The sequence below is a fragment of the Mitsuokella jalaludinii genome, from assembly GCF_928722185.1.
Taxonomy (GTDB): Bacteria; Bacillota; Negativicutes; order Selenomonadales; family Selenomonadaceae; genus Mitsuokella; species Mitsuokella jalaludinii.
This window is the reverse complement of sequence record NZ_CAKMXA010000001.1, coordinates 2,184,924-2,242,594: the sequence shown is the minus strand read 5'-3', so window position 1 is coordinate 2,242,594 and position 57,671 is coordinate 2,184,924. Positions and strand designations below refer to the sequence as shown.

Here is a 57,671-nt window from a genome sequence, read left to right as displayed (position 1 = left end):
CGCCGGCACCAGCCTTGATGATGTGCGAGTTGCGGATCTTGGCCGTGAGGTCCTGGATCTCGCCCTCGAGGAATGCCTGCTCGTTCTTGGCATCGTCGTACTCCGAGTTCTCGGAGAGGTCGCCCAGTGCGATGGCGGCCTTCAGGCGCTCTGCAATCTCGATGCGCTTGACGCTCTTGAGGTAGTTGAGCTTTTCTACGAGTTTATTATAGCCTTCTTCGGTCAGCATGACCTGTTTATCTGCCATGATAAAACGCCCCTTTATGTTTCAGTTTAACTTATTCATTATAATTTCTTTTCTCAGCTGTGTCAATCAAGGCAAGCTTCGCCGCGCGCGTCATCTTCTTGATGGCGGCCTCGCGCGAAAGTGCCTCTCCCTTCGTCGCGAAGGACTCGAAGTAGACGAGATGGACTGGGCGGTGCGAGCGCGTGTACTTCGCGCCGCGCCCTGCATTGTGCGCCTTGACGCGCCCCGCCAGGTCATTCGTCCAGCCCGTGTAGAGGCTGCCGTCCGCACATTCGAGGATGTAGGTGTAGGCCTCTGCCATCACTCCGGATACTTGATCTCGATGGTCTTGATGACAACGTCCTCGAGCGGGCGGTCGGCCATGTCTGTCTCCGAATGGCCGATGCGGCGCACGACATCCATACCTTCCTTGACCTTGCCGAAGATCGTGTGATGGCCGTTGAGCCACGGCGTCTTATCGAGTGTGATGAAGAACTGGCTACCGCCCGTGTGCGGCATGCCCGTGTTGGCCATCGCGAGGATGCCCTCACCGTCGAAGCGCAGATCGTCGAGGAACTCATCCTCAATCGTGTAGCCCGGGCCGCCCATGCCCGTGCCCTCCGGATCGCCGCCCTGGATCATGAAGCCGTCGATGACGCGGTGGAAGATGACGCCATCGTAGAAGCCCTTCTCGGCGAGGTCGATGAAGTTCTCCGTCGTGATTGGCGTCTGGTCCTCAAAGAGCTCCACGCTGAAGTTGCCGAGGTTCGTCTCAAATACTGCAATGCGATTTACCATTTTCTTATCTCCTCCATGAACATCTTTGACGGTCTGGCCGTCTTGAATGCTTGTTGTTTTCTCACTGCCGGATGCGGCAAGGCAACTGCCCGTCATCACGAGCATGGCGAGCAGCAGCCAGAACACCTTCTTCATTTTACCTTATATCCTCCTATGTTTTCAATAGTCGACCGTCAGTCTGCGAGGAATTGGCCATCTTTGAGGCAGGCCTTCTCGCCCGGCGTGCGCGGCGACCAGACGGGAATGGAACGGCCTGCTCCGAAAAAGCCCTCTGGCGGCTGCCAGGCTGGATAGCCGACGGAGTGCATCGTGACGAGCGCGCGCACCTCCGTCTCGGCGCAGAACACCTTTGCGCCCTTGTCGATGCTCGGGCCCAGGCGGCCGTCGACGGGGAAGAAGGCCAGATCCGCCTCTAGCCCCTTGAGCTTCTTCATCTGCTTGCGGAAGGCGTTCTCGGCGAGCTTCCGCTGCTCCTGGGGCTCGCCCGTCCAGTCCCACCAGTTGAAGTCACCGGCATGGAAGAGCGTCACACCCTCGTCCTTGAGCACGACGCGGAACGATGTGCCGATATCTGTCGAGTCGAAGGACGCCACGGCGATGTGCTCGTCCTGCCAGGATGCGTACGTCTTGAGGAAGACGAGCTTCGCCTGGTCAAAGCTGCTGAGGCCCTTTGTGCAGCGGATGTCATCGCTGAGGATGTAGCGTTCTGTCTTTGCCTCGTAAGTGCAGATGTGCGCATCGAAGTGGTCGAAGTGGCCGTGCGACGCGAAGAAGTAGAGGTGGTCAAAATCCGCCGCTTCGACGGCCGCATCGACGGCTCCCGCCGGGTCCTTGAAGTCGTCGAATACGAGCAGTGTGCGGCCGACGCGCACGAGGAAGCCGCTGTTCAGCAGGTAGGTGATCTCAATCATGTGGATTCTTCCTTTCTTTTGGTAGAGGCTCAGCGCTCATCGTGCCATTTCAGATGCTCCGGATGCTCTAGCTGTACCTTGTCCTTGTTGATGAAGCGCCGGAAGGCGATGCCGGGCTCACTGAAGCCGCGGCCCATGACCTCGTTGGCCGACATGATGATCATGAAGGCGTGCGGGTCGACCGCATGCGCGATGAGCTTGATCTTGCTGACCTGCGTGAGCTTGACGACGACGAATACGACGTTGCGCTCCTTGCGCGTGAAGGCGCCCTGCCCGTGCAGGAAGGTCACGCCGCGGCCGACTTCCATGATGCCGTCCGCGATCTGCTGCGCGCGGTCCGAGACGATCAGCACGGCCTTGCGGCTGTTGAAACCCGCAATGACCTTGTCGGTGACCATCGCATTCATGTACATGCAGATCAGCGTGAACATCGCGGGGGCCACGCCGAAAAGGAAGGCCGCCACACACATGATCATGCAGTTGAAGGCGAAGATGACGCCGCCCATGTTGAGCGAGTAGTACTTCTTGGCGATGGCGCCGACGATGTCGAAGCCGCCCGTGCTGCCGTTCATGCGGAAGACAATGCCGTAGCCGATGCCGTTGAAGACACCGCCGAAGATGGCGGCGAGCATGATGTCATTGACGGGCGCGTAGGCATTGAGGAAGCGCGTGAGATCGAGGCACAGCGAGAAGATGCCCGTGCCAATGATGACATCGACCGTGTAGCCGTGCCCGAGCGTCTTCCAGGCTGCCATGAGAAGCGGGATGTTGTAGAGGAAGGTCTGCAGGCCGATGGGCAGCTGCGCCAGGTAGTAGACGATGATCGCGATGCCCGTCGCGCCGCCCGTCAGGAGATGGGACGGCACGAGGAAGAGGTTGATGGAGCAGCTCGCGATCAGGCAGCCCACGGTGATGCCGAGATAGCGCAGCAGGCGGTGGCGCATCATCTTGAGGTGAATCATGGCCGTACCTCCTTGAGGACGGGTGGCTCTGCCTTCCCGAGTGCGGAGGTGTCGATTTTCTTCTCGGCAAAGCGCGGTTCGAGTTCCCCTTCTTCCGCATCGTCTTCCAGCGCCCGCTTTTCCGCTTCCTCATCGGTCAGCGGCAGAGACGTGATGCGCATCGACGTCAGATACCCGTCCTGCGCATCGATGCCCAGTAGGAGATGGTCGTGCGGATGGCCCTCGCGCGTGTAGATGTAGTACGCCGCCCCGTCGAGACGCTGACGCTCTGTCTTGCCGTACGTCTTCTGGATCCAGTACGAAGTCGCGCCGAGCCGGATGCCGTTCCTCGCCTCGTAGCGGTCGTTCTTGATGAGGAAGTCGACGACGTGGCCACTCTTGTCGACGGCGGCCTCGTAGTGGTCCTTGTAGACGTAGACCTTGACCGTCACGCCCTGGCGTATCTCCGTCCGGTCAAAGAGCGGCTCCCCCCACGCTTTGAAAAGCTCCGCTTCGCTCGCGCCGAGCATTGCGCCGCGGCAGGAAAAATCCGCATCCTGGAGCCCCGCTGCCTCTGAGCGCCCCGCTGGCAGGCAGAGTGCCGCCAAGACCAGCACGAGCGCCGTGAAGATGCCTAGAGTCCTCTGCATCATCCCATCTCCTTTCTGTCTCCTATGCGTCAAAAAGCGAAATTGCCCTCATGGAATACCTGCACCTCCGTGCCGTCACGGCGCGTGCCGACGATCTCGAGGTCGCGGCTGCCGACCATGAAGTCCTCGTGCATCAGCGAGTCGTTGACGCCGCGCTGCAGGAGCGTCACGCTGTCCATCTTCTCGCCGTCCTTGAGGCAGGTCGGATATGCCTTGCCGAGCGCCAGATGACAGGCAGCGTTCTCGTCGAACAAGGTGTTGTAGAAGAGCACGCCGCTCTTCGAGATAGGCGAGTCATACGGCACGAGCGCCACTTCGCCGAGGAAGTGCGAGCCCTCGTCCGTCTCGATCAGCCCCCTGAGAATCTTCTCGCCCTTCTTCGCGGCGAAGTCTGTGACGCGGCCATTCTCGAAGCGCAGCCAGAAGTCCTCGATGAGATTGCCGTTGAAGTTCAACGGCTTTGTCGCGTAGACGATGCCGTTGACGCCGTCGCGCTTCGGCAGCGTGTAGACCTCTTCCGTCGGCATATTCGCGGCAAACACCGTGCCAAGCTCCGATTTCTCGGCGCCGCCCGCCCAGATATGGCCCTCCGGCAGTTCGATGGTCAGGTCCGTGCCGAGGCGATTCGTGTAGTGGAGCTTCTGGAAGTCATTCGCGTTGAGGAAATCGGCCGCCTTGTGCAGGAAGGCGATGTGCTCCTGCCACGCCTTGACCGTGTCGATGCCCTCGCCGACGCGGACCGTCTTGTAGATCTCACACCAAAGGCGTGCGACGGCCTCATCCTCTGGAAGCTCTGGGAAGACCTTCTTTGCCCAGCCCTTTGTCGGCACCGAGACGACGCACCATGTATTGCGGTTGTTCATCAGGCGCTCCCGGTACTCCATGAGCGCCGCGCCCGCCGCCTGATTGGTCAGCTTGAGCTTCTCTGGGTCGATGTCGCCGAAGATCTCCGGGTCGCGCGCGGCGATTGAGACGAAGGCCGCTCCCTGCGCCGCATAGTCCTCATAGAAGGCGCGACGCCACTCGGGGAACTCTGTGAAGAGCGCTTTCTTGCCGCCCGCATAGCGGATGTGAGCCAGCTGCTCATCGTTCCAGCTCACGACGACATCGTGGGCGCCCGCCGCAAAGGCCTCCTTGGCGATGACGCGAGCAAACTCTGCGCACTCGATTGGCGCATTGATGACGAGGATCTGCTCGCGCTGCAGATTGACGCCGACGCGCACGACGAGGCGTGCATAATTGTGCAGTAAATCCATATTCATGCCTTTTTCTCCTGTCTGACTCCATTCTCACAAACAATCGGTATCAAAGAGCAGAGTGACCGGGCCGTCATTGACAGAAGCCACCTTCATATCCGCGCCGAATTCACCGTGCTCCACCCGGAAGCCCTTCGCGCGCAAATTCTCCATGAAGCGCTCGTAGAGCGGCTCCGCAAGCTCCGGCTTGGCCGCGTGCGAGAATCCCGGGCGGCGCTTCTTGAGGTCGGCGTAGAGCGTGAACTGCGAGATGACGAGGAAGGCTCCGCCCACCTGGTCGATGCTCAGGTTCATCTTACCCGCCTCATCCGAGAAGACGCGCACATGGGCAATCTTCTCGGCCAGGCGGTCGCAGGACGCATCATCATCATCAGGGCCAACGCCGAGCAGGACGAGAAAGCCCTGTCCTATGGCACCGCACACCTTGCTCTCAATCTCAACGGATGCCTGCTGCACCCTTGTCACAACTGCTTTCATTCTCATTCCTCCATATAGGGCTTCACGAATTTCCGGATGGTCCGGAAGTACGTCTGCTGATCTGCCTGACTCGCCGCCGCGTGCACGGCCCCCGGTATCATCAGCAGTTCCTTTTTCGGCGCATTGGCCGCCGCGTAGAGCTGCTCCGCCATGTTCGGTGGCACGAGCGTGTCCTTCGTGCCGTGGATGAAGAGGATTGGCACGCGGGCATGGCGCACAGCATCAATCGGCGCCGCATCGTGCAGGTTGAAACCCGCCACCTTCTCGCAGCGCCAGTTCAGGAGATTCATGGCCGGGAAGGCGGGCAGGCCGAACGAGTTCTCCATCTGCATGGCGATGAGCTCATCCGCATTCGTGTAGCCGCAGTCCTCCACCGCCGCGACGACTTCCGGCGGCAGATCCTCGCGGCCCGCGGCCATCATGACCGTCGCCGCCCCCATCGAGACGCCGTGCAGCACGATCTTGGCCTGCGGATAGAGCTCAGCGACCTTCTTCGCCCAGAGCACGATGTCCTCGCTCTCGCGGTAGCCGAGCGTCAGATAGCGCCCGCCGCTGAGCCCCGAGGCCCGCAGGTCCGGCGTCAGCACGTGGTAGCCCATCGATAGGTAATGCTCCGCGATGTAGTAGGAATTCTGCTGCGTGCAGCCGTAGCCGTGCGCGACGATGACCCACTTGTCCGTCGCGCGCTCCGGCTTGAAATGCGTCGCCGCGAGGTAGATGCCGTCCTCCGACTCGATGTTCCAGTTCTCCGAAGCGTAGTTCGGCTTGTCGAAATGGCGCGCCTCCGGCGGCATCAGCAACGCATAGGCCCGCGGGGGCTCCTGCGGATTCTCCGCCGTCCCGCGCTCCAGGCCGAAGTGCACGCAGTAATTGCCAATAAAATATCCCGCCTCGATGACAAGCGCCGCCGTCACGATGACTGCCGTCAAGAGGCAGGATATGAGGATCTTCTTCATAAAAGCGTCAAGAACCACCTTTCTGCTCTGCCAAAATGTGCTTCTATTATATCATCATTATCGGGAAAAAAGGTGGCATCTACCAAAATTTTTCCCCGTTCTCCCAGCCGCCTCGCAGGCCGCATATGGAACGAGGTCCGCATTCTGTATCAGTCCCGCATAGGAAATCCACACGGGAAGGGCGAATACGTCTAGGAAAAAGAACTCAACAGGAGGCATTCACATATGGCAGAAGAACAGAAGGCCTGGTGGAAAGAGGCCGTCATCTATCAGATTTATCCGCGCAGTTTCCAGGATTCGAACGGCGACGGCATCGGCGACCTGCCTGGCATCACGCGCCGCATCCCGTATCTCAAGAAGCTCGGCGTCGATGTCATCTGGCTCTCCCCGATCTACCAGTCGCCCAACGACGACAACGGCTACGACATCTCCGACTACCGCGCCATCATGAAGGACTTCGGCACGATGGCCGACTTCGACACGCTGCTGAAGACGGCACATGAAGCGGGCATCAAGCTCGTCATGGACCTTGTCGTCAACCACACGTCCGACGAGCACGCCTGGTTCATCGAGAGTCGCAAGTCCCGCACGAACCCGTACCGCGACTTCTACATCTGGAAGGACGGACGAGACGGCAAGGAACCGAACAACTGGGAGTCGTACTTCAGCGGCCCGGCCTGGCAGTACGATGCGGCGACGGACCAGTACTACCTGCACTGCTTCTCCAAGAAGCAGCCGGACCTCAACTGGGAGAACACGAAGGTGCGCGATGCCGTCTTCGACATGATGACCTGGTGGTGCGAGAAGGGCATCGACGGCTTCCGCATGGATGTCATCTCGATGATTTCCAAGGACCAGTCCTTCCCGGACGGTCCCCTCAAGGCAGACGGCTACGGCGACCTCTCGCCGCACGTCTGCAACGGGCCGCGCGTCCACGAGTACCTGCAGGAAATGAACGATCGCGTGCTCTCGCATTACGACCTGCTGACCGTCGGCGAGGCAGCGGGCGTCACGATCGACGAGGCCAAGAAGTACGCCCGCAGCGACGGCAAGGAACTCGGCATGGTCTTCCAGTTTGAGCACGTCGGCCCGGAAAACGGCAAGGGCAGCATCATCGACAAGTGGACGACGGGCAAACCGCAGATGCCGGATGTCCGCGCCATCCTCAACAAGTGGCAGCTGGAGCTTGAGGGCAAGGCCTGGAACTCGCTCTACCTCGACAATCACGACCAGCCGCGCTGCGTTTCGATGTTCGGCAACGACAGCCCCGAGTGGCGCGTGCTCTCCGCCAAGATGCTCGCGACTTGCCTGCACATGCAGAAGGGCACGCCCTACATCTACCAGGGCGAAGAGCTCGGCATGACGAACACGACGTTCCACTCGCTCGCTGACTGCCAGGACCTCGAGGAGATCAACGCCTGGCACCAGTACGTCGACGAGCAGAAGAAGGTCACGCCCGAGACGATGCTCACGTGCTTCAACACAGTCGCCCGCGACAATGCGCGCACACCAATGCAGTGGGATGCCAGCGACAATGCCGGCTTTACCGACGGCACGCCGTGGCTCGCCGTCAATCCGAACTACAAGACGATCAACGCCGAGGCCGCGCTCAAGGATCCCGATTCCACCTTCTACTACTACCAGAAGCTCATCCGCCTGCGCCACGCCTACCCGATCATCGTCTACGGCACCTTCGAGCCCCTCTTGGAGGAAGACCCGTGCGTCTATGCCTTTGCACGTCACCTGGATGGTGAGACGCTCCGCGTCGCCTGCAACTGGACCGATAAGGAAGTCCCCTGCACGCTGTTTGAAGGGCTCGAGGGCGAGACGCTGATCTCCAACTACGAGCAGCACAAGGCGGACTGCCTGCAGCCGTATGAAGCGCGCGTGCTCCTGACGAGAGACGCCCGATGACCAGCTGGACCTCTCAATCACTCGAACACACAAAAATCCGGACCAATCGCTTGGCCCGGATTTTCTTTTGATATACATATGTACTTACGGTTATTACTTGCCTGCCTTCATGCGGTTGATGGCGCTGATCAAGGCCTGGATGGATGCCGTGATGATATCCGTGTCCATGCCGGCGCCCCAGGTGATGTGGCCGTCGTCGTTCGTGATGCCGATGTAGGCCATCGCGCGGCTATTCTGGCCGATCTCCAGCGCATGCTCGCTGTACGTCAGATCCTTGTAGGCAATGTCGAGGTTTGCCTGCAGCGCATTGGAGACGGCGTCGAGGCGGCCGTTGCCGCGTGCGAGGAAGGTCTTCGGCTCGCCGTTGACAAAGATATCGACCGTGCCCTTGCGCGTGCCGTCCGGCTCCTTCTGGAGCAGGAAGTCATGGAGCTTGTACGGCGTATCGACGTTGACGTACTCATCCTGGAAGATCTGGTAGATCTCATCCGGCATGAGTTCCTTGTGCTTGTGGTCGGAAACGCCTTTGACGCAGTAACCGAAGTCCTCGCGCATCTTCTTCGGCATGTCGATGCCGTATTTCTGCTCCATGATGAAGCCGACGCCGCCCTTGCCGGACTGGCTGTTGATGCGGATGACGTCGCCGTCGTACTCGCGGCCGACATCCTTCGGGTCGATGTAGAGGTACGGCAGTGTCCACTTTTCCGGATTCTTCTCTTCCTTCCAGTGCATGCCCTTCGCGATGGCATCCTGATGGGAGCCGGAGAAGGCGGCGAAGACGAGGTCGCCGGCGTACGGCTGGCGCGGCGAGACGTGCATGCGCGTGACGCGCTCGTACATCTCGACGAGTTCCGGCATATTCGAGAAGTCGAGCTGCGGATCGACGCCGAGTGCGAACATGTTCATGGCAACCGTGATGATGTCGACGTTGCCCGTGCGCTCGCCGTTGCCGAACAGCGTGCCCTCGATGCGGTCCGCACCGGCCAGCATGCCCATCTCGGCATCAGCTACGCCGCAGCCGCGGTCATTGTGCGGATGGAGCGAGAGCACGACATTGTCGCGGTACTTGAGGTGCTTGTTCATGTAGGCGACCTGCGTCGCGAAGACGTGCGGCATGCTCATCTCGATGGTCGCCGGCAGGTTGATGATGGCCTTGCGGTCAGCCGTCGGTTTCCAGACATCGAGGACGGCATTGCAGACCTCAAGTGCGTACTCCGGCTCCGTGCCCGTGAAGGACTCCGGCGAATACTCGAAGCGGTAGTTCGCACCGGCCTCTTCCGTCAGCTGCTGCAGGAGCTTTGCACCATCGACAGCCATCTGCTTGATCTGTTCCTTGTTCTTGCGGAAGACCTGCTGGCGCTGTGCAACAGAAGTCGAGTTGTAGACGTGGACGATGGCGTTCTTGACACCCTTGAGGGCATCGAACGTCTTGCGGATGATGTGCTCGCGTGCCTGCGTGAGGACCTGTACCGTCACATCGTCTGGGATCAGGTCTTCCTCTACGAGGCGGCGCAGGAACTCGAACTCCGTTTCCGATGCAGCCGGGAAGCCGATCTCGATTTCCTTGAAGCCGACTTTGAGGAGCATCTTGTAGAATTCCATCTTCTCGTCAAGGCTCATCGGGATGACGAGCGACTGGTTGCCATCGCGAAGGTCAACGCTGCACCAGATTGGCGCATGGTCTGGGGCATCCTTCTTCGCCCACTCCAGGTCAATCTCCGGCGGCATGAAATAACCTTTGCTGTACTTCTGATAATTCATCATTTGACAAAACCTCCCCAAATAGAAAAGCCCCCCGTCTCATGAGACGAAGGGCTGTACCTGCGTGTTACCACTCAAATTCATACTCCTTGCGGAGTACCTCTACGGATTCTAGCAAATCCTCCTGCTGTAACGGTCAGGCTCCGTCCCTGCCTAATCATGCACTCACTGCATACAATCGTGTACGCCGATGCACTTTCAGCGAGCTGCTTCAAGGTGAGTTCCAGATCCTTTCTCGACTGCCTCGCACCAGACGGCAGCTCTCTGATCGTTCCGGGGTCCTTACTATTCCTCTTCAACGCATTTCCCTGTGTTGGGTACTAGAATAGCACAGGAGAAACTGTTTTGCAAGCATTTTTTGTAAATCTGTAAACTTTTTTACAGGTCTGCGCTCATTTCTTCTCTTCTGGCTCGCGCAGCGTCTTCTTGGCCTGGCTGAGCTTCTTCTCGACCTCGCGCTGCTGGCGCTTCTGCTCCTTGTGCGCCTCATAGCGGCGGCGGCCTTCCTCAAAGGCCTTTCTCGCCTCTTCCGTGTCGATGATGAGCGGCGGCACAGCCTTCGGGCGCGAATTGCGGTCGAGAGCGACCATCGTGAAGTAGGCTGTCAGTGCGCGCTGCGGCTTGCCCTCCTGATCGAGATCCTCTACATCGACGTTTACCGTGACTTCCATCGAGCTGTGGCCGACGAAGACAATCTCTGCCGTGCAGGTGACGAGGTCGCCGACGAGGATCGGCAGATGGAACTCGAGCTCGTCCACGCGAGCCGTAACGACATTGCAGCGCGCGTACTTGCGCGTCACGGCATAAGCCGCCGAGTCCATCATCTTCATGATATCGCCGCCGTAGATGTTGCCGCTCGGGTTCGTCTGGTTCGGCATCATGACCTGGCTGATTATGAGTTTATTCTGTGCCATGGAAAAACCTCCTGATCTATCGATGCAGAGCACGCGCTCCGCTCATGTTATAGAAATGATATACGGACATATTGCCTATAGGATACAGGACTAGGATATAGGATTCACACGGGAAATACCGTGACTGACTCACAAAACCGCGCGCACCTCACTTGATGAAGCGGTCAATAGCCCGGTTGAGCTGGTCCAATGCCTCTTGGTCGTTGTCGCGCACGGCATCGACGATGCAGTGCTCGAGATGGTCCTTGAGGATGATGCGGCTGACGCCCTTGATGGCGCTGTCGACCGCCGAGAGCTGCACGAGCACCTCGCTGCAGTCGCGCCCGTCCTCGATCATGTGCTTGATGGATTCGAGGTGGCCGATGAGCCGCGCCATGCGGTTGAGCACCGCCTTCGTCTGCGTGTGGCTGTGCTGATGGCCGTGCGCGCCATGTGTATGGTGGAGCACCGTGCCATCGGCCAGCACATGGATATGTTCCGTATGTCCATCCTGTCCATGATGTCCATTGTCCTGATTTCGATTGTTCTCGTTCATTCGCTTCAGTATCACCTGCCTGGTATTCTCGTTGCAAAGGACTATTGTCTATATTCGTGTTTTACTTCTGTTTTTCCTTCTTTCCCGCAATAAAAAAATCTCCTCATCAAGAGGAGATCTTTTTATGGTCAGCGGGGAAATCAGTCAACCGAGAGGGTCACCGTCTCACCGTTGATGTTCCACTCTTTCTCGTGGCCGGACGTCGTGCCGTACGTGACTTCGTCAGCGAGCGTGATGTCCTTGAGGAAGCTCTCGTTCTTCTTGACGAGGTTCTCGAGCTTCTCGTTGCCCTTGAGGCCGACCTTGATGTGATCCGTGACCTCATAGCCATTTTCCTTGCGCATCGTCTGGACCTTGCTGATGATCTCGCGGACAAAGCCCTCTTCGAGCAGCTCTTCGCTGAGCGTCGTCTCCAGCGCAATCGTCACGCCGTTGTAGCGCTGGCAGTTGAAGCCCTCCGTCTGGGCCATCGTGACCTCGACGTCTTCCGGCAGCAGCGTGATATCGCCGTCCGGCAGTGCGACGACGAGCTTGCCCGTCGTGTCAAGTTCTTCCTTGGCCTTGTGGCCGTTGACGGCCTTCAGGGCCTTCTGGATGGCACCCATCTTCTTGCCGACCTTCGGTCCGAGGACGCGGAACTGCGGCTTGAAGCTGTACGTCAGGTAGGCCTCCATGTCATCCTTGAAGACGACTTCCTTGACATTGAGCTCTTCTTCGACGATCTCCTTGTAGAAGTCCGGCAGCACGACAGGCGCCTTGACGTACATCTTGCCGATTGGCTGGCGGTTCTTGATGTTGGCCTCATTGCGCGCAGCGCGGCCGAGCACGACAATCTCGAGGACCTCGCCCATGTTCTTCTCGAGGTCTTTGTCGATATGTGCTTCGTTGACCTGCGGGAAGTCGCAGAGGTGGACAGACTCCGGAGCCGTCTTGTCGATGCTGCAGACGAGGTTGCGGTAGATGGACTCCGTCATGAATGGGATCATCGGCGCAGCGGCCTTAGCCGTCGTGACGAGTGCCGTGTAGAGCGTCATGTAGGCATTGATCTTGTCCTGCTCCATGCCCTTTGCCCAGAAGCGGCTGCGGCTGCGGCGGACATACCAGTTCGAGAGCTCGTCGACGAACTCCTCGAGTGCCTTGGCCGCTTCCGTCACGCGATAGTTCGTGAGGTCGTAGTCGACATCCTTGACCATCGTGTTGAGGCGCGAGAGGCACCACTTGTCCATGACCGGCAGCTTATCGTAGTCGAGCGTGTACTTCGTCGCATCGAAGTTGTCGATGTTGGCGTAGAGCACGAAGAATGCGTACGTGTTCCAGAGTGTGCCCATGAATTTGCGCTGGCCTTCCTGGACGGCATCGTCATGGAAGCGGTTCGGCAGCCACGGTGCGCTGTTCTCGTAGAAATACCAGCGGATGGCGTCAGCGCCGTGCTTCTGCAGCGCCTCCATCGGATCGACGGCATTGCCCTTCGACTTCGACATCTTGCGGCCTTCCTTGTCCTGGACATGGCCGAGGACGATGACATTGCGGTACGGTGCCTTGTGGAAGAGCAGCGTCGAGATGGCGATCAGCGAGTAGAACCAGCCGCGCGTCTGGTCGACGGCCTCCGAGATGAAGTCTGCCGGGAAGCGCTTCTCGAAGATGTCCTTGTTGTCGAACGGATAGTGCCACTGTGCGAACGGCATGGAGCCCGAGTCGAACCAGCAGTCGATGACTTCCTTGACGCGGTGCATCTCCTTGCCGCACTCCGGGCACTTGATCGTGACCTTGTCGATGTACGGGCGGTGCAGCTCGATGTCATCCGGGCAGTTCGAGCTCATGGACTTGAGCTCCTCGATTGAGCCGATGACATGCTGATGACCACATTCGCACTGCCATACCGGCAGCGGCGTGCCCCAGTAACGGTTGCGCGAGAGGCCCCAGTCCTGTACGTGCTCGAGCCAGTTGCCGAAGCGGCCCTCGCCGATGGACTTCGGGATCCAGTTGACCGTCTTGTTGTTGGCGACAAGCTCATCCTTGACAGCCGTCATCTTGATGAACCAGGTCGGGAACGAATAGTAGAGCAGCGGCGTGTCGCAGCGCCAGCAGTGCGGATAGCTGTGCGTGAATTCCGGTGCCTTGAAGAGCAGGCCCTTCTTCTCAAGATCAGCGAGTATCAGTGGGTCTGCTTTCTTGACGAAGATGCCCGGCCAGTCCGTCTCGGCCGTGAGCTCGCCCTTGCTGTTGACGAGGTTGACAAAGGCGACACCGTATTTCTGGCAGACGCGGTTATCGTCTTCGCCGTATGCCGGAGCCATGTGGACGATGCCCGTGCCGTCTTCCGTCGTGACGTAGTCATCGCAGGTCACGATGAATGCCTTCTTGCCGCGCTGGTTCTTGACCTTCTCGACAGCGAACGGGTAGAGCGGCTCGTACTCGCGGAACTCGAGGTCCTTGCCCTTGTATCTCTCGAGCACCTTGCGCTCACCCTCGACGCCCTCAAAGACCGTGTCGACGAGCGCCTCGGCGAGGATGTACTTCTTATCGCCGACCTGCACCTTGACATAGTCGACCGATGGGTTCACGCAGAGCGCCATGTTCGACGGCAGCGTCCACGGCGTCGTCGTCCAGGCGAGGAACGAGCAGTCGTCGTCCTTGGCCTTGAACTCGACCATGGCCGAACGCTCCGTGACATCCTTGTAACCCTGAGCGACTTCGTGCGAGGAGAGCGGTGTGCCGCAGCGCGGGCAGTACGGAACGACCTTGTAGCCTTCATAGAGCAGGCCCTTCTTCCAGATTTCCTTGAGTGCCCACCACTCCGACTCGATGAAGTCGTTCTCATACGTGATGTAGGGGTGCTCCATGTCGGCCCAGAAACCGACGACATCGGAGAACTGCTCCCACATGCCCTTGTACTTCCAGACGGACTCACGGCACTTCTTGACGAACGGCTCGATGCCGTACGCCTCGATCTGCTCCTTGCCGTTGATGCCGATCTGCTTCTCGACTTCGAGCTCGACCGGCAGGCCGTGCGTATCCCAGCCAGCCTTCCTGAGGACCTTCTTGCCCTTCATCGAAGCGAAGCGCGGCAGCATGTCCTTGATGACGCGCGTCAGGACATGGCCGATATGCGGCTTGCCGTTGGCCGTCGGCGGGCCATCATAGAACGTGAAGGTATCGCAGCCCTCACGCTGGTCGATTGCCTTCTGTGCGATGTCGTTTGCTTTCCAGAAATCGCGGATCTCTTTCTCGCGCTCCACGAAATTCAGGTTCGTATCTACTTTCTTATACAAACAGAATGCCTCCTCACATATGAAAAGCCTGCACCCAAATAGGATGCAGGCTCATGATACCTACAGGATAACCACCTATTCATTCCACGCACCACCATGCGCTGTCCCGTAACGGGGGATACCGGCAAAGCCTACTCAATCATTCAGCCCGCTGCTCCGGAGTGATCTTCCCCTGCAGGTACGCACGCCCGGCTCTCACCTCGCCCGGTTCGCTTCCGCTCTCCCCGCAGTCTACTCTCTCCATCGATGCATTTACATGTTGACACGGTTTATTGTACCACAGGGATAGACATATTTCAAATACAAATTGCACCGTGCCGCTTCCCTTCTCAAGCCATCCCGTTTGGGCTATAATGAAGATTGTTTGAGTCATCATGAACGAATCATGACAGAAAGAAAAAGAAAAGGAAGGTATCTTATGCATCAGTATCTTTTCTATATCGGAGACTTCCCGATCCGGGCGTACGGCCTCGTGCTGTCTCTCTCGATCATCCTCGCGACAGGCGTCGGCTACTTCCTCGCCAAGGCAGATGGACGCGGCTACGAGAAACACATCGTCGACCTCGGCATCTACTGCGGCGTCGCGGGACTGCTCGGCGCACGCCTCTGGGACGTTTTCTTCTTCGACTGGGATTACTACAGCCATCATCTGACCGAGTTGCTGAACGTCTGGCAGGGTGGTATGGCCATCCAGGGCGGCGTCTTCCTCGGCGTCTTGACGGGTGTCTGGTACTGCCGCCGCCACCATCTCGACACTGTCCATCTCATGGATGTGCTCGCCCCGGCCATCATCCTCGGCCAGTCGCTCGGCCGCTGTGCCAATCTGCTGAACGGCGATGCCTTTGGGGCGCCGACCGGCACTTCCTTCGGCATCATCTACCCGGTGACGACGCTCGCACATCACACGTACGGCGATCAGCCGCTCTGGCCTGCCGAAGTCTGGGAAGGCCAGCTCGATGTCGTCATCTTCGCCCTGCTGCTTCTCTTCCGCACGACAGAGCATGCGAAAGGACAATGCTTCGCCCTCTACGTCATGCTCTACAGCCTCGCGCGCTTCGGCCTCGAATTCCTGCGCGGCGACTACACCGAGAAGGTATTCGGCCTCGTCACGAGCGCACAGGCCACAAGCATCGCGGCCTTCACCATCGCCGCCATCTTCTTCATCGGCCTGCGGCTATATGAAAAGAAACCGAAAAAAATCAGAACAAATCCTCGCCATAAAGTTTGACGGAACCGAATCCCATCTACTATAATGGAACATGGAATCATAAAAAAACACATGAAGGAGCCGACGAATTCATGAAAATCTTAGCACGTCATCTCACGGTCGATCTCTTCAACTGCAAGAACAGCAAGCTCAAGGACATCGACCAGATCAAAGCCTATACGACAGAACTGCCGGGGCACTTTGCCCTGACAAAGATCTCTGAATGCTCCGAGCATCTGACGGAGGATCACTATGCTATCATGATGCTCTTCCGCGAGGGCCACATGGTCCTGCACATCTACACCAAGCTCAAGTACGTCGCCATCGACATCTTCCTTTGCCAGGAAAACGCTGAACCAGAGCATATTGCCAAGGAGATGCGCGATTTCTTCAAGCCGGACAAGACGAAGACCACGCTCTTGAAGCGCGGCGACTTCGGCTCTGCCAAGGACATCCGCCCCAAAGTCAAGACGCGCGTCGCTCCGCTGCGCAAAATCCACAATACGGGCGCCAAGGTCCTGCGCGTACTGGCCCGCCGCAACCGCCAGTAAATCAAGAGTAAAGAGAAAAAGGGATTTGCCCTGAGTCATGCGCTCAGGGCAAATCCCTTTTTTATGGTTCCGGATGTGGAACGGATACAAAAAGGGCTCCGCCTCAGCGGAGCCCCTGCTTAACCGGCAACTTCCTATCCTCCCAGTCCGTCTCCAGACAAGTACTTTCGGCCTCTGAATGCTTAACTACTGTGTTCGGTATGGGAACAGGTGGAACCATTCAGGCATCATCACCGGATATTTTATTTGAATGCTTGCACATTCAAAACTATACAGAAGAAACTACTCTGCGAACATTTCAGTTCTCTAGTTAAGCCCTCGACATATTAGTAGTAGTCAGCTTCATGCCTTGCAGCACTTCCACATCTACCCTATCAACCTTGTCTTCTTCAAGGTGTCTTACTAGCTTGTGCTATGAGATACTTCATCTCGGGACGGGCTTCACGCTTAGATGCTTTCAGCGTTTATCCCTTCCGGACGCAGCTACCCAGCTGTGCTTCTGGCGAAACAACTGGTACACCGGCGGTCCGTCCACTCCGGTCCTCTCGTACTAGGAGCAGTCTCCCTCATGTATCTTACGCCCGCGATGGATATGGACCGAACTGTCTCACGACGTTCTGAACCCAGCTCACGTACCACTTTAATGGGCGAACAGCCCAACCCTTGGGACCTGCTTCAGCCCCAGGATGTGATGAGCCGACATCGAGGTGCCAAACCTCCCCGTCGATATGGACTCTTGGGAGAGATTAGCCTGTTATCCCCAGGGTAGCTTTTATCCGTTGAGCGATGGCAATTCCACTCTCATTCCACCGGATCACTAAGCCCTACTTTCGTACCTGCTCGACCTGTATGTCTCGCAGTCAAGCTCCCTTCTGCCTTTATACTCTTCGCGCGATTTCTGTCCGCGCTGAGGGAACCTTTGGACGCCTCCGTTACTCTTTCGGAGGCGACCGCCCCAGTCAAACTGCCCACCTGATACTGTCCTCAGCTTCGTTACTTCTCGAGTTAGATCCCTAGCACATAAAGGTTGGTATCCCAACAGCGACTCCGATAAGCCTGGGGGCCTATCTTCTCCGTCTCCCAACTATCCTGTACGTTACATGCCAAAAATCAATGTCAGGCTGCAGTAAAGCTCCATGGGGTCTTTCTGTCCAGTCGCGGGTAACCTGCATCTTCACAGGTATTTCAATTTCACCGGGTCCCTCGTTGAGACAGTGCCCAAGTCGTTACACCTTTCGTGCGGGTCGGAACTTACCCGACAAGGAATTTCGCTACCTTAGGACCGTTATAGTTACGGCCGCCGTTTACTGGGGCTTCAATTCAAAGCTTCTTCTTGCGAATAACCTCTCCTCTTAACCTTCCAGCACCGGGCAGGTGTCAGCACCTATACGTCAGATTTCTCTTTAGCAGGCACCTGTGTTTGTGGTAAACAGTCGCTTGGGCTTCTCTTCTGCCGCCGGCTCCAGCTCCAACCGTGAAGGTCTTCACCAGCTCCGGCCATCCTTCTCCCGAAGTTACGGATGCATTTTGCCGAGTTCCTTAACGAGGGTTTTCCCGCGCACCTTAGGATTCTCTCCCCGCCTACCTGTGTCGGTTTTGGTACGGGTACATGATGTCTCGTTAGAAGCTTTTCTCGACAGTGTAGTACGCTTGAATTTGGATTGTACCGAAGTACGCTCCTATCTATCAGTTCTCGGCCTTGATGCAGGGATTTGCCTCTACATCAGCCTACCGCCTTCGACGCGCATTTCCAATCGCGCGCTCAAGCTCCTTGCTGTGTCACTCCATCCTCAAACAACATCATGCAGTACAGGAATTTTCGCCTGTTGTCCATCGCCTATACTTTATGCCTCGGCTTAGGTCCCGACTTACCCTGAGTCGACGAGCGTTGCTCAGGATCCCTTAGGCTTTCGGTGGATCCGATTCTCACGGATCGTTTCGCTACTCATACCAGCATTCTCACTTCCAAGTCGTCCAGCTGTCCTTCCGGTCCGCCTTCAACCAACTTGGAACGCTCCCCTACCCATGCTTGCGCATGCCGCGACTTCGGTTCTGTACTTGAGCCCCGGATATTTTCGGCGCAGGGCCTCTCGACCAGTGAGCTATTACGCACTCTTTGAATGGTGGCTGCTTCTGAGCCAACATCCTGGTTGTTTTGGAAGTCCTACATCCTTTTCCACTTAGTACAGCATTCGGGACCTTAGTCGGCGGTCTGGGCTGTTTCCCTTTTGAATACGGGTCTTATCACTCGCATTCTGACTCCCAGGCTCTTCTCATGAAGCCATTCGCAGTTTGACTAGGCTCGGTAAGCTTTACGCTCCCTTACCCGATCAGTGCTCTACCGTCTCCATGTGTTACCTGAGGCTAGCCCTAAAGCTATTTCGGGGAGAACCAGCTATCTCCACGTTCGATTGGCATTTCACCCCTATGCACAGCTCATCCCAAAGTTTTTCAACACTCACGGGTTCGGTCCTCCACTCATTTTTACCTGAGCTTCAACCTGGCCATGCATAGATCACTGTGGTTTCGGGTCTAATCCCAGAGACTTCCGCCCTATTCAGACTCGCTCTCGCTTCGGCTCCGCGTCTCCCGCTTAACCTCGCCTCTGAAATTAACTCGCCGGTTCATTCTTCAATAGGCACGCCGTCGCACATATAAAGTGCTTCGACTGCTTGTAGACATACGGTTTCAGGTTCTATTTCACTCCGCTCCCGCGGTTCTTTTCACCTTTCCCTCACGGTACTATGCGCTATCGGTCGTTCCGTAGTATTTTGCCTTGGATGGTGGTCCACCCTGCTTCCCACAAGGTTTCACGTGTCTCGTGGTACTCTGGATACCAGCCCATCAGCTCTGGATTTCGTCTACTGGAGTTTCACCGTCTATGCTCAGCCTTCCCAGACTGTTCGACTATCCCTGACTAATTTGATGCTGGTCCTCAACCCCGGTCGTCCGAAGACGTCCGGTTTGGGCTCTTCCCTGTTCGCTCGCCGCTACTGAGGGAATCTCGTTTGATTACTCTTCCTCCGGCTACTTAGATGTTTCAGTTCACCGGGTGTGCCGTCCATGTCACACATGGATGGTACGACATAACTCGTACCGGGTTGCCCCATTCGGAAATTCATGGATCAAAGCCTACTTGCGGCTCCCCATGACTTTTCGCAGCTTATCGCGTCCTTCATCGGCTCGGAACGCCTAGGCATCCACCATATGCCCTTTGTAGCTTAACTATTTGTTATGCCATAGGTTCATATAAATATGATGTCTATGCTTGAATCCTAAAATGTTCGTTCTAACCATTCTGTTCACACTGTCGTGCGACTCGATGATTTCGATACATTTCATTTCTTCTGTGTAGTTTTCAGTGTGCATTGAGGGTTGTTCCCTCAAAACTAGACAATGCAAGACCAGATGAACGACCTGAACTCTCAATCCCTTCCGGGATTGATGTTCTCCTTAGAAAGGAGGTGATCCAGCCGCACCTTCCGATACGGCTACCTTGTTACGACTTCACCCCAGTCATCGCCCCCACCTTAGACGGCTGCCTCCTTGCGGTTAGCCTGCCGGCTTCGGGTGTGAATGACTTCCGTGGTGTGACGGGCGGTGTGTACAAGGCCCGGGAACGTATTCACCGCAGTATGCTGACCTGCGATTACTAGCGATTCCAACTTCATGCAGGCGGGTTGCAGCCTGCAATCCGAACTGGGAGATGGTTTATGGGGTTCGCTTGGCCTCGCGGCTTCGCTGCTCTCTGTCCATCCCATTGTAGTACGTGTGTAGCCCAGGACATAAGGGGCATGATGACTTGACGTCATCCCCGCCTTCCTCCGCGTTGTCCGCGGCAGTCTCCTTTGAGTTCCCACCATTGCGTGCTGGCAACAAAGGATAGGGGTTGCGCTCGTTGCGGGACTTAACCCAACATCTCACGACACGAGCTGACGACAGCCATGCACCACCTGTTTTCGTGTCTCCGAAGAGAGGGGACTATCTCTAGCCCTTTCACTCAATGTCAAGCCCTGGTAAGGTTCTTCGCGTTGCGTCGAATTAAACCACATACTCCACCGCTTGTGCGGGCCCCCGTCAATTCCTTTGAGTTTCAGCCTTGCGGCCGTACTCCCCAGGCGGAATGCTTATTGCGTTAACTCCGGCACAGGAGGGGTCGATACCTCCTACACCTAGCATTCATCGTTTACGGCGTGGACTACCAGGGTATCTAATCCTGTTCGCTCCCCACGCTTTCGAGCCTCAGCGTCAGTTACAGTCCAGAAAGCCGCCTTCGCCACTGGTGTTCCTCCTAATATCTACGCATTTCACCGCTACACTAGGAATTCCGCTTTCCTCTCCTGCACTCAAGAAAGATAGTTTCCATCCCCTCACGGGGTTGAGCCCCGCACTTTTAAGATAGACTTACCTTCCCGCCTGCGCTCCCTTTACGCCCAATAATTCCGGACAACGCTCGCCACCTACGTATTACCGCGGCTGCTGGCACGTAGTTAGCCGTGGCTTTCTCGTCAGGTACCGTCATTCAGAACCCATATTCTGAGTCCTGACATTCGTCCCCGACAACAGAGCTTTACGAGTCGAAACCCTTCTTCACTCACGCGGCGTTGCTCCGTCAGGCTTGCGCCCATTGCGGAAGATTCCCCACTGCTGCCTCCCGTAGGAGTCTGGACCGTGTCTCAGTTCCAATGTGGCCGTTCATCCTCTCAGACCGGCTACTGATCGTCGCCTTGGTAAGCCGTTACCCCACCAACTAGCTAATCAGACGCAGACCCATCGTAAAGCGATAGCTTACAAGTAGAGGCCACCTTTAGTAGGATTCCCATGCGGAAACTCTACAACATTCGGTATTAGCAGTCCTTTCGAACTGTTGTCCCCATCTTTACGGCAGGTTGTCTACGCGTTACTCACCCGTTTGCCACTCGGCATCTTTTCATCACTCAGCCTTAAAGTTAAGCACTTTATAAAAGTGTGGTGAATGCTTCGCATTCACGACGCCTCTCATCAGTCCGCTCTTTAAAGTTCAGTGATGAAAATCTGCCTCGTACGACTTGCATGTGTTAAGCACGCCGCCAGCGTTCGTCCTGAGCCAGGATCAAACTCTCCATAAAATTTAGGAAAGCCTTGATTGGCTCAAATAATCTTTTTGGCCTGAACCTTGATAAATCAAAGCTCAGTAAAGAAATTGCCGATTGCTTATATTCATAATCAATCGATGTTTTAAAAACATCTGGCTTGAATCACAAATGATTCATGTTGCATTGTTTAGTTTTCAAAGAACAACTTTGTCTTTCGAAGCTCGCTTTCATTTGAAAGCTCTTTGCTTCAAGCGACTTTTATATCTTATCGCATCGAGCTGATCTTGTCAAGAAGTTTTTTCTTTCTTTTTTCAAGGTCTTTTGGGCTTCGTACAAAATCCTTGCCACTCAAGGCTTCTGGGCTTTTGTTCCGGCCGTATCGCTCAGCGACTTGTACTATATTACAGGATAGTGGCCGAGTTGTCAACAGCTTTTTTGAAAAAAAGTAAAAAAAGAAGACTGTCTGCAAAACAGCCTTCTTTTCAGCTCCAATCCGCTACCTCATGCTTACCAGATGGTCTTCATCATCGTGCGGTAATTCTCGTTGAGGAATGTGATCATGACGTTGAACATGCCGTAGACCATGTCACCGATCTCCTCGGCCTTCTCGTCGGGCGTGATCATGCAGATATCGAGGATCAGTGAACCCTCACCGTCGAAGTAGAGCTTGAACAGCTTGTACTTGAGGTTGAGATCGTTTGCCAGTTTAAGCACAGCCAGCTCATTCTCCTCCGTCTTGCACTTCGGCGAAATCTGCACGCGGATCATGGAGAAGATACTGCGGTCCAGCAGCACGAGCAGCGGCAGCTGCTGTCCATCCACTTCTACATGGGAGCGAAATACCGTCGTCTGCTCCGGATCATTCTCGATTGTCTCCGATACGAATGCCTTGATCTCCTTGGCGTCCAGGAAATCCTGGAATGCTCTTGCTTTTGTTGCCATTTCTGCCATTGCGACTCCTCCTCCATTGTCTGCTGTCTGCAGATACTATGATGTCCATTCGTATATTTATAGTTCGACATGCGAAGTGGATATTCCTGCAAAAGCGAACAGATAATCGAAGGTTCAGAATGCAGAAAGGTCAATCTCCTCTAAGCGGTCGACAAGCATGTCGCAGACGGAGAGGTCCTGGTTGGGACTGTGCGGGCTGTTGAAGCCGATACAGGTCATGCCGGCTGCCTTGGCCGCCCGCGCACCGTTAGCGGCGTCCTCGACGACGACACAGTCCCGTGGATCCACACGCAGATAGGCGGCCGTCTGCAGGTAGATTGCAGGGTTCGGCTTCGACTCAGGCAGATTTGTGCCGCTCATGAGGAGGTCGAAGTGGTCGCGGATGCCGAGATCGTCGACGACAAAGGCGATGAAATCATCACTCGACGAGCTCGCGATGGCCGTCTTGAGCCCCTGCGACTGGCGCAATTCATTCGTCGCACGGATCAGCTCCAGGCTGCCCGCAATCGGCGTGACATGCTGTTCATGTATGATTTTATTGAACAGGTAGACTTTCGCCTTCGCAGCCTGCTCTGCACTGTGATGAAAACCAAACAATTTTTTCATGTCTTCGAACATCATGAGGTCCGTCATGCCCTGATAGCGCATGAGGAATTCCAACGTGACCCCTTCGACACCCATTTTCTGGAGTACGCGCTGTTCCGCCCGAAGATGGACCGGTTCGGTATCGGCAATGACACCGTCCATATCGTAGATAAATGCTTTCAAGAAGATTCCTCCATTCGTGCCTGTGTGGCATGCATGTGACAATCAGGCTATAGAACAAGAAGCCCTCTGCCAAAAGGCAGAAAGGCTTCTCATGTAAAATCTTGTATATCCGTATGCAAACGGTTTACTCAACCGTAACCGATTTTGCGAGGTTGCGCGGCTTGTCGACATCGCAGCCACGCGTGATGGCAGCGTAGTAAGCGAGCAGCTGCAACGGTACGACCGTCAGCAGCGGGATCAGGAGCTCATCCGTCTCCGGAACCTTCATGACATGGTCGACGTACTTCTCGAGCTCCGTATCGCCTTCTGCAGCGATGCCAATGACGACGGCGTCACGCGCCTTGACTTCCTTGATGTTCGACAAGGTTTTCTCGTAGACGCTCTTCTGCGTCGCGAGTGCAATGACAGGTACACCCTCGACAATCAGAGCCAGCGTGCCGTGCTTGAGTTCGCCGGCAGCATACGCCTCCGCATGGATGTAAGAGACTTCCTTGAGTTTCAATGCACCCTCAAGGGCTACATCGTAGTCGAGCGAACGGCCGATGTAGAACACATCCTCGTTGAAGCCGTACTGCTTGGCAAACGTCTTGATTGGCTCGACATCCGAAAGCGTCTCACTGACCTGAGCCGGGATGTTCTTGAGCTTCGCGATGAGCTCTTCAATGCGCTCCGGCGTCTGCGTCTTCTTGATCTGCGCCATGTAGAGGGCGAGCATGAAGAACAGGATGAGCTGCGTCGTATAGGCTTTCGTCGAGGCGACGGCAATCTCCGGGCCAGCCCAGGTGTAAAGCACCTGATCTGCCTCGCGGGCAATCGAAGAGCCGACGACATTCGTCAGGGCCAGCGTCTTGGCACCGAGGCGCTTCGACTCCTTCATGGCTGCGAGCGTATCGCTCGTCTCGCCCGACTGCGAAACGGCGATGAACAGCGTGTTCTCATCGACGATCGGTTCGCGATAGCGGAACTCCGATGCGACGTCGACTTCGACAATCGTGCGGGCCAGTTTCTCGATGTAGAACTTGCCGACGAGGCCGGCATGATAAGCCGTGCCACAGGCAACGATGTAGATCTTGTTGAAGGAATTGAGGTAATCCGCATCCCACTTGAGCTCGTTCATGACGATGGACTTGCCGTCTTTCGCGATGCGCTGGCTCATCGTGTCGCGGACAGCCTTCGGCTGCTCGTTGATCTCCTTGAGCATGAAGTGCTCGTAGCCGCCCTTCTCGGCAGCTTCTGCATTCCAGTTGACCTCGAAGACCTTCTTCGTCACGGGCTCGCCGCGGCGGTTCGTGATCTTGATGGCATCCTTCGTGACGACGGCCAGCTCGCCATCGTTGAGGATGTACGTGCGGCGCGTGCGCGAGATGATGGCGGGGATATCCGACGCGATGAAGTTCTCGCCCTCACCGATGCCGATAACGAGCGGGTTGTCCTGCTTCGTGCAGATGAGCTTGTCCGGCTCTCTCTTGCTCATGAAGACGAGCGAGTACGAGCCCTCGATGCGGCGCAGCACTTCGCGGACTGACGAGACGAAATCGCCATTGTAGACCTCTTCGAGAAGATGTGCGACGACTTCCGTATCCGTCTCCGACTTGAAGACATGGCCCTTCTCGATGAGCTCTTCCTTGAGTGCCAGATAGTTTTCGATGATGCCGTTGTGCACGACGACAAAGTCACCCGTGCAGTCCGTATGCGGATGTGCATTGCGATCCGACGGACGGCCGTGCGTAGCCCAGCGCGTATGGCCGATACCCATGGTTCCCTTCGGCATATCGTCCTTGATCTTGTCGCGCAGCGCCGAAAGGCGGCCGACACTCTTCTCGACGCGAATGTGATTGCCGTCATAGACCGCAATGCCAGCCGAATCATAGCCGCGGTACTCGAGCTTCGAAAGACCCTCGAGCAGGAAATTCGCAGCCTGCTTGTCACCGACATAACCTACAATACCACACATGATACATACCTCCTGGTAGTCTTGCAACAGGTCCCTCGAGCTGCCTTTGTCATGAGAATCGCTCCTCATCTTTCGGCAGGCCGTATCGACTGGGACGGCCGGAAGGCATCCGCTGACGTTTCGACAACCTTCTCCTCGTTTTCCCCGCTGAGCTTTCAAGCCCATCTTGGGGAACTAGCGCTAAGAATTGCTTCTTTTCCGTAATGTCCCTGCTGCACAATCAAACCGATCATCAGAACATCGCAAGGCGATTCTGATACGATGCTATTCTAGCTTAAAACTGCCTTATTGTCAACAATTGCTCATGTCAGGCGGCCTGTGCAGCCTCCCAAAAGCAAAAATCTCCATCCGGATCATCCGGATGGAGATTCTTGATTCAGTTCAGGGGATGCAACCGCGAAGGGATTACATCATGCCCGGCATGCCGCCCATGCCCGGAGCAGCCGGTGCCGGAGCTTCTTTTTCCGGCTTGTCAGCGACGAGCGTTTCCGTGGTCAGGACCATGGAAGCAATCGAAGCAGCGTTCTGCAGAGCGGAGCGCGTGACCTTAGCCGGATCGACAATGCCAGCCTTGAGCATGTCGACGTACTCGTTCTTGAGGGCGTTGAAGCCGATGCCCGTGCCAGCCTTCTTGACGTTCTCGACGACGACAGAGCCTTCGAGGCCTGCGTTCTGAGCAATCTGGCGAACCGGCTCTTCGATGGCGCGTTTAACGATGTTGACACCGACCTTCTCGTCACCTTCGACCTCGAGCTTATCGAGTGCCGGCAGGATGTCGAGGAACGTCGTGCCGCCGCCTGCGACGATGCCTTCTTCAACAGCAGCGCGCGTAGCGTTCAGCGCATCCTCGATGCGGTACTTCTTGTCCTTCATCTCGACTTCCGTAGCAGCGCCGATCTCGATGACAGCGACACCACCGGAAAGCTTTGCGAGGCGCTCCTGCAGTTTCTCGCGGTCGAAATCACTCGTCGTCTGGGAAATCTGCTGCTTGATCTGTGCAACGCGCTCAGCAATGGCGTCCTTGTCGCCCTTGCCGCCGATGATCGTCGTCTCGTCCTTCGTGGAGACCATCTTGTGCGCCTGGCCGAGGTCAGCGAGCGTGACGCTGTCGAGCTTGCGGCCGAGCTCTTCGCTGATGACCGTGCCGCCCGTCAGCGTAGCGATATCCTGCAGCATAGCCTTGCGGCGGTCACCAAAGCCCGGAGCCTTGACGGCCAGAGCCTTGAACGTGCCGCGCAGCTTGTTGACGACGATCGTCGTCAGTGCTTCGCCGTCGACATCCTCAGCGATGATGGCGAGCTGCTTGCCGGCCTTGACAACCTGCTCGAGGATCGGCAGGATATCGTTGATAGCCGAGATCTTGCGGTCCGTGATGAGGATGTACGGATCATCGAGAGCTGCCTCCATCTTGTCCGTATCCGTGACGAGGTACGGGGAGATGTAGCCGCGGTCGAACTGCATGCCTTCCTTGACGGAGAGGTTCGTGCGCATCGTCTTGGATTCCTCGACCGTGATGACACCGTCCTTGCCGACCTTTTCCATGGCCTCAGCAATCAGGTTGCCCGTCTCTTCGTTCGCGGAAGAAATCGTAGCGACCTGCGCGATGTCAGCCTGGCCTTCAACCTTCTTGGCCTTCGTCTTGATCTCCTCGACGAGCGTCTTGACCGCTTCGTCAATGCCCTTCTTGATGATCATCGGGTTGGCGCCAGCAGCGACATTCTTCATGCCCTCATGGATCATGGCCTGTGCTAGGAGCGTTGCCGTCGTCGTGCCATCGCCAGCGATGTCGTTCGTCTTCGTCGCAACTTCCTTGACGAGCTGTGCGCCCATGTTCTCGAACGGATCTTCAAGCTCGATGTCACGTGCAATCGTGACACCATCGTTCGTGATCGTCGGAGCGCCGAATTTCTTGTCGAGGACGACATTGCGGCCCTTTGGTCCAAGCGTTACCTTTACGGCATTTGCCAGTGCATCAACACCGCGGCCAAGTGCGCGGCGAGCTTCTTCGTCAAACAGAATCTGTTTTGCCATTTATATTACCTCCGAGAAAAGTCTGATTGAAATCACGGGATGATCAGATGACAGCGAGGATATCGCTCTCACGGACGATCAGGTAATCCTTGCCCTCTACCTTGACCTCTGAACCCGAGTATTTGGAGAAGATGACGCCATCGCCGACCTTGACTTCCATAGCAGCGCGCTCGCCATTATCGAGCAGCTTGCCAGCGCCAACTGCAACGACTGTGCCCTTCTGCGGCTTCTCTTTTGCCGTATCCGGCAGTACAATGCCGCTGGCCGTCTTTACATCGCTCTCTGCAACTTCGATGACAACTCTTTCGCCCAATGGCTTAATCATAGGTATCTTCCTCCTATAAAATGAATTTACATGTTGATGGTGTTAGCACTCACTAGACCTGAGTGCTAACTACAGTCTTTATATTACCCCCTCTAAGTCAAAATGTCAATATCAAATCCGTAAAAAGTCAAAAAAACAAAGGCCAGTTCAATCTGGCCTTTGTTTCGGATCTGCCAATGTCGATCAGATAATCCAGTTATTCGGTGCCATCATGGAGTCGAGCATGGAGTGGTGCAGGATGGTCTCCGCAATCTGCTGGGATGTGCTCTCTGCAGCGGCTTTGCCGGAGAGCTCGCTGAAGTTCCGGACGCCTTCCGGCAAGGGCTGGTCTTTGTCGAGCACAAGCAGGACGACGAGGCCCGCCTGCAGCAGGTGGCAAAGCACCGGCGCAGGGTCTTCCTCCGCACTCGGATGGTAGAGGTACGTGTGGCGGCCGTTGCGCACGAGGTAGTACTCGGCCTCCTCGACAGTCGCGAGCGAGATGCCGTCCTTGGCTGGCTCGAAGGCCACGGCCAGCGGTGCCTGCCAGTTGAGTGCGCTGCGCATCTGCTGGTTCGCCGCAAAGTGGCGCTGTTCGGAGCCGTCGGGAATCTCGCGCACAACGCCGCAGGCCGCTGTCATATTGCTGATGCGGTCGATGAGGATGAGCTCGCCCTGCGTGCGATGATGGTCGAACGTGTCGAGCACGATTGATTCCGTCACAGCGATCTCGCAGAGCGCGATCTCATTCTTCTTGAGGCCCGTCGTCTCGACGTGCTCGCCCGTGTTGATGTCGATGCGGTAGTCGATCTTCGTCAGGATGCCGGGAATCTTCTTGGTGCCGAGGAAGACCATGAAGTTCTTGCCGATGGAAAGCGGCACATCATCCATCCAGAGGATCTCAGCCTTGAAGTTTGCGGCCTGGCGGACATGGCTGCCCTTCTCGAGCACGCAGCCGCGCGAAACGTCGACCTCGCGGTTGAGCTGGATCGTGACCGGTTGTCCCTTGTAGGCCGACGTCGCCTCGCGATCAGCCACGAGGATCTTTTTGACTTCGGCCTGCTCGCCGCTCGGCTGTGAGGTGATGGTATCGCCGACGGCGATGCTGCCGCTCTCGATCTGGCCCTGGAAGCCGCGGAATTCGTGATTCGGGCGGCAGACGCGCTGAACGGGCATGTAGAAGCCCTCTTCGTGAACGGCACTGACGTCAACCTGCTCCAGATAATCGAGCAGCGTCGGGCCGTCATACCAAGCCATGGCGGACGACTTCTTCGTGACGTTGTCGCCCTCTGTCGCCGATACAGGAATGAGCTTGACATCGTGAAGATGAAGCTCTTGCTGCAGGGCCTCGATCTGCGCCTGGATCTCCTTGAAGCGCGCCTCCGAGTAGTCGACGAGGTCCATCTTGTTGATGGCAAAGACAAAGTACCGGATACCCATGAGGGCGCAGATGCGGGCATGGCGGCGCGTCTGCGTCAGGACGCCCTGCGTCGCGTCGACGAGGATGACGGCAAGGTCTGCAAATGATGCACCGCAGGCCATGTTGCGCGTGTACTCCTCGTGGCCCGGCGTGTCCGCACAGATGAAGCTGCGGTTGTCCGTCGTGAAGTAGCGGTAGGCGACATCGATCGTGATGCCCTGCTCACGCTCTGCGAGAAGCCCGTCCAGGAGCAGCGAATAGTCGATGGCGCCACCGCGGCTGCCGACTTTCGAGTCGAGCAGCAGCGCTTCTTCCTGATCGGCATAGATGAGTTTCGCATCGTATAAGAGATGGCCGATGAGCGTGGATTTGCCGTCGTCGACGCTTCCGCAGGTGATGAATTTGAGTAAATCGTTCATATCAGAAATAACCCTCCCGTTTCCGGCGTTCCATGCTGCCGGCTCCCTCGTGATCGATGACACGGCTCGTGCGCTCCGATTCGACAGCGCCGAGTGTCTCCTCCACGATTGCATCCAACGTATCAGCCTCTGACTCAACAGCCCCTGTCAGCGGATAGCAGCCGAGCGTGCGGAAGCGGACCTTCTTGTGCTCGATATCCTCTGGCCTTAGATTGAGCTTCTTGACGATGCGGTCATCGTCAATCATGATGAGATTGCCGTCGCGCTCGATGACCGGGCGCTCCTTGGCAAAATACAGGGAAACAATCTCGAGGTTCTCGCGGCGGATGTACTGCCAGATATCTTTCTCCGTCCAGTTGGACAACGGGAAGACGCGGATGCTCTCGCCCTTGTTGATCTGGGAATTGTAGAGCTTCCACATCTCCGGGCGCTGATTCTTCGGATCCCAGGCCTGGGCCGCATTGCGGAACGAGAAGATGCGTTCCTTGGCACGCGATTTCTCCTCATCGCGGCGGCCGCCGCCGAACGCTGCGGTAAAGCCGTATTTCGTCAAAGCCTGCTTCAGGGCCTGCGTCTTCATGATGTCCGTATACGAGGCGCCGTAGTCAAACGGATTGACACCGGCTGCCAGCCCTTCTTCATTCTTGTACTCGATCATGTCGAGTCCGTACTTCTTCGCCTGCGCATCGCGGAAGGCGATCATCTCATGGAACTTCCACGTCGTGTTGATGTGCAGGAACGGGAACGGCGGCTTTTCCGGGTAAAAGGCCTTGAGGGCAAGATGCATCATGACCGTGCTGTCCTTGCCGATGGAATAGAGCATGACTGGTTTCTCGGATTCGGCCGCAACCTCTCGAATGATGTAGATGGCCTCGGCCTCGAGTGCATCGAGATGCGATAATTTTCCCATATGTATTGACTCCTTACTCAGTATTGGTTGGCATTCTCGCGATCAATCGTAATGGTGACCTCCTGCCGATCAGCCTTGCGGATATGCCAGTGATAGTAATGACCTTCTTTGTGGATTGTCATCGTGCTGCCACTGCCGCCAAGGTCAGCACCGAGGAAGTAGCCTATCGCACTGACAGGACATTCCTTCATGCAGGCCGTACAGCCCCAGCAATCGCGGACCTCGCAGATCTTCGCCTTCCTGCCCGACGGTCCATCCTGCAAGAGAATGAGATTGCCGGGGCAGGCTTCCGTGCAGCGGCCGCAGCCGATGCAGCGGTCCTCATGGATGCGTATGCTCATAATGACCTCCTTTGACCAGCGGCCTTCTATATATATGGAAGGATCCGTTTTCCCAGCGCGAATTGATGTAGCAGCAGCCCTCCGGCGACTGTTCCGGATAGTCGGCATTCTCGCCGAACGTATGCCAGCGCGTCTCGTGGCGCGCGAGAAGGTGCGCGATGAGAGCCCGGCAGACCGTCAGCCGCTCGCGCAGCTCATAGATCTTGAGCAGCTCGTACGGGCCATCTGCCGCGAGCTGCGGCAGCAGGGATTCAAGATGCTTGATCTTCTCATCTGCCAGTTCCAGGCGGCTCTTGTTGTAACGGTAGTCTGTATGGATGCCTCCTGCATACTCGTCCATGACCTTCTGCATGGCTTCTTCCAGCTGCTCTGCCGTCAGATTGCCGGGCTCATGCGAGAGATATGCTTCGTAATCCGTCCAGGCAGGCGCATCTTCACGCTGGTCGCCACGCGCTTCCTTGTCCCTGCCAGCGGCGAGATATCCAGCCAGCGCTTCGGCAGCAATCTCACCTTCAGCGAGTGCTCCCGTCACGTATTTCTGCGGGGCACCGCCTGCGACATCACCGGCGGCAAACAGCCCGTGAATGGTCGTTTCCCGCTTTGTATCGACCCAGAAGCCGCTGGCCGTATGGCCGCCGACCACATATGGTTCCGTGCCCTCGACCTCTACAGGCTGCTCTTTCGGCCCTTTGCCGCTCTCGATCCACTTGAGCGTCTGCGCCGGTGCCATGTTGAGGTATGCGTGATAGAGATCGCCCTGCTGCTCTGCTGTGATGTGACGCGTATCGAGGTAGCAGGGACCGTTACCCTTGCGGTTCTCCTCCACAGTCCCGAAGATGCGCTGCGGTGTCGTGAGACCGTACTTCGTCTCATAGATTTCACCTCTGGCATTGACCTGCTTGGCCCCGACGCCCTGTGCAATCGTGCCGGTCGGCGCAATCGTATCCTTGCAACGCAATGCAATGAAGCGGTGCTCGAGCGTCGTCATCTCGGCGCCAGCGCGGATGCCCATCGCATAGCCTGCCCCCGTGTTGAACGGCGGATACCACATCTTGTGGCGCGAAAAACCTGGATTATTGGGGCGGTAAAGTCCTGCAGCTCCGCCCGTCGCGATGAGCACCGCTCTCGCCTCTATGTCGTAAGCGGTCAAATCGCGAACAGAAAAGCCCCAGGCACCGTGCACCGTGCCGTTCGTGACCTTGAGATCTGTGATATTGACGTGATTAAGCACGGTGACGTTGCTCTGCTCGCGCACGCCCTTGGCCAGGAGCGGCTTGATATTCTCGCCGTTGATCTTGACGTTGCGCCACCCGCGCGTGACATAATTCCCGCTTTCATCCTTCAGGATCACGAGCCCGCGGCGCTCGAGGTCTTCCGTGACCTCGTTGACAGACTTCGCGATTGTCATCATGAGATCATCGCGGATGATGCCCTCCGCATCCTTGCGTGCATACTCAACGTAGTCGGCCGGCGTGTGACCGTTCGAAATGTAGGCATTGAGCGCATTGACACCCGCGGCCAGGCAGCCGCTGCGTTCGATATTCGCTTTTTCAGCGACGAGCACGCGCAGCTCCTTCTCTGCGCCGAGCTTGATGGCGGCATAACAGCCAGCCGTGCCGCCGCCGATGATGAGCACATCTGTCTCCAGACGGCTCTGCTTCAGCTTTACATTCTTCATATCATCTCTCCTAAAAGCACTCCATGATAACAATCGATACATACACCATTCACATTCAGATGAGGAAAAGTCCAAATCCCGCTGCTGCCGACACGAGCATCGGCACGGTCATAGCCTTCCTGCGCACAAAGAGCAGGTAGAGGCAAAAGACTGCCAGCAGGATGCTCATCGTAAGGACAATCCCTTCTGGCACCAGCAGCCCCGTGCCGATCTCCAGATTCGTGCGCAGCATCGAGAGTGCAACATTGAGCAGCAGGCCGCTGATGATTGGGCGCACCCAGAGGCTGATCTGGCGGAAGACCGGCACGTCGTGAAAGGTCCGCAGCAGGCGCGCGATGATGCCGAAGATCAGACCAGACGCCGCGACGCTGACGGCAAAGCCTGCCAGCGAGAGAGCGAGGCCCGCGCTCATGCCGCCCATGCGAAGGCCAGAAAGATAGCCGATTCCCGTGAGGATCTTGCAGAGGATCGACCCAGGCAATGCATTGGCCACGGGTACGAGCTGCCCATAGAAATCTGCCGAAGCCACTGTGCCGCCCTGGACGAACAGGCCGTCTGCAATCGTCAGGTAGGCATCGCCACCGCCAAATGAGAGCAGCGACGAGAGGAATCCCTCCCCGATGTACGCGGGGCTGCCCTGCACCATCGTGATGGCCGGCAGGCTAAGCGCCAAGGCGAAAGCCAGCCAGACGAATGCATCGCGCAGCGTGTCCTTGAGAAGCTTTACGCCATCGACGGATTCTCCGCCCATGCGGAAGCTCTTGACAAGCCCCCTGAAACCGAGCCATGCCATGAGCAGGATGGTGGCATCGTGGACGCCTGTCAGAGCCGGTGCCAAAGGATGACTGCCGCTCAGCAGGAACGAGGCTGTGAGCAGGCCGGCCACAATGGCTTTTGCCCGCGAGATGCCGCTGCCGAGGTAGACAATCAGGAAGAACGAAAGCCCGAGGATGGACAGGATGGACAGATTGAACACAGGCTTAGCCGGAATGCCGAGCAGTGCGTAGAGATTTGCCTCCGAAGAGAGCAGGAATACCGCCACCATCGCCAGGCACATCGTGCGGAACACGCGCGTGCCGGCCTGCCGCATCGCTGTGAGCGTCTTAAGCACATAAGCTGCCAACAGGCTGATGATGAACGCACCGAGGCCGATTGAAGCATAGCGGATCCCCGTCAGGGCAGCCCCTTGTTCTCCCGTCAGCACCGCAAGGATCAGGATGGTGAGGAGGGCTCCCGGCAGAGCCATCATCGAAGACGCCACGAGCATGCCCGCATGGCCGCCGAGCCTCTGGCCGATGCCTGCCGCAATCTCGACAGGCAGAGCCCCCGGCGTGATGCAGGCCGCGACGACATCCTCATCGTACGCGCGCTTTGTGACGAGCTTGCCGTTTTCCACGACTTCCTTCTCAATGACGGGAATCAGAGCATTGCCGCCGCCAAAACCGATGGCACCGATGCGCAACATACTCATGCCCAGTCGCACGATATCCGCGTAACCGTGCAGCATGCTCTGATACAATCCATTGGCCTGCACAAAGATATGTTCCACTGCCATCACCTCACAAATCATCCACACAAAAGAAAAGAGGTCCTAAGGCGGGCGCATTGCGCGCTTGCCTTAGAACCTCCATTTTTTCTGGTCAGTTCTCTTCAAACGATGTATTCATCATAAGCGAAATAACATAGTTTGTCAATATGTAAATACTATTTTAGTGTCATTTTTCGTAAGCCTTGAGCTCTGCATCGACCAGGTCGTAAAGCTTGCTGCCCTTCTCGATACCCGTGAAGTGCGTCAGAGCTTCCTCATAACCATGTTCCTTGACATAAGCCTGTACTTCCACGGCTTCCTTGTCGCCTTCATAGTCAAAGTGCAGGGCAGCCGCGATGACCTTGGCAAGTGCTGCCGGCGTCTTGCCCTGAGCGATCAGCTGCGTTGCCGGGCTCACGAGACGATCCTTAGCCCCGAGCTTGCGTTTTGGGCCGCGTGCTACACGAGTGACCTCATCGGAGAGGTGCGGGTTGGCAAAGCGCTTCTCCGTCGTCTCAACGTATTTCTGATGGGCTGCCGGATCAAAGCCGTATTTCTCGATGAGCATGCTGCCCGTCTCGCCCCAGACCTTGCGGACAAAGGCGACAATCTCCTGATCCTGCATGGCGCTGTAGATATCCTTGATGCCCTTCTGATAGGCAAGGTAAGCAATTGAAGCATGTCCCGTATTGACGGTGAAGAGTTTGCGCTCGATATATGCCTGCAGATTGTCTACCCAGGTAAGGCCTTTGATCTCCGGTACTTCGCCCTTAGCCTGCGTGCGGTTGACATCCCACTCGCTGTACGGCTCGACCTGCACGAGCAGGGGTTCCTCATTGTGCTGCAGCGGCACGATGCGGTCAACAGCAGCATCCGGGAAGCCAATCAGCTTATCGACGAGCGGCTTAGCCTCATCCGAGAGATGTTCGTAGACGAAATTCTTGAGCACAGTCGAGCCTCCGACCATGTTCTCACAGGCAATGATATTGAGCGGCGTCGTATTTTCCTTGACACGGCGCTCGAGGCCCTTGGCAATATTCGGTGCAATGAACTTCAGGATGTTCGGGCCGATTGCTGTCGTGACGATATCGGCATGGACAATAGCCGTGAGCAAGTCCTCGAGGTTCGTATTGCTGTTGATGGCCTTGACATGCTCGATGTGAATCGTCTGCGGCTCATCGCCGACAATCTGGATGTTGTAAGCCTTCTTCGCGTTGATCGTCTCGACCAGCTCTTCGTTGACATCGACAAACGTCACTTCATAGCCGGACTGAACGAGCAGCTCACCGATAAAGCCGCGGCCGATATTGCCAGCACCAAAATGAATTGCCTGTTTCATGATCATATTTCCTCCTATTGTCATATGGACTCCCCGGTCAACTGCATGGCCGGGGCCCATATTTCTTTCACTTGAGTCACTTGCTGAGCAGTTGCAGAGCAGCAGCCTGCTCATCATTGCATCTCTTAATCCACTTTCGTGAACACTTTGTAAAGAACATCCGGATCCTTCGTCGTGTAGAGCTCGTGCAGCTGCTCATCACTGTACTCGTCCATGGTCGTGGCGAGGTTTGCAAGGATGGCCAGATGGTCGTTGCCACGGCCTGCGATGCCGATGATGAGGTATGCCTTATCATCGCCGAACTGGACGCCGTCCGGATACTGCAGGACAACGATACCGGATTCCTTGACGCATTCTTTGACGGCATTCTCGCCGTGCGGGATGGCAATGCCCTTGCCGATATACGTCGTGATATCCTTCTCACGGTTCAGCATGCCCTGGATATACGGCTCCTCAACATAGCCGCCCTTGAAGAGCAGTTCACCTGCAGCCTTAATGGCATCTTCTTTCGAGACGCTCTTGAGGCCGACTTTGACATTTGCCTTCGTCAAGATGCCTTCCTTGACCGTGTCTTCCTGGACAGGCGCTGCCTTTGTCTCTACGCCCTCTCCTTTGAGACGTGCTGAAACGATATCGAAAACATTATTCTGCGTGAAGTCCTTGACCCAGATGTGTTCAGCCTGCGGGCTGTCCTCAAGAGCGCGCTCCGCGAGCTTCTCATGGGAGACGACGAGCTGAGCATCCTTCGGGATGTTGCCGATTGCACAGTTCGTGACCGAGATATCCGTGTAGCCGGCCTTCTTGAGCTTCTTGCGCAGTCCAGCAGCACCGAGAGCCGAAGAGCCCATACCTGCATCGCAAGCATAGACGATGCGCTTGAGTTCTGCACCCGAGACTTTCTTTTCATTGGCATTGGACGGCATATCCTTGCCGCGGTTCTTCATCTCTGTCATGGATTCACGAGCAGCCTCGAGCGATTCTTCACTGCCATCATCATGCGAACCCTTGATGAAGATGGACGCTACCGCACAGGAAACAGCAGTGGCAACGAGGAAATCTGCGACATTTGCGAGGAAAGCGCCTTTCGGCGTCATGGCGAGCACTGCAAGAATGGATCCAGGAGATGCCGGAGCGATCAGGCCGCCGCCGAGGAGATTCAGCGTGAAGACACCAGACATGCCGCCAGCGATGACAGCGAGAACGAGGACCGGCTTCATGAGGATATACGGGAAGTAGATTTCGTGGATACCACCGAGAACGTGAATGATCATGGCACCCGGCGTGGATTCCTTTGCCATGCCCTTGCCGAAGAACCAATACGCGAGCAGGACACCAAAGCCAGGGCCAGGGTTTGCCTCGAGCAGGAAGAACATGGACTTGCCGTACTGCTCAGCCTGCTGGATGCCGAGCGGCGAGAGGACGCCGTGGTTGATTGCGTTGTTGAGGAAGAGGACCTTGGCCGGCTCGATGATGATCGAGGCGAGCGGCAACAGGCCCATGGCGACGATGGCTTCAACGCCAGCGCGCAGGACGGCATTGGCCGCGAGGACGACAGGGCCGATGCCCGTAAAGGCCAGGATAGCGAGGATACCGCCGATGATGCCGGCCGAGAAGTTGTTGACGAGCATCTCAAAACCAGTCGGGATGTGATCTTCGATGGCCTTATCGAACTTCTTGATGACCCAGCCGCCCAGAGGGCCCATGATCATGGCGCCGAGGAACATCGGGATGTCCGAACCTGCGATGACACCGGCCGTTGCAATCGTGCCGAGCACGCCGCCGCGATGACCGTAGATAGCGGCACCGCCGCTATAGCCGAGCAGCAGCGGGATGAGCCACTTGCTCATCGGAGCACCGACCTGAGCCAGATACTCATTCGGGCACCAGCCAGTCGGAATGAACAGGGCCGTCAAAAGGCCCCATGCGATGAATGCGCCAATATTCGGCAGGACCATGCCGGAAAGGAAGCGGCCAAACTTCTGCATGGCTTCCTGAGCGCCTTCTTTTTTCTGGTTGCTCATAAAGTTTTCCCTCCATTTGCATTGCATATAAACGATAAATAAAACCTGATCTTATCTTACGGATTTCCAAAGAGTTCCTGTTGTTTTTTTTGGTAAAAATCTCTGAAGATGTGCTCGAGTTCCTGATAGATGGCGTCCTGATTGCCCTCATTGAGCAGAGCAATCAGCCCCCAGCGTTCCAGCAGAGCTGCTGAAACGGTGCCGATTGTCTCCAGCGCCTCACAGCTGCTTTCCTGCGGAGCCAACATCACGACGGCGGTACGCACAGCTTCGCCGTCCTGTTCGGGATACAGCATCGGCTGTTCCAGATGCAGGATGCCGAAGTGCAGGCCTGGCGCGAAATCCGTCCTGGCATGCAGCAAGACCATCGCATTGCCCCGCAGGATTGTCTCTCCTTTGGACTCTCGCGCCAGCAGCGCTTCTGCGATTCCCTGCTGCGCTGCAACATCCTCGGAAACAGCCCGGCCAGCGGCCCGGCAGATATCCTCGATGTGCGGCGTGGGAAGCGTGATCTTCTGGCTGAAGAAGTGACGGAGCAAGGACTGGATTGCCTGATTGTACGCATCCATGCGGCGCAGCGACTCAACAAAGGGGATTACCTCTCGTTCCTTCACCGCAGTCGCATAATGTGTGCGATGGTCTGCTTGACGCATGAGCTCCTTCTCGATTCTTGCCTTATCGGCCGCATCGAGGAGCGGCGTCGTGACCACGACCGGCAGCGGTGACCAGGGGATCGGCACCGTCGATATGACGAAATCCGCTTCCATGCGCCGCGCATAGTCCCGGTTGACCTGAAGCGCTGAGACGAGGTCGACAATCTCGATCTCCTCATACGTCTGCCTCAGCCCAGCAGCCAGCATGCGGCTCGTCCCCATGCCAGTCTGGCAGGCCACGATGACGCGGGCAGGCTGCATCTTAGCCTCATGACGTTCTGTCAGAGCAGCGCTGAGATGCATGGCAATGTAGGCAATCTCTGCTTCCGGGAATGTCTCCCCGAGCTCCTGCTCCACTGGCTTTACTGCCTTGCGCGCCAATTCCATGAGCTGAGGATAGGTCGACTGCATCTCCTTCAAGAGAGGATTGCGGATATCCATGTGCATGCGCAGGCGGCTGATGGATGGTCCAAGGTGATTGACCAGCCCGAGGAACAGTTCCTTATTGTCCAGGAGCTTCTTTCCTGTCTCCTGCTCTGCGCACTTCATGATGGAGCGCGCCAGGCGCACGAGATGAAAATTATCCATGACCGAAGCGATCTGATGATCATCCTTGCGGTAAAGGCTCCGAGCTCCCATCAGATGCATGGCGATGTAGCCAATCTCATCCTCCGGCACCTCGATTGCAAACTCTGACGCAATGCGCTGCGCGAGCTCTGCAGCCAGCTGATACTCACGGCGCTTGCGCAAGATTGCCAGCGTCTCCGCGTCGATGTGGATATCCTCGTGTTTCTGCATGCGTTGGATCGCCAGCGACAGGTGGACAACGAGGCCGATGAACGCTGTATCCGAGAGATGGTGCGGCAGGCCGCTCTCCATCTCATGCACCAGGTGCTCCAGATCATGTATCATCTGTTCATCGACGAGATTCAGCAGATATCGCTCCGCTGCCCCCCAGCTCTCATGCGCATCAGATATCGCACCATGGAACAGCTGCAAGAGGCGCTCTTCATCGAGATTCGCATAGACGATCTCGACGAGTGCGCGGCGTATGTCGCGCTCACTCCCCTTGACGTATGCACCGAGCCCCGGCCGACGCACGAGCAGGAGCCCGCGCTGTCGGAACCACGCTTCGAGTTTGTCAAGGTCATGACTGACCGTCCCATCTGTCACCTGCAATTCACTCGCGAGAGAGAAAAGCTTGATGGGCTCCGCAGCCCGCAGGAGCTGTCCGGCCAGTATGACCTGCCGCTGCTGCGGCGTAAAGGCGGATGTTTCCGTGTTCATGACATCCTGTCGCAGTTCCTCAATCTTAGCAGGATTCCCTGCAATCCGGATGCCTGCCCCTGTTTTCCGCAATAGCTCCAGGCCGTACGGTTTCAGCACCATCTCCACTCTTGGGAGCTCCCTCGATATCGTCTTGCTGCTGACACCGAGTCGCTCTGCAATCATTCCAGCTGTCATCGTATCGCCTCCATCCAGTCCATTCAGGAGATCCCGGATGATTGCGACGGTACGAGCACTTGTCTTCATGTTTCAGCCTCCTATGTACACTTGGAAGCCCTCTGGATTCCTTTAACTTAAGTTACCTTTATTATAGTGGCTATTTCCCCTAAAAACAATCAAAAGACATTTTATTTCGTCCTGATTTGTTTTGGACAAAATTCAAAAATCCCTGCTAATTCCTTATACAGCAAGGGTTTTGTGATGTCCAAAACGTTTTTATTGTTTGTTATCGTTATATGCAAAGCCATGCAATTAGCTTCAGACCTTGCCGCCCGCTGCCTTGACGATGGCCTCGGCGACTTCCTTGACGGTCAGGCGCTTCATCATCGCGTACTGCTGGATGCGGCGGTAGGCCTCCGGCTCAGAGAGATGATGGGCCGCCATGAGGATGCCCTTGGCCCGGTCAAGTGTCTTGCGCATGGCCAGCGAATCGCGCAGGCCAGCGAGCTCCTGCTCGAGGCCCTGCATCTCCCGCCAGCGCGACATGGCGATCTCGATGGCCGGGAAGAGGTTGTTCTCCTGCACTGGCTTGACAAGGTAGCCGAGCACGCCGGAGTCCTTAGCCTTCTCGACGATCTCCGGCTGGCTGAAGGCAGTGAGCAACAGGACAGGCGCCAGCTTCTCCTCCGAGATCTTGCGCGCTGCCGTGATGCCATCCATCTGAGGCATCTTGATATCCATGATGACGAGGTCCGGGCGATGCTGCCGCGTCAGCTCCACCGCCTTGCGCCCGTCAATGGCCTCACCGACGACCTCATGACCAGCTTCTTCGAGCATCTCACGCAAATCCATGCGAATGATGGATTCATTATCTGCAATGACAATCCGCAATGTCTCATGTGCCATAAATATTCCAACCTTCCTTGCATTCTTTCCATTCGCCCAGCGGCAAACCTCCCTGCTATCCCTCATCCGTCGGATTCGGCTGCAGCTTCGGGATACAGAGGCGCGCATGCGTGCCGTGGCCAGGTCCCCGCTCGTCGTTCTCGATGGAGAACGTGCCGCCGAGGTCGCCCTCAACGAGCGTCTGGACGATCGTCAGCCCCAGCGACTTGCGCGGCAAGTCTTCAAAGCCATCCGGCAGCCCTACGCCGTCATCGTAGAAATCGAGATGCCAGTGATCCTCATTCTCCTGTACAGCCAGTCCGATGAGCCCCGATTTACGGCCCGTGAAAGCGTGCTCCATCGCATTGAGCACGAGCTCGTTGAGCACGAGCGCCACAGAGCTCGCACACTTCGACGGCAGGATGAGACGCGGCCCCTGGAATTCTGTCCGTATGGTGAACTCCCGGTCTGTCATGTTGCGCGCAGCCAGGTCGAAAATATGCGCCATGACCTCCTGGACATCGATGTCCTCGCTGCCCTGCTGCGAGAGGTACTCATGGACAACGGAGATGGAGAGGATGCGGTTGACGCTCTCCTTCAGCGCTGCCTTTACCTCGGCCGTCTTGGCCCGCCGCGCCTGGATGCGCAGCAGGCTCGCAATGGCCTGCAGGTTGTTCTTGACGCGGTGATGGATCTCCTGGATGACAGCCGACTTGATGCGGATTTCCTTATCCTTGGCGCGCGTCTCCGTGACATCCGAGATGATGACGATGCGCATGCAGAGATTGCCGCCCTCGCGGATGACGATCTCGCGCCTGATGAGGATGAGCCCGCCTGCCGTGATCTCCTTCTGCCACGGACGCTCCGTCTCCACCGTCTCGCGCGTGACATGCTGCGTCATCTGGCGGTCAAAGAGATGACCGCCGCGCAGGCTGCCGACGCCGAGCACGCGGTAGATGCGCTGTGCCGCCGCATCCGCAAAGACGATGCGGCTGTGCGCATCTGTGATGATGATGCCGTCGCTCGCCGTGATGGGGCGGAACTGCTCCGGATTGAGGATGTGGCGCGCATGGTAGAGCACGGCTACCGCCGCATCGAGCAAGTGCGAATAGCCCTCGATTGAGAGCTTGTCGAGGTCGACCTCGAAATTCAGTACGCCGATGACCTTGTCGCCGTCGTGGATGCCAAACGTGAACATATCGATCATCGAGCCGTAATTCCACTCGCGCTTGCCGCGCGCCGGCTTGCCCGTCTGGAAGGTCTCTTTGATGAGCGGCTCCTCGATGCAGCGCACCAGCTTCCCGACCGCACTGTCCTTGCCAGGCAGGTAGACCGTATGCGGCCGCTGCTGCGCTATGACCAGGAAGTACTCGGGGTCCTTCGCCTTCACGTAGACCTTGAGCTCGCCGTGTGCAAGGTCCGCGAGGAAGGGAAAGACGATCGCCATGCGGGCCAGCAGGCTGATCTGCAGCATCGTGAGCCGCGTCTGCGCCCTGCAGAGCCGTGTAATGTCATCCATATATCCGCACCTCTCTTTTACAATTTCTGCTATACAGTATAACAGAAAACGCATACTTTGTAATGTAGAAATTCATGAATACATTCGATGAACAAAAAAGGCCGCTGCTCATAGGCAGCGGTCCAAATCGCTCTCTTATTCTCTTTCCTCCAAGCCGAGTCCCGGCACAGCGTTGAGGTAAAGGTCGCTGAAGTCGCCGTGCTTCGCCTGATAGTAGCCGCGGCAGGCGATCATCGCCGCATTGTCCGTGCAGAGGATGCGGCTTGGATAGAAGAAGCGCACGCCAGTCTCAGCGGCGCGCTCGCGCAGGCGCGCCTCGAGGCCGCTGTTGGCCGCGACGCCGCCGGCCAGCACAAGCGTATCGCGCCCTGCGCGCTGCACGGCATCGAAGGCCTTCTCGACGAGCACCTCGACGACAGAGTGCTGGAACGAGGCCGCGATGTCGGCCTTGCGCAGCTCATGACCCTTCATCTTCTCGCTGTTGATGTAATTGAGAACAGCCGACTTGAGTCCGCTGAAGCTGAACTCATAGTTGCCCTTCTCCTCGAGTGCGCGCGGGAAGTCGATGGCGAGAGGGTCGCCCTCCTTGGCCAGCGCATCGATGCGCGGGCCGCCCGGGTACGGCAGGCCCATGACGCGCGCGATCTTGTCAAAGGCCTCGCCCGCCGCATCATCGCGCGTCTGTCCCATCATGTGGAAAGTGTCATAGCCGCGCACATCGACGAGCGCCGTGTGGCCGCCCGAGACGACGAGTGCCATGAAGGGCGGCTCGAGCGTCGGGTCCGCGAGAAAGTTCGCGAAGATATGGCCTTCGAGATGGTTGACACCGATGAGCGGCTTGTCGAGCGCAAAGGCCAGGGCCTTGGCCGCCGAGACGCCGACGAGCAGTGCGCCGACGAGTCCCGGTCCGTACGTCACGGCGACCTGGTCGATGTCCGTGAGCGTCACACCGGCCTGGCGGACGGCCTCATCGATGACGGGCATGATGTTGACGATGTGCTTGCGCGAAGCGATCTCCGGCACGACACCGCCAAACTTCTGGTGAATGGGAATCTGCGTCGAGATGACGTTCGACAGGACCGTGCGGCCGCCACGCAGCACGGCAGCCGACGTCTCATCACAGCTCGACTCAATGCCCAGAGTCAGGATTTCCTTTTCCAAAATAATCTCTCCTCATCGCTGCACTCAGCCAGAACAGCGATCACAATTTCGTATTCCACATGATGATGGCATCTTCGCCATTGTCATGGTAGTATTTCTTGCGGACACCGGCCTCGCGGAAGCCGTAATGCGCGTAGAGGGCGCGCGCCGGTGCATTCGACGGGCGCACCTCGAGCGTCATCGCCGTCACGCCGCGCGCCTTTACGAGCGCAATGAGTTCCGCCATGAGGCGCGTGCCAACTTTATGGCCGCGGCACTCCGGCACAATCGCGACATTCGTGATCTGCGCCTCCTCAAAGGAGATCCAGCAGCCGGCGTAGCCGATGACCTTCTCCCCATCGAGCGCGAGCAGATAGCACGTGTTCTCGTTGGCAGCTTCCTTCCAGAACGACTCGCGCGACCACGGGATGGCAAAGCACGCCTTCTCCACGACCTCGACAGCGTCGGCATCCTCCGGCTTCATCTCGCGGAAAGTCAGATTCATTTCGCACCCTCCGGATGGCGCTTCTCCCAGAGGACCTCCGCCTCGCTGCGGCGGATGTAGACGGGCTCCATGTTCATGACATTGTCCGCATGGCCCGCAGCGAACTCCTGCAGGCCGAGCATGGCGACACAGGCCGCCCGCGGCATGACGAGATGTGCCGGCGCGACCGAGACATTCGATGGCAGGTCGACCTTGCCGCAGATGCGGCGCGCAGCTATGTCGCCGAGCACGACGACTTCGCGCCCCGACTCTGCGCACTCTGCGAGGATCTCCGCGATGGGCAGGACCTCCACAGGATTGACGATGCGCAGTTCTCCATGTTCCCACTCATAGCTCTCGCGGTAGGCATTGCCCTTCTGCGCATCCAAGAGGCTCACGATGCGGATGCCCGGAACGGGATAGTGGAAGGCGAGCGCCTTGAGCGTCGAGACGCCGACGATGGGAAGATTCAAGGCATACGCCATAGCCTTCGCAGCCGCCAGTCCGATGCGCAGCCCCGTAAAGGAGCCCGGGCCTATGCTGACGGCAATGCCCTCAAGATTCTCTTTCCTGACGTTTGCCATGCGCAGGACTTCCTTTATATGGGGCATCAGCGTCTCCGAGTGCGTGAGCTTGGCCTGCATCGTCAGCTCCGCTGCGAGCCTATCGACAGAAGCCACGGCGACACTCGAGACTTGCGTTGCCGTATCAATGGCTAAGATAGACAAATGACTCCAACTCCTTTATGAATTCCTGATAGCGCTCTCCGATACTCGCGAAGGTGATGCGGCGTCCATCCGCATCGTCCGACTTCTCGATGCGGACCTCGACATGATCCTCTGGCATGCACTGCGGAAACTTGTCCGACCATTCGATGACGACGATGCCCTCTGGGTCCTCCGTGTATTCATAGAAGCCGATGTCCTCGAGCTCCTCCTCCGTCTCGAGGCGGTAGAGGTCGAAGTGGTAGATCGGGCAGATGCCTTCGTATACGTTCATGAGGTTGAACGTCGGGCTCGTCACCTCGCCTTCGACGCCGAGCGTATGCGCAAGGCTCTGGACGAACAAAGTCTTGCCAACTCCGAGGTCTCCCTCCAGGCAGAGCACAGTTCCCTCCCGTATCTTTTGTCCAACCATCTCGGCCAAATGGGCAGTCTCCTCGGGAGAATTCGTTGTACAGGTAAACATTTTTGTTTCTTATCGCTCCTATATGGTATAGTCTCATAGTCTGTAGTCAAAACGTATCCTCATTATATCACACGGAATTCATTCGGTAAATCAGCAGGCACTCCCATATTCAATAATTATTATCTGTAACTAATTTATTTAATAAAATGTGATATACGGCGATACAAGTAGATAAAATTAGCATTTGAGAGATAATCTTCTTCAATCGCTCCATATAGATATTCCTATTTGCTGTCATATGCCGTATAATCAAAGCATAGCAAGTGAGCAACACCGGTGAGCGGCCGAGAGCCGACAGCCGGTACCCACCTACGATGTGTATGAAAATCAAGATATATTTTAGGAGGCTATCATTATGAAAAAGTTTGTTTGCACGGTTTGCGGTTATGTTTACGAAGGCGAAGCAGCTCCGGCTGAGTGCCCGATCTGCCATGCTCCGGCATCCAAGTTCGTTGAGCAGAGCGGTGAGATGACGTTCGCAGATGAGCATCGCGTCGGCGTTGCCAAGGACGTTGATCCGCGCATCCTCGAAGGCCTTCGCCAGAACTTCACGGGCGAGTGCTCCGAAGTCGGCATGTACCTCGCTATGAGCCGCCAGGCTGATCGTGAAGGCTATCCGGAAATCGCAGAGGCTTACAAGCGCTATGCATTCGAAGAAGCAGAGCATGCTGCTAAATTCGCTGAGCTCCTCGGCGAGGTCCTGACGAACAGCACGGAGAAGAACCTCACGATGCGCATCGATGCTGAGCACGGCGCTTGCGCTGGCAAGAAAGAGCTCGCAACGCTCGCAAAGCAGCTCGGCCTTGACGCTGTCCATGACACGGTTCACGAGATGGCAAAAGACGAGGCTCGCCATGGCCGCGGCTTCAAGGGCCTCTTCGACCGTTACTTCGGCAAATAATCCCTTGTCCTAAACTCCTAAACATCATATAATCCACACAAAGACCTGTTCTGCAGCGCATCCGCAGAGCAGGTTTTTTGTATACTTAAAAAGATATTTTGTTTTTTTATACACGCCTATTGACAAGAGATAGCAAAAGCCTTATACTAAGCGTGACCTGAACTGCAACGGAGCAAGAGGACTGGCATCGCCATGTCTCTTGCTCCGTTTCGTTCAGGGAACGGTAATCAAGCGATACAATACAGGAAGGGTTGTGTTATGAGAAGCTTTATCCTCAACGAAAATGAAATGAATGAAATGGCCAAGAGACAGCCGACGCCATTCCTCGTGCTGTCCGTCGACCGGGTTGCCGAGAACTACGCGTTCCTGCGCAAGCACCTGCCGCGCGCCGGCATCTACTACGCCATCAAGGCGAACCCGCATCCGCGCGTGCTCGAGCGCCTCTTTGCGCTTGGCTCGCACTTCGATGTCGCCTCAGCCGGCGAGATGGAGATGCTCCACGCAATAGGTGTCGACGGCTCACGCATGATCTACGCCAATCCGGTCCACGATGCACGCGGTTTTTCGGCGGCCTCCCGTCTCGGCGTCCGCCGCTTTACGTTCGATGATGCCAGCGAGATTCCCAAACTCGCTGCCGCGGCGCCCGGCGCCGATGTCCTCGTGCGCGTGCAGGTCCACAACAGCAAGGCGCTCGTCGACCTCAACACGAAGTTCGGCGCACCGCTCGATAAGGCCCTGCCTCTCTTGCGCAAGGCCGAACAGTCCGGACTCCACGCCAAGGGCATCTGCTTCCACGTCGGCAGCCAGTCCCTGTCCACCGCAGCGTACGAAGAAGCGCTGCTGCTCGTTCATCACCGTTTCCTTGAGGCCGAAGCCTCCGGCATGCACCTGACCGATCTCGATATCGGCGGCGGCTTCCCGATCCCGTCGGCTGAAGGGCTGCACGTCGACCTCGCCGCCATGCTCGAGGCCATCAACCGACAGCTCGACCGCCTGTTCCCGCACACGGCTGTCTGGACGGAGCCGGGCCGCTTCCTCTGCGGCACAGCCATGAATCTTGTGACCTCCGTCATCGGCACGAAGCAGCGCGGCGATATCCCATGGTACATCCTCGACGAAGGCATCTACGGTGTCTTCTCGGGCATCCTGTTCGACCACTGGGAATATCCGCTGCACTGCTTCGGCAAGGGCAGGAAAGTCCCCTCGACATTCGCGGGGCCGAGCTGCGACGGCATCGATGTGCTCTACCGCGATTTCCCCGCACCGAAGCTCCCGATCGGCGCCAAGGTGCTCGTCAGCGACATCGGCGCCTACACGACAGTCTCCGCCACGCGCTTCAACGGCTTTGAGCCCGCCCCCGTCCTCATCTGGGAGGACCAGGCCGACCTCGTCGCCAAGAGCCGCAAGACCAGCGAAAACGATAAAGCATCCGAGTCATGCCTTGCGCAGATGCCCTGACAGTCGGACAGGCTGAGATGCGGGCAGCAAAAAACTCCGCTCCTTCCGTCATTCATGATGCATGACGGAAGGAGCGGAGTCTTTTTATTCTGCTATGAAATCAGGTCAGACGATTTTCGTCGACCAGCTCTCGATGTTCCAGACGGTGTCGACGAGATCTTCGTAGAAGTCGGGCTCATGCGAGACGAGCAGCAGCGTGCCCTTGTACTCCTGCAGTGCGCGCTTGAGCTCTTTCTTGGCCTCGACGTCGAGGTGGTTCGTCGGCTCGTCGAGCACGAGCAGATTGACCGGCTTCTGCATGATCTTGGCCAGGCGGACCTTAGCCGCCTCGCCGCCTGAGAGCGCCGTCATCTTCGTCGTGATGTGCTCATTCGTCAGGCCGCACGAAGCCAGCGCCGCACGCACCTCGAAGTTCGTCATGCCGGGGTACTCCTGCCAGAGCTCTTCGAGGGCCGTGTTCATATTGCCCTTGGCCTCCTCCTGCTCGAAGTAGCCGACCGAGACGAATTCGCCGTGCTCGATATCACCTGAAACCGGCTTGATGAGGCCGAGCAGCGTCTTTAAGAGCGTCGACTTGCCGAGGCCGTTCGTGCCGCGGATTGCGATTTTCTTGTTGCGCTCGACCTTGATGTCGACGGGCTTCGTCAGCGGCGTGTCATAGCCGAGCACGAGACGCTGCGCCTCGATAACAAAGCGCGACGGCGTGCGGTCCGGCTGGAAGTGGAAGTGCGGTTTCGGCTTCTCCTGGCGCTTCGTCAGGATCTCCATCTTGTCGAGCTTTTTCTGGCGGCTGTTGGCCATGCCGCGCGTCGCGACGCGCGCCTTGTTGCGCTGGATGAAGTCCTGCTCGCGCTTGATCTCCGCCTGCTGGCGCTCATAGGCCGCCTCTTCCTGGCGACGCTTGAGCGCAGCCATCTCCTCAAACTTCTCGTAGCTTCCCGTATAGCGCGTGAGCTTGTAGTTGTCAACATGCCAGATGACATTCGTCACCGCATTGAGGAACGGCACGTCGTGCGAGATGACGATAAAGGCATTCTCGTAATTCGTCAGGTAGTTCTTGAGCCACTCGATGTGCTCGGCGTCGAGGTAGTTCGTCGGCTCGTCGAGCAGCAGGATTTCCGGGTTCTCGAGCAGGAGCTTCGTCAGGAGGACCTTCGTGCGCTGGCCGCCCGAGAGCTCGTCCACCTTGCGGTCAAGGCCGATGTCGCGCAGGCCGAGGCCGCCTGCGACCTCTTCGATGCGCGCGTCAATCGTATAGTAGCTGCCCGCCTCGAGGATGTCCTGGATGTCGCCGACATCCTTCATGAGCTTGTCCATCTCCTCTGGCGTTGCCTCGCCCATCTTGTCGTAGGCCGCGAGCATCTCCTGCTCGAGCGTCACGAGATGGTCGAATGCCGTGCGCAGCGTTTCCCGGATCGTCATGCCCGGCTTCAGCGCCGCGTGCTGGTCAAGATACCCGACCTTCGTGCGCTTCGCCCAGGTCACCTGCCCCGCATCCGGAGTCAGCTTGCCCGTGATGATTGCCATGAACGTCGACTTGCCCTCGCCATTCGCCCCGACCAGCGCCACATGCTCCCCCTTCAGCAGGCGGAACGAAACATCCTCAAAAATCTCCCGCCCGCCATAGCTGTGCGAAAGATGCGAAACCTCCAGTACGCTCATATCGTGCTCCTTTACATAAAAAAACCTCCTGCTTTCACAGGAGGTCAATTTTCAGATAAATGGTCGGAACGACCTGATTTGAACAGGCGACCTCTTCCACCCCAAGGAAGCGCGCTACCAAACTGCGCTACGTCCCGACGACAAGTTATATTATACAATAGAGTCACAGTCTTGTAAAGTGGCAAATGCGCTGCCCGGTCAGATGAAGTACTCGATCGTGGCCTGGGCGGTCTTCTTGGTACGTTCATTGAAGAGCAGCACAGCCTCGCGGTCTTCAACGGGACCGAGGGCGTAGGGGGCGTTCTCCTCGCGGTTGAAGCAGTCGGCCGGTACGATGCGGTTGTAGGCCATGGGATGCTGCAGGCTCGTCTCGATGCCGGTGCCACGGAATTCATCGGACGACTCCGGCACGTACCAAGGGTCGAACATCAGGATGCGACCATCGGGCAGCTCGCCGGTCAGAAGGGCGTAGTGCTCGACATCATAAAAGAGGCGCACAACGGCTGCACCGCCGCGATGCAGGGCATCATTGATGAAGCTCTCCTGCCCGATGTAGACGGATTTTCCTGAAAGATACTGGCTCGAAAGCGGCAGATTCGTCGCACGGCCAAAGCCGTCAAGCCAGTTCGAGAGGAACATCATCGCCATGCGGCTCGTCCCCGCCCGTCCCGGCTCTCCCTTCTGGCTGTAGCAGTCGAGGCTGTAGAGCATGACATTGCGGATGATCTCCGGCGGGATCTCCTCGCGCTCAAAGAGATAGCTGACTGCATTGAGCATCGTCGTCGGACCGCAGTCATACTCCGAGAACTGATAGCGCAAAGGACTCTTCATAAATTATACTCCCATCTAAAAAGCTCTTGTGGCTCAGCGCAGTGAACCGAGGTAATGCACACCGTTGATGTACGGCACGCCGCTGAAGTTGAGGAAGGTCGCCGTCGAGGCGATGACCTTGCGCAGGTAATGCTTGCCATAATCACTGCCGAAGCTGAACCAGCTGCTCATCGACTGCAGGACGATCGGCGTTCCCGCGTCATCCTGGCCGAGGTACATCATGACATGCGTGTTGTTGGCCAGCAGCGTGCCCGGCACGCACGACTCCAGCGCGGCCAGCCGGTCCGCTTCGCCCATGCCCGACAGGTCGATGACATTCGCCATCGACTTAGCCTGCTGGTCGGCATCGCGCGGCAGCTCGATGCCCATGCTGCGGTAGACGTCGCCGACGAATGAGGAGCAATCGACGCTGTCATCGAGACCGCCCCATCCGTACTCATCGCCGAGAAAGCGGAATCCCTGACGCACGAAGTTGTTCTCGGTGCAGGGCAGGAAGCCCTCGTGCAGCGTCGCGTCAAAGGCGGCCGGGCGCCTCTTTATCTGCAGTGTGCCGTTATTGCTGACCGGCATCAGGAGGACCTTGTCCCCATCTGCGCCCGCGGCGAGCGGTATCTTTGCGCCCATCTGGAAGAGCAGCGATTCCCCTGCTCCATTTTCCATCGTCTTCTTGTTGGCCGTGACGACCGCGAAGTCTGCGGGATGGACGAAGCTCTCCCATGTCGCGCGATCCGTCTCGGCAAAGTCGGACTTGGCGAGCCAGCCGTCGTAGAAGCGCGTGCGCACAAAGGCGAACTTCTTGTCGTAGCTGTCGCCGAGCACGGCCACCGGCTCAGCCGGATCGAGTGCGGTCGCCTGCAGCGTATCGTAATGCACATCGCCTGCACTCTCAAACCAGCCAGCTACCTCCGGAAGCAGGCGCAGGTTGGCACGGCGCGTCACCACACCGTAGCGCGTCTCTGCGCGCTCCGGCAGTGCATCGAGATTGCAGTTCTTGCGCGCAAATGCGTAGCTGTAAGCCGTCAGGGCACTGCCATTCTTGTAGAGGGACGGCAGTTCGGCTGTATCAAAATCGCCAATCGCCTGGACCTTCTCGATGCGCTGCCGCACCTCTGCTCCAGAGACGCTCTCCGACACCGACGCGAGGTCAAAGAGCGTATCATTGCGGCGACGCAGTGCCTCATTCGCGGCTTTGACCTGTTCCCTCGTCAGGAGGACTGTATCGCCCTGCGGATTGCGCTGCGTCCAATAAGCCGCCGTCGCACGCGCATCCGTGATCTCCGGCGAAGCCTCTGCCCCCATACGGCCTGACAGGAGAAGCGTCAGGACGAGGAGAACGGGCAACAGGCGCTTGAATATGACAATCATCGCATCCATTCCTTTCTATACCGTATATGATATCTATTATAGCGCAGAGCCCTGCCGCTGTCATCTAAGAGAATACGCACGCGACGACGCTCTGCCCGCATCAGATTGTCTAGATGTTTTAAGTCATTTTTGCTATAATGAAAGAAAGCCGTCACGGCATGTATCAGCAGGGATACGGCGGTGACGGCTTTTCACATTGCGCAGAGGGGACGGTGCATCCATGACAATCTTAGAGGAAATTGCAGAAAAACGGCAGCTGCTCCGAGCATCCAAATCCGGACACATTTACAGGGAGGGCGGCCTCGTCATCGTGCCGGACAGCACGGCGTTCCGCCGTATCCTCGCCATCGGCGACATCCATGGCAACTGGCAGCGCTTTCTGTCGCTATGGCATCACGTTCCCTACGACCCGCAGGAAGACCTGCTCGTCTTCCTCGGCGACTACATCGACCGCGGCGCTTACAGTGCAGAAGTCCTGCAGATGGTCATGAAGCTCGCCGAGAAGAGCCCACATGTCATCACGCTGACGGGCAACCACGAGGCCATGATGATGCACTACTTCCAGGACCACAGCATCCGCGAGCCGATGGACATGAGCCACGGCTGGCTCCGCAGCGGCGGCCAGGCGACGTTCGAGAGCCTTGCGCGCGTCTATCAGAGCGATCCCGGTATCTATCATCGGCTGCTGGAATTCGTGCTGTCGCTCGACCATCTCGCCGCCGTCGGCGAAGAATACATCTTCACGCATGCGGGCTTCCTGCCGCAAAAATCATATGCCGACCAGGTCGATGACATGCTCTGGATCCGCACGGAGTTCTACGAAGAATACGCGGGACGCGAGACCGTCATCATCGGCCATACACCCGTCCAGTGCTTCGACGCCTCCCGCCATCATCCCCTGATGTTTGGCAACCACATCATTGACTGCGATACGGGCTCCTATTTACCCGGCGGCCACATCAGCTGTCTCAATGTGAAGAAGATGAGCTGCTGGCAGAGTGACGATGACGATATGTTCCAGCAGAATTGACTCAGCGCAAAGGGATATTGCTCCGGCTCACGCGCTCCGATGCATTGGATATGCCGAGCTCTTCGAGCATGCGCACGAAAGCCAGTTCGATGACCTCTGCATACTGGCTTGGCCCGATGATGATCTCCTCGAGCGCCTCCTCGAGCGGCACCCCTGTCTGCGGCGCGGACGGGCTGCTCAGCGGCAGCTTGTAGATGACCTGCGGGATGCCGTCGACGACGACGATGTCATGGTGGAGATGGCTGCTGGCCGACTCATGGTAGACAAAGCGCCATTCGCGCTCCTCGTTGAAGCCGGGGTTCTTGATGGAGAACAGTGACGTCATGAGCATGTTGACAAAGTACTCGAGCACCTTCGCCGGTTCATAGCGGCGCAGGTCATCAAGGTAGGTATCGATATTGTCGAGCATCCAGTCAAATCCCTCTGTGAACTGCTCCTGCGTGAGGTATTCGACGGGCGTCAGACGCAGCGGCAGAGGCTCCAGGCGCTGAAAGATAGACGTTGGTTTCAGGACAAAAGCCACGCCCGTCTTGCGGCCGTAAGCGCGCCACATCGAGAGACGCCCCTTGCCGCGCTCACGCGGCCGGTGCTCCGAGACGCAGGCCAGATATGTGTTCGTGATGTAGCGCCGCTCATTCTTGTTGAGGTCGCTCATCATCGAGTCGAGCACGTTCGTCCCCCAGTCGAGGCGCTCCGCCAGATGCTGGATGCGCTCGCGCCGATAGTCCGATCCGTAGACCGTCTTGTTGAGCAGCTGAATGCCGTAGTCAATCTCGCGGTAGTCGTTCATGCAGGCCGCCGCGCGCATCCAAAGCGCATGGCCCTTGAGGATGTTGATGCCCGTGCTCGCGCTCGTGTAATAGGCAAAGCGCATGCGCTCAAGACGCGTCTTTTCCAAGCGGCGCGCGTAAATGGGCTGAAAGATCTTTAAGAACGCCCCGAGTTCTTCCAATCGTGTTGAATCCATATCCGGCCATCCCCTTTCGATCACCACTCACTCCAACAAGTGTTTGTTTCACTATCATTATACCACAGACAGCAGGAGGTTTTCCCATGAGAAGACGACCAAAGATCAAGATCACCATCACAGACCGCCGCGGCAAGATGGGCTGCCATCGCGGCCATCATGTCGGCGAGGTATTCGACTTCGACGAAGACCGCGGCAAGATCTGCCCGATGGCCATGCACTGCGCTTTCCCCTACATCGACATCCTGCGCTATGGCGGCACCATCCCCGGTCAGGAAAAGGGCAAGGCCGAATTCTGCTGCTCCGACGCCGACACCATCATGGTCTTTGAGGCCGAGATTGTCGAGGCGGAAAAAGACGAGCAGGACAAAACCGACAAAGCATAATGCGATACACAAAGAGGGGCAGCACCCGATAAGGGGGCTGCCCCTCTTGCATAATACTCCGATTCACTTCCTGCCGCGCCGCTCGGCATCTTCTACGATGCGCTTCTTCCAATTGGACGACAGAGGCGCCTTGCTGCACCGCACCTCGTGGATGGCCTGCTCCATGACCTCATAGTTCAGGGCCGTTCCCTTCTCGTCGTGCAGATACGTCGCAGCGAAGTCGGCGCAAATGCCGATATTGCCCGCCACGCGGATGGCATCGATGTTGGCACCGAGGAACAGGAACTCCCAGCCGTATTTCTCTTTCTGGCGCTCGACCATGGCCTTGACATGCTCATAGGTGTAGCGGCGGCTGGCGTTCTCCATGCCATCCGTCGTGATGATGAAGAGCGTCTTTTCCGGGCGGTCTTCATCGCGCGCGTACTTGTGGACATTGCCGATGTGATGGATGGCGCCGCCAACAGCATCTAAGAGCGCCGTGCAGCCCCGCACGAAGTAAGTCTCCTCTGTCAGATTCTCCACCTTCGCGATTGGCACGCGGTCGTGGAGCACATCGCATATGTCGTCAAACAGCACGGTCGAGACGATAGCCTCGCCCTCCTCTTTGCGCTGCTTCCGAATCAGCGAGTTGAACCCGCCGATGGTGTCTGCCTCCAGCCCGCTCATCGAGCCGCTGCGGTCTAGGATGAATACGACCTCCGTCAAACCTTTTCTCATGATTGCCTACCCCCTTGCTTTTTGTATCTTCATTGTACCGAAAGCAAGGGGTCATGAGGTCGCTTGCCATGCGACAAATTCAGCAGCCGAGCAGCGGCTGGCCAAAGGCGAAGAGCGTCTCGTTGATGGTGAAGATATCGTACTCCTGATGCACGATGAAGTACTCCACGATGATGTCCAGCTTGTTGCTGTGCGAGAGCGCGTAGCCCGCCCGCGCGATGAAGTCGCGCGTCTCGTCGAGATTGAGTTCGAGCGCCACCGCAAAGGCAAGCGCCGTCCGCTTGCTCGGCTGGTATTCCGGATTGTTGCGTATCTTCGAGAAGAGCTTGCGGTCGACATTAGCCCGCTTGTAGACCTCTGGGTCCTTCCTGCCCTTCGCATCGATGAGGCGCAGCAGCGACTCTGAGAACGTGTCGTCCATCGCCTCGAGCCAATCGTCCAAGGACCGCTTCTCCTCTGCCGTACGGCTTCTCGGCGGCAACATGCCAGGGGATTTCAACAGCATCTCGTCGCGCGGCCGCTCAAACAGCACACGCTCCTGCAAGCGCCGCCTGCGGTCATCGACGCGATATTCCTGTTCGAGATGCACGTCCACGTAGTGCTCATCGAGATAGCTCTTCACATCGTCAAAGAGACTGCCGGAAAGTTGGAAGGACTTCTTGTCAAAGACCACGAGATAGACGTCCATATCCTGTTCATGTTGTTGCAGGAAGTCGCGGATGGCCTGCACGGCCGTGGCGATGGCGATGTCCGCCGGACAGCCGAAAATCCCGGCCGAGATCAGTGGGAAGGCTACCGAGTGGCAATCATGTGCCTCTGCAAGCGCAAGAGAATTCTCGTAGCATGCAGCCAAGAGCTCACGCTCCCCATGACTGCCGCCCCGCCAGACTGGGCCTACCGTGTGGATGACAGACTTGGACGGCAGCCCGTACCCCGGCGTGATGAAGGCCGCGCCGGTGGCAATATCGCCAATCTTCTGCCGTGCGGCCAAGAGTTCCGGCCCCGCCGCCCGATGGATAGCCCCGTCCACCCCGCCGCCTACGACAGGCCGCGGATTCGCCGTATTGACAATAGCATCCACCTGCATCTTCGTGATATCATTGCGGATGATGGTTAATGGCATGGTATTCTCCCTTCTCAAAATCTCATTCACTCATGATTCCTGTCCGGCGAACTGGGTCTCGTAGAGGGCGCGGTAGCGGCCGTTCTGCTGCAGGAGTTCTTCGTGTCGGCCGTGCTCGACGATGCGGCCCTGGTCCATGACGATGATCTCGTCGGCGTCGCGGATGGTCGAGAGGCGATGGGCGATGATCAGGCAGGTGCGGTCGTGCATGAGGCGCGCCATGGCGTCTTGGATGCGCGTCTCGGTGCGCGTGTCGACGTTCGAGGTCGCCTCGTCGAGTATCAGGATGCGCGGCGAAGCGAGGCAGGCGCGCGCGATGGCGAGAAGCTGGCGCTGACCAGCCGATAGTTCGGCACCGGCGCTCTGCAGGACAGTCGCGTACTGCTGCGGCAGATGCGCGATGAAGTCGTCCGCATGGGCGAGCTTGGCCGCCCGCCGTACCTCGCTCATCGTCGCCTCCGGCCTGGCGTAGGCAATGTTGTTGCGGACCGTATCGGAAAACAGCACGGTGTCCTGCAGGACGATGCCGACGAGCCGCCGCAGGCTGACCGGCGCATACATGCGGATATCCTCGCCATCGAGCAGGATCTCCCCTTCATCGAGCTCATAGAAGCGCATCAGCAGGTTGACGATAGTCGTCTTGCCGGACCCTGTCGCCCCGACGAGTGCAATCTTGTGCCCCGCCCCGATCTTGAGGCTGAAGTCGTCGATGACGCGCTTCTCGGGCACATACGAGAAGCTCACATGGCAAAACTCGATCTCGCCCTTTGCATCAGGCGGCACCTCGCGGCCCTCCCGCTGCTCGTCCGGCTCGTCGAGCACGGCAAGGATGCGCTCCGCGCCCGCCAGTGCTGTCTCGACCTGGCCGTAGAGCTGCGCCATCTCATTGATGGGCCGCGTGAACTGCTTCGAGTAGATCGTGAAGGCCGAGATGACGCCGACCGTGATCCAGCCCTCGAGCGCGAAGTACGCACCGAAGACGGTGACGACGACGAACGAGAAATTCGAGATCGTGTTCATGAGCGGGCCCATCGAGGAGCCGATGCTCTCCGCGCGGATGCCGGTCTTCGTCAGGCTGTCCGCTGTCTGATCGAACGCCGCGATGACCTGCCGCTCGCGCGCATACGCCTTGACCGTGCGCACAGCCGTGACCTTCTCCTCGACCATGCTGTTGAGCTGGCCGAGCAACTCCTGGCGCTCGCGGAAATAGCGGCCCATCTTCTTGGCGACGCACTTCGTCGTCACAACGGTCACGACGGCCGTCATCCAGGTCAGCAGTGTCAGCGGCACACTGAAGGACAGCATGACCGCCGTCGTGCCGATGACCGACAGGATGCCGGCAAACAAGGTGCCGAGCGAAGTCGAGATGACCGTCGCGATATTGTCGGCATCGTTCGTCATGCGGCTCATGAGGTCGCCGTGCGGATGGCGGTCAATCGAGGCGAGCGGTAGGCCGTTGATTTTCTCGAAGAGGTCCTTGCGCAGGCGCCGGATGATGCTCTGGCTCAGGCGCGCGCTCAGGCGTCCCTGGAAGAAGAGCAGCACGGCGTAGAGCGCACAGGCCCCGAACATCCACCAGAGGATGCCCGGCACCCGCTCGTACGCAGCGGCCGTGATGGCATCGATGGCCTGACTCATGAAGACGGGCGCGCTGACGCCGGCCGCCACGCTGACGGCGACGATGAACGTCAAGAGCATGACGCGCCACCGCTCCTCACGGAAGTAGCGCAATAGCCGCAGGCACGTCGCCTTGCGGTGCATGGCGTGCTCGACTGGCGCCTTCATATGGCGGTGCGGGCCAAAGTGCGGCGCTTCTTGTCTCTTTCGTGCCACCTTCACTCCCCCTTCCCGCTCTTTGCGCGCAGCTGTGAGGCGCAGATTTCCTGATAGACCGGGCAGCTCGCCAGCAATGATTCGTGACTGCCGCAGGCGACGAGCCTGCCGCCGTCGAGCACGGCGATGCGGTCGGCACGGCGCGCCGTCGCGATGCGCTGCGCGACAATGATCTTCGTGAGGCCGCGCCCCTCGCGGTGCAGAGCCTCTGTGTAGTCATCCAGCGCCCTGTAAAAAACGGACTCTGTCTGCAGGTCGAGCGCGCTCGTGCTGTCATCGAGCAACAGGATTTCCGGCTTGCGGATGATGGCCCGCGCGAGCGCGAGCCTCTGACGCTGACCGCCCGACAGACTCGTGCCGCCCTCGGCCACTTCCGTCGCATATCCCTTTGGCTGCCTCTCGATGAAGTCCGCTGCCTGCGCAATCTCCGCTGCCCTGCGGATCTCCTCATCAGATGCCGCATCCATGCCCCAGGCGATGTTCTCGCCGATTGTCATCGAGAAGAGCTCCGTCTTCTGCAGGACGATGGCCATCTTCTGACGCAGGGCGCGCAGTGCATACGTGCGGACATCCACGCCGTCGACGAAGACCTCGCCTGCTGTCGCATCGTAGAAGCGCGGCAGGAGCGCGAGCAAGGTGCTCTTGCCCGAGCCTGTCGCGCCGACGATGGCCAATGTCTCACCGCGTGCCACGGCAAGGGAGATATCGGTCAATACGTTCTCCTGCTGGCCGGGATAGCAAAACGAGACATGGCAAAGCTCGATGGCAGCAGTCTTGCCCGGGCCGCTGGCTTTGCTCCCCTCTCCGCCATCCACGATAGCGGGCTGTGTCGCCAGAACTTCTTCCAGCCTGCGCTTCGACGTCATGCCGCGCGCGAAGATCTGCATGATCATCGCGAACATCAGGATGCCGTTGAGGATCAGCACGATGTACGTCAGCGCGGCCATGACCGTGCCCGGGCCGACCATGCCCGCC

The 57,671-nt window shown here is 57.6% G+C and carries 47 protein-coding genes, 1 tRNA gene, 3 rRNA genes and 1 other annotated feature (2 of these 52 cut by a window edge); of the genes, 7 read left to right on the top strand and 44 right to left on the bottom strand.

Annotation, left to right across the window (positions count from 1 at the left end; genetic code table 11):
- The 9 genes in view from greA to QDI87_RS10445 are tightly spaced (at most 38 nt apart) and all read right to left on the bottom strand, a layout consistent with a single transcriptional unit that may run on beyond the window.
- Nucleotides 1-247, bottom strand: the 5' portion of a protein-coding gene (gene greA / locus QDI87_RS10485) for a transcription elongation factor GreA (RefSeq protein ID WP_036378063.1). It extends 224 nt beyond the left edge of the window; 247 of the gene's 471 nt are visible here — the first part of the coding sequence; the start codon lies at nt 245-247; the stop codon falls past the left edge of the window.
- 31 nt (nt 248-278) lie between these two features.
- A complete protein-coding gene (locus QDI87_RS10480) occupies nt 279-548 on the bottom strand; it encodes a GIY-YIG nuclease family protein (RefSeq protein WP_055160823.1) in 270 nt (89 codons plus the stop codon).
- Nucleotides 548-1,159 carry a peptidylprolyl isomerase gene (locus QDI87_RS10475; RefSeq protein ID WP_278743246.1) on the bottom strand — a complete coding sequence of 204 codons (612 nt, stop codon included), beginning with the start codon at nt 1,157-1,159 and terminating at the stop codon, nt 548-550. Before QDI87_RS10475 ends, QDI87_RS10480 begins: the two co-directional genes overlap by 1 nt.
- Nucleotides 1,160-1,197: 38 nt before the next feature.
- Nucleotides 1,198-1,935 carry an MBL fold metallo-hydrolase gene (locus QDI87_RS10470; RefSeq protein WP_278743244.1) on the bottom strand — a complete coding sequence of 246 codons (738 nt, stop codon included), beginning with the start codon at nt 1,933-1,935 and terminating at the stop codon, nt 1,198-1,200.
- A 29-nt stretch (nt 1,936-1,964) separates the two neighbouring features.
- Complete coding sequence (locus QDI87_RS10465) at nt 1,965-2,897, bottom strand: YitT family protein (RefSeq protein WP_036378074.1); 933 nt, start codon at nt 2,895-2,897, stop codon at nt 1,965-1,967.
- Nucleotides 2,894-3,526 (bottom strand): hypothetical protein, encoded by a 633-nt coding sequence (locus QDI87_RS10460; protein WP_278743242.1) that lies wholly within the window; start codon nt 3,524-3,526, stop codon nt 2,894-2,896. The genes QDI87_RS10465 and QDI87_RS10460 overlap by 4 nt, the downstream gene beginning before the upstream one ends.
- A gap of 29 nt (nt 3,527-3,555) precedes the next feature.
- Nucleotides 3,556-4,788 carry an aminopeptidase gene (locus QDI87_RS10455; RefSeq protein ID WP_278743240.1) on the bottom strand — a complete coding sequence of 411 codons (1,233 nt, stop codon included), beginning with the start codon at nt 4,786-4,788 and terminating at the stop codon, nt 3,556-3,558.
- Nucleotides 4,789-4,815: 27 nt separating this feature from the next.
- Nucleotides 4,816-5,259: a D-aminoacyl-tRNA deacylase gene (dtd, locus tag QDI87_RS10450; protein ID WP_278743239.1), complete on the bottom strand. Its 444-nt coding sequence runs from the start codon at nt 5,257-5,259 to the stop codon at nt 4,816-4,818.
- Between the two features lie 2 nt (nt 5,260-5,261).
- Complete coding sequence (locus QDI87_RS10445) at nt 5,262-6,215, bottom strand: alpha/beta hydrolase (RefSeq protein WP_278743238.1); 954 nt, start codon at nt 6,213-6,215, stop codon at nt 5,262-5,264.
- Nucleotides 6,216-6,440: 225 nt separating this feature from the next.
- Here QDI87_RS10445 and QDI87_RS10440 point away from each other — a divergent pair, with 225 nt between their 5' ends.
- The gene (locus QDI87_RS10440; RefSeq protein WP_278743237.1) at nt 6,441-8,129 is read left to right on the top strand and encodes a glycoside hydrolase family 13 protein; all 1,689 of its coding nucleotides are present in this window, start codon (nt 6,441-6,443) and stop codon (nt 8,127-8,129) included.
- 93 nt (nt 8,130-8,222) lie between these two features.
- On the opposite strand, the gene QDI87_RS10435 is transcribed toward QDI87_RS10440, so the two are convergent.
- The 4 genes from QDI87_RS10435 to ileS form a co-directional block, all read right to left on the bottom strand.
- Nucleotides 8,223-9,890 carry a 2-isopropylmalate synthase gene (locus QDI87_RS10435; protein ID WP_055160888.1) on the bottom strand — a complete coding sequence of 556 codons (1,668 nt, stop codon included), beginning with the start codon at nt 9,888-9,890 and terminating at the stop codon, nt 8,223-8,225.
- Nucleotides 9,891-9,929: 39 nt separating this feature from the next.
- Nucleotides 9,930-10,198, bottom strand: a binding site (T-box leader).
- Nucleotides 10,199-10,282: 84 nt separating this feature from the next.
- Entirely contained in the window at nt 10,283-10,804 is a 522-nt protein-coding gene (locus QDI87_RS10430; RefSeq protein WP_036378093.1) for an acyl-CoA thioesterase, read from the bottom strand.
- A gap of 148 nt (nt 10,805-10,952) precedes the next feature.
- Nucleotides 10,953-11,339 carry a metal-sensing transcriptional repressor gene (locus tag QDI87_RS10425; protein ID WP_051652259.1) on the bottom strand — a complete coding sequence of 129 codons (387 nt, stop codon included), beginning with the start codon at nt 11,337-11,339 and terminating at the stop codon, nt 10,953-10,955.
- 140 nt (nt 11,340-11,479) lie between these two features.
- Nucleotides 11,480-14,611: an isoleucine--tRNA ligase gene (ileS, locus tag QDI87_RS10420; RefSeq protein ID WP_278743233.1), complete on the bottom strand. Its 3,132-nt coding sequence runs from the start codon at nt 14,609-14,611 to the stop codon at nt 11,480-11,482.
- Nucleotides 14,612-15,029: 418 nt separating this feature from the next.
- On the opposite strand from ileS, the gene lgt reads away from it, so the two are divergent.
- Together lgt and QDI87_RS10410 are read left to right on the top strand one after the other, a co-directional pair.
- Entirely contained in the window at nt 15,030-15,839 is an 810-nt protein-coding gene (gene lgt, locus QDI87_RS10415; RefSeq protein ID WP_055160794.1) for a prolipoprotein diacylglyceryl transferase, read from the top strand.
- Nucleotides 15,840-15,910: 71 nt separating this feature from the next.
- Nucleotides 15,911-16,369, top strand: a complete 459-nt coding sequence (locus QDI87_RS10410) for an S-adenosylmethionine decarboxylase family protein (RefSeq protein WP_055160791.1) — start codon at nt 15,911-15,913, stop codon at nt 16,367-16,369.
- Nucleotides 16,370-16,490: 121 nt separating this feature from the next.
- On the opposite strand, the gene rrf is transcribed toward QDI87_RS10410, so the two are convergent.
- From rrf to tsaE, 22 genes are all read right to left on the bottom strand, one after another.
- Nucleotides 16,491-16,607 (bottom strand): 5S ribosomal RNA (gene rrf, locus QDI87_RS10405).
- Between the two features lie 68 nt (nt 16,608-16,675).
- Nucleotides 16,676-19,596: ribosomal RNA gene (locus QDI87_RS10400) — 23S ribosomal RNA — on the bottom strand.
- Nucleotides 19,597-19,826: 230 nt separating this feature from the next.
- Nucleotides 19,827-21,477 (bottom strand): 16S ribosomal RNA (locus QDI87_RS10395).
- The 16S, 23S and 5S rRNA genes sit together here, the layout of an rRNA operon.
- A gap of 474 nt (nt 21,478-21,951) precedes the next feature.
- Nucleotides 21,952-22,395 carry a hypothetical protein gene (locus tag QDI87_RS10390; RefSeq protein WP_278743232.1) on the bottom strand — a complete coding sequence of 148 codons (444 nt, stop codon included), beginning with the start codon at nt 22,393-22,395 and terminating at the stop codon, nt 21,952-21,954.
- A gap of 114 nt (nt 22,396-22,509) precedes the next feature.
- The gene (locus QDI87_RS10385) at nt 22,510-23,163 is read right to left on the bottom strand and encodes an HAD family hydrolase (RefSeq protein WP_082427720.1); all 654 of its coding nucleotides are present in this window, start codon (nt 23,161-23,163) and stop codon (nt 22,510-22,512) included.
- A 124-nt stretch (nt 23,164-23,287) separates the two neighbouring features.
- Complete coding sequence (gene glmS, locus QDI87_RS10380; RefSeq protein WP_055161676.1) at nt 23,288-25,117, bottom strand: glutamine--fructose-6-phosphate transaminase (isomerizing); 1,830 nt, start codon at nt 25,115-25,117, stop codon at nt 23,288-23,290.
- A 405-nt stretch (nt 25,118-25,522) separates the two neighbouring features.
- Nucleotides 25,523-27,148: a chaperonin GroEL gene (gene groL, locus QDI87_RS10375; RefSeq protein WP_036376098.1), complete on the bottom strand. Its 1,626-nt coding sequence runs from the start codon at nt 27,146-27,148 to the stop codon at nt 25,523-25,525.
- Between the two features lie 43 nt (nt 27,149-27,191).
- Entirely contained in the window at nt 27,192-27,473 is a 282-nt protein-coding gene (gene groES, locus QDI87_RS10370) for a co-chaperone GroES (RefSeq protein ID WP_005839486.1), read from the bottom strand.
- A 183-nt stretch (nt 27,474-27,656) separates the two neighbouring features.
- On the bottom strand, nt 27,657-29,291 hold the full coding sequence (locus tag QDI87_RS10365; protein ID WP_278743231.1) for a sulfate adenylyltransferase subunit 1: 1,635 nt from the start codon (nt 29,289-29,291) through the stop codon (nt 27,657-27,659).
- 1 nt (nt 29,292) lies between these two features.
- Complete coding sequence (gene cysD / locus QDI87_RS10360; protein ID WP_036376094.1) at nt 29,293-30,201, bottom strand: sulfate adenylyltransferase subunit CysD; 909 nt, start codon at nt 30,199-30,201, stop codon at nt 29,293-29,295.
- Nucleotides 30,202-30,218: 17 nt separating this feature from the next.
- Nucleotides 30,219-30,542: a 4Fe-4S dicluster domain-containing protein gene (locus tag QDI87_RS10355; protein WP_278743230.1), complete on the bottom strand. Its 324-nt coding sequence runs from the start codon at nt 30,540-30,542 to the stop codon at nt 30,219-30,221.
- Nucleotides 30,523-32,220, bottom strand: coding sequence for an adenylyl-sulfate reductase subunit alpha (locus QDI87_RS10350; protein ID WP_278743229.1), 1,698 nt, complete (start codon nt 32,218-32,220; stop codon nt 30,523-30,525). Before QDI87_RS10350 ends, QDI87_RS10355 begins: the two co-directional genes overlap by 20 nt.
- 55 nt (nt 32,221-32,275) lie before the next feature.
- Nucleotides 32,276-33,775, bottom strand: coding sequence for a chromate transporter (locus QDI87_RS10345; RefSeq protein WP_278743228.1), 1,500 nt, complete (start codon nt 33,773-33,775; stop codon nt 32,276-32,278).
- Nucleotides 33,776-33,935: 160 nt separating this feature from the next.
- Nucleotides 33,936-35,087, bottom strand: a complete 1,152-nt coding sequence (locus QDI87_RS10340) for a mannitol-1-phosphate 5-dehydrogenase (RefSeq protein ID WP_278743227.1) — start codon at nt 35,085-35,087, stop codon at nt 33,936-33,938.
- A gap of 125 nt (nt 35,088-35,212) precedes the next feature.
- Nucleotides 35,213-37,108: a PTS mannitol transporter subunit IICBA gene (locus QDI87_RS10335; protein WP_278743226.1), complete on the bottom strand. Its 1,896-nt coding sequence runs from the start codon at nt 37,106-37,108 to the stop codon at nt 35,213-35,215.
- Between the two features lie 56 nt (nt 37,109-37,164).
- Nucleotides 37,165-39,294, bottom strand: a complete 2,130-nt coding sequence (locus QDI87_RS10330) for a BglG family transcription antiterminator (RefSeq protein WP_278743225.1) — start codon at nt 39,292-39,294, stop codon at nt 37,165-37,167.
- A gap of 231 nt (nt 39,295-39,525) precedes the next feature.
- Nucleotides 39,526-40,113, bottom strand: coding sequence for an ANTAR domain-containing response regulator (locus tag QDI87_RS10325; protein ID WP_055161657.1), 588 nt, complete (start codon nt 40,111-40,113; stop codon nt 39,526-39,528).
- A gap of 55 nt (nt 40,114-40,168) precedes the next feature.
- Nucleotides 40,169-41,611, bottom strand: a complete 1,443-nt coding sequence (locus QDI87_RS10320; protein WP_278743224.1) for a histidine kinase N-terminal domain-containing protein — start codon at nt 41,609-41,611, stop codon at nt 40,169-40,171.
- Nucleotides 41,612-41,746: 135 nt separating this feature from the next.
- The gene (gene tsaD, locus QDI87_RS10315; RefSeq protein WP_404810297.1) at nt 41,747-42,775 is read right to left on the bottom strand and encodes a tRNA (adenosine(37)-N6)-threonylcarbamoyltransferase complex transferase subunit TsaD; all 1,029 of its coding nucleotides are present in this window, start codon (nt 42,773-42,775) and stop codon (nt 41,747-41,749) included.
- Between the two features lie 37 nt (nt 42,776-42,812).
- Entirely contained in the window at nt 42,813-43,256 is a 444-nt protein-coding gene (gene rimI / locus QDI87_RS10310; protein WP_278743223.1) for a ribosomal protein S18-alanine N-acetyltransferase, read from the bottom strand.
- Nucleotides 43,253-43,963 (bottom strand): tRNA (adenosine(37)-N6)-threonylcarbamoyltransferase complex dimerization subunit type 1 TsaB, encoded by a 711-nt coding sequence (tsaB, locus tag QDI87_RS10305; protein ID WP_278743222.1) that lies wholly within the window; start codon nt 43,961-43,963, stop codon nt 43,253-43,255. The genes rimI and tsaB overlap by 4 nt, the downstream gene beginning before the upstream one ends.
- Nucleotides 43,944-44,423: a tRNA (adenosine(37)-N6)-threonylcarbamoyltransferase complex ATPase subunit type 1 TsaE gene (gene tsaE / locus QDI87_RS10300; protein WP_226867211.1), complete on the bottom strand. Its 480-nt coding sequence runs from the start codon at nt 44,421-44,423 to the stop codon at nt 43,944-43,946. The genes tsaB and tsaE overlap by 20 nt, the downstream gene beginning before the upstream one ends.
- A 355-nt stretch (nt 44,424-44,778) precedes the next feature.
- Here tsaE and QDI87_RS10295 point away from each other — a divergent pair, with 355 nt between their 5' ends.
- Together QDI87_RS10295 and QDI87_RS10290 are read left to right on the top strand one after the other, a co-directional pair.
- Complete coding sequence (locus QDI87_RS10295; protein ID WP_036376069.1) at nt 44,779-45,324, top strand: NADH peroxidase; 546 nt, start codon at nt 44,779-44,781, stop codon at nt 45,322-45,324.
- A 258-nt stretch (nt 45,325-45,582) separates the two neighbouring features.
- Nucleotides 45,583-46,782, top strand: coding sequence for a type III PLP-dependent enzyme (locus tag QDI87_RS10290; protein WP_278743210.1), 1,200 nt, complete (start codon nt 45,583-45,585; stop codon nt 46,780-46,782).
- Nucleotides 46,783-46,887: 105 nt separating this feature from the next.
- Here QDI87_RS10290 and abc-f read toward each other — a convergent pair whose 3' ends face one another.
- From abc-f to QDI87_RS10270, 4 genes are all read right to left on the bottom strand, one after another.
- Nucleotides 46,888-48,444, bottom strand: coding sequence for a ribosomal protection-like ABC-F family protein (gene abc-f, locus QDI87_RS10285; RefSeq protein WP_036376062.1), 1,557 nt, complete (start codon nt 48,442-48,444; stop codon nt 46,888-46,890).
- Between the two features lie 60 nt (nt 48,445-48,504).
- Nucleotides 48,505-48,581, bottom strand: a tRNA-Pro gene (locus QDI87_RS10280).
- Nucleotides 48,582-48,642: 61 nt separating this feature from the next.
- On the bottom strand, nt 48,643-49,275 hold the full coding sequence (locus QDI87_RS10275; RefSeq protein ID WP_036376059.1) for a hypothetical protein: 633 nt from the start codon (nt 49,273-49,275) through the stop codon (nt 48,643-48,645).
- Nucleotides 49,276-49,308: 33 nt separating this feature from the next.
- Nucleotides 49,309-50,640, bottom strand: coding sequence for an NlpC/P60 family protein (locus QDI87_RS10270; protein WP_244881887.1), 1,332 nt, complete (start codon nt 50,638-50,640; stop codon nt 49,309-49,311).
- A gap of 220 nt (nt 50,641-50,860) precedes the next feature.
- Between QDI87_RS10270 and QDI87_RS10265 the strand changes: the two genes are divergently transcribed.
- Nucleotides 50,861-51,670, top strand: coding sequence for a metallophosphoesterase family protein (locus QDI87_RS10265; RefSeq protein ID WP_278743209.1), 810 nt, complete (start codon nt 50,861-50,863; stop codon nt 51,668-51,670).
- A gap of 1 nt (nt 51,671) precedes the next feature.
- Here the strand turns inward: QDI87_RS10265 and QDI87_RS10260 are convergent, their stop codons facing one another.
- On the bottom strand, nt 51,672-52,637 hold the full coding sequence (locus tag QDI87_RS10260; RefSeq protein ID WP_278743208.1) for a DUF2971 domain-containing protein: 966 nt from the start codon (nt 52,635-52,637) through the stop codon (nt 51,672-51,674).
- Nucleotides 52,638-52,723: 86 nt separating this feature from the next.
- Between QDI87_RS10260 and QDI87_RS10255 the strand changes: the two genes are divergently transcribed.
- A complete protein-coding gene (locus tag QDI87_RS10255) occupies nt 52,724-53,023 on the top strand; it encodes a TIGR04076 family protein (protein WP_055161645.1) in 300 nt (99 codons plus the stop codon).
- Nucleotides 53,024-53,086: 63 nt separating this feature from the next.
- Here QDI87_RS10255 and QDI87_RS10250 read toward each other — a convergent pair whose 3' ends face one another.
- The 4 genes from QDI87_RS10250 to QDI87_RS10235 all read right to left on the bottom strand — a co-directional run.
- Nucleotides 53,087-53,740: a vWA domain-containing protein gene (locus QDI87_RS10250; protein ID WP_055161642.1), complete on the bottom strand. Its 654-nt coding sequence runs from the start codon at nt 53,738-53,740 to the stop codon at nt 53,087-53,089.
- Between the two features lie 79 nt (nt 53,741-53,819).
- On the bottom strand, nt 53,820-54,863 hold the full coding sequence (locus QDI87_RS10245; RefSeq protein WP_278521192.1) for a macro domain-containing protein: 1,044 nt from the start codon (nt 54,861-54,863) through the stop codon (nt 53,820-53,822).
- A gap of 30 nt (nt 54,864-54,893) precedes the next feature.
- Nucleotides 54,894-56,696 carry an ABC transporter ATP-binding protein gene (locus tag QDI87_RS10240; RefSeq protein WP_244881884.1) on the bottom strand — a complete coding sequence of 601 codons (1,803 nt, stop codon included), beginning with the start codon at nt 56,694-56,696 and terminating at the stop codon, nt 54,894-54,896.
- A 2-nt stretch (nt 56,697-56,698) separates the two neighbouring features.
- Nucleotides 56,699-57,671: the 3' portion of an ABC transporter ATP-binding protein gene (locus tag QDI87_RS10235; protein WP_055161633.1), read on the bottom strand. Its footprint extends 797 nt past the window's final position; 973 of the gene's 1,770 nt are visible here — the last part of the coding sequence; the start codon falls outside the window, past its right edge; its stop codon occupies nt 56,699-56,701.

Bases quoted from the DNA above. Each gene is read 5' to 3' on its own strand.
- QDI87_RS10480 (WP_055160823.1), bottom strand. From the start codon at position 548: ATGGCAGAGGCCTACACCTACATCCTCGAATGTGCGGACGGCAGCCTC.
- QDI87_RS10475 (WP_278743246.1), bottom strand. From the start codon at position 1,159: ATGAAGAAGGTGTTCTGGCTGCTGCTCGCCATGCTCGTGATGACGGGC.
- QDI87_RS10470 (WP_278743244.1), bottom strand. From the start codon at position 1,935: ATGATTGAGATCACCTACCTGCTGAACAGCGGCTTCCTCGTGCGCGTC.
- QDI87_RS10465 (WP_036378074.1), bottom strand. From the start codon at position 2,897: ATGATTCACCTCAAGATGATGCGCCACCGCCTGCTGCGCTATCTCGGC.
- QDI87_RS10460 (WP_278743242.1), bottom strand. From the start codon at position 3,526: ATGCAGAGGACTCTAGGCATCTTCACGGCGCTCGTGCTGGTCTTGGCG.
- QDI87_RS10455 (WP_278743240.1), bottom strand. From the start codon at position 4,788: ATGAATATGGATTTACTGCACAATTATGCACGCCTCGTCGTGCGCGTC.
- dtd (WP_278743239.1), bottom strand. From the start codon at position 5,259: ATGAAAGCAGTTGTGACAAGGGTGCAGCAGGCATCCGTTGAGATTGAG.
- QDI87_RS10445 (WP_278743238.1), bottom strand. From the start codon at position 6,215: ATGAAGAAGATCCTCATATCCTGCCTCTTGACGGCAGTCATCGTGACG.
- QDI87_RS10440 (WP_278743237.1), top strand. From the start codon at position 6,441: ATGGCAGAAGAACAGAAGGCCTGGTGGAAAGAGGCCGTCATCTATCAG.
- QDI87_RS10435 (WP_055160888.1), bottom strand. From the start codon at position 9,890: ATGAATTATCAGAAGTACAGCAAAGGTTATTTCATGCCGCCGGAGATT.
- QDI87_RS10430 (WP_036378093.1), bottom strand. From the start codon at position 10,804: ATGGCACAGAATAAACTCATAATCAGCCAGGTCATGATGCCGAACCAG.
- QDI87_RS10425 (WP_051652259.1), bottom strand. From the start codon at position 11,339: ATGAACGAGAACAATCGAAATCAGGACAATGGACATCATGGACAGGAT.
- lgt (WP_055160794.1), top strand. From the start codon at position 15,030: ATGCATCAGTATCTTTTCTATATCGGAGACTTCCCGATCCGGGCGTAC.
- QDI87_RS10410 (WP_055160791.1), top strand. From the start codon at position 15,911: ATGAAAATCTTAGCACGTCATCTCACGGTCGATCTCTTCAACTGCAAG.
- QDI87_RS10390 (WP_278743232.1), bottom strand. From the start codon at position 22,395: ATGGCAGAAATGGCAACAAAAGCAAGAGCATTCCAGGATTTCCTGGAC.
- glmS (WP_055161676.1), bottom strand. From the start codon at position 25,117: ATGTGTGGTATTGTAGGTTATGTCGGTGACAAGCAGGCTGCGAATTTC.
- groL (WP_036376098.1), bottom strand. From the start codon at position 27,148: ATGGCAAAACAGATTCTGTTTGACGAAGAAGCTCGCCGCGCACTTGGC.
- groES (WP_005839486.1), bottom strand. From the start codon at position 27,473: ATGATTAAGCCATTGGGCGAAAGAGTTGTCATCGAAGTTGCAGAGAGC.
- QDI87_RS10365 (WP_278743231.1), bottom strand. From the start codon at position 29,291: ATGAACGATTTACTCAAATTCATCACCTGCGGAAGCGTCGACGACGGC.
- cysD (WP_036376094.1), bottom strand. From the start codon at position 30,201: ATGGGAAAATTATCGCATCTCGATGCACTCGAGGCCGAGGCCATCTAC.
- QDI87_RS10355 (WP_278743230.1), bottom strand. From the start codon at position 30,542: ATGAGCATACGCATCCATGAGGACCGCTGCATCGGCTGCGGCCGCTGC.
- QDI87_RS10350 (WP_278743229.1), bottom strand. From the start codon at position 32,220: ATGAAGAATGTAAAGCTGAAGCAGAGCCGTCTGGAGACAGATGTGCTC.
- QDI87_RS10345 (WP_278743228.1), bottom strand. From the start codon at position 33,775: ATGGCAGTGGAACATATCTTTGTGCAGGCCAATGGATTGTATCAGAGC.
- QDI87_RS10340 (WP_278743227.1), bottom strand. From the start codon at position 35,087: ATGAAACAGGCAATTCATTTTGGTGCTGGCAATATCGGCCGCGGCTTT.
- QDI87_RS10335 (WP_278743226.1), bottom strand. From the start codon at position 37,108: ATGAGCAACCAGAAAAAAGAAGGCGCTCAGGAAGCCATGCAGAAGTTT.
- QDI87_RS10330 (WP_278743225.1), bottom strand. From the start codon at position 39,294: ATGAAGACAAGTGCTCGTACCGTCGCAATCATCCGGGATCTCCTGAAT.
- QDI87_RS10325 (WP_055161657.1), bottom strand. From the start codon at position 40,113: ATGGCACATGAGACATTGCGGATTGTCATTGCAGATAATGAATCCATC.
- QDI87_RS10320 (WP_278743224.1), bottom strand. From the start codon at position 41,611: ATGGATGACATTACACGGCTCTGCAGGGCGCAGACGCGGCTCACGATG.
- rimI (WP_278743223.1), bottom strand. From the start codon at position 43,256: ATGAATCTGACTTTCCGCGAGATGAAGCCGGAGGATGCCGACGCTGTC.
- tsaE (WP_226867211.1), bottom strand. From the start codon at position 44,423: ATGTTTACCTGTACAACGAATTCTCCCGAGGAGACTGCCCATTTGGCC.
- QDI87_RS10295 (WP_036376069.1), top strand. From the start codon at position 44,779: ATGAAAAAGTTTGTTTGCACGGTTTGCGGTTATGTTTACGAAGGCGAA.
- QDI87_RS10290 (WP_278743210.1), top strand. From the start codon at position 45,583: ATGAGAAGCTTTATCCTCAACGAAAATGAAATGAATGAAATGGCCAAG.
- abc-f (WP_036376062.1), bottom strand. From the start codon at position 48,444: ATGAGCGTACTGGAGGTTTCGCATCTTTCGCACAGCTATGGCGGGCGG.
- QDI87_RS10275 (WP_036376059.1), bottom strand. From the start codon at position 49,275: ATGAAGAGTCCTTTGCGCTATCAGTTCTCGGAGTATGACTGCGGTCCG.
- QDI87_RS10270 (WP_244881887.1), bottom strand. From the start codon at position 50,640: ATGATTGTCATATTCAAGCGCCTGTTGCCCGTTCTCCTCGTCCTGACG.
- QDI87_RS10265 (WP_278743209.1), top strand. From the start codon at position 50,861: ATGACAATCTTAGAGGAAATTGCAGAAAAACGGCAGCTGCTCCGAGCA.
- QDI87_RS10260 (WP_278743208.1), bottom strand. From the start codon at position 52,637: ATGGATTCAACACGATTGGAAGAACTCGGGGCGTTCTTAAAGATCTTT.
- QDI87_RS10255 (WP_055161645.1), top strand. From the start codon at position 52,724: ATGAGAAGACGACCAAAGATCAAGATCACCATCACAGACCGCCGCGGC.
- QDI87_RS10250 (WP_055161642.1), bottom strand. From the start codon at position 53,740: ATGAGAAAAGGTTTGACGGAGGTCGTATTCATCCTAGACCGCAGCGGC.
- QDI87_RS10245 (WP_278521192.1), bottom strand. From the start codon at position 54,863: ATGCCATTAACCATCATCCGCAATGATATCACGAAGATGCAGGTGGAT.